The sequence below is a fragment of the Bacillus cereus group sp. MYBK5-2 genome (assembly GCF_051915685.1).
GTDB classification, from domain to species: domain Bacteria; phylum Bacillota; class Bacilli; order Bacillales; family Bacillaceae_G; genus Bacillus_A; species Bacillus_A cereus.
On record NZ_JBQAFE010000005.1, the window covers coordinates 1 to 57,671 of the forward strand.

The following is a 57,671-nucleotide window of genomic DNA, read 5'->3' on the forward strand; positions in this document are numbered from 1 at the left end:
GGTCGGCTACGCATCGTTGCCTTGGTGAGCCGTTACCTCACCAACTAGCTAATGCGACGCGGGTCCATCCATAAGTGACAGCCGAAGCCGCCTTTCAATTTCGAACCATGCGGTTCAAAATGTTATCCGGTATTAGCCCCGGTTTCCCGGAGTTATCCCAGTCTTATGGGCAGGTTACCCACGTGTTACTCACCCGTCCGCCGCTAACTTCATAAGAGCAAGCTCTTAATCCATTCGCTCGACTTGCATGTATTAGGCACGCCGCCAGCGTTCATCCTGAGCCAGGATCAAACTCTCCAATAAAGTTAGTTTGTCTAGCATCTAAAATAAAAATTGACGTTTCACGTTGTTTGTTTCGTTTAGTTTTCAAAGTTCAATATCGCGTTTCAGCGACTTTTATAATATATCATACTATATTATTTTCGTCAACAAGTTTTTTCGATAAGTTGTATCTCTCATTTGCTGACTCTGCCTATTATATAGGCTTTCTCTTCCCTATGCAAGTATTATTATAAAAAAATAAAGAGAGGGAAAATCCCCTCTCTTATTCTTCTGAAGAAACCTCTTCACTCGTTTCTTCCTCTTCATCTTTTTGTGCTTTTGCTACCGTCGCTACCTCTTGGTCTTCCTCTAATCGAATTAGACGAACACCTTGTGTATTACGTCCCATTTGAGAGATTTGATCAACTGGCATACGAATAATAACACCTGCCGCTGTAATTAACATAATATCTTCTTCACCTGTAACAGACTTAACAGCTACTAATTTACCGTTCTTATCTGTAATGTTACAAGTTTTCAGACCTTTACCACCGCGACTTTGCAGACGGTATTCATCAATCGGTGTACGCTTTCCGTAACCATTTTTCGTTACAATTAGAACATTTACATCCTCTTCGACAATTTCCATACCTACAACTTGGTCTTCATCGCCCAACGTAATAGCTTTAACACCTGCAGCATTACGTCCCATAGAACGAACATCTTGTTCATTGAAACGAATTAGCATACCGTTACTTGTCCCGACAATAATATCCTTATCACCCGATGTTAAACGTACAGATATTACTTCATCCTCTTCACGAAGAGAAATTGCAATTAAACCATTTGTACGTATATTTGCAAATGATGAAAGTGGCGTTCTCTTAGAAACCCCTTGTTTTGTCGTAAAGAATAAGAACTGATCGTCACCAAATTCACGAATCGGAATAATAGCGTTAATCCACTCACCCTTATCTACCCCTAATAGGTTAATAATTGGTAGTCCTTTTGCAGTACGACTATACTCTGGAATTTCATATCCTTTCGTACGGTATACTTTACCCTTGTTTGTAAAGAATAAAATATGATCATGAGTAGACGTTGTTAATAAATGTTCAACAAAGTCATCATCATTCGTACCCATTCCTTGCACACCACGTCCCCCACGGTTCTGTGTTTTGTACGTAGAAGCTGGTAACCTCTTAATATAACCGTTATGAGTTAACGTAATCGCAATGTTTTGTTCAGGAATTAAATCTTCATCTTCAATAAATTCCATACCGCCAATTGTAATTTCTGTTCGTCTCTTATCATTGAAACGCTCTTTTACTTCTGTTAATTCTTCACGAATAATCTCAAGAACTTTTTCTTCATCTGCTAAAATCGCTTTTAATTCAGCAATTAACTTCATTAAGTCTTGATATTCTTGCTCAATTTTTTCACGTTCTAATCCAGTTAAGCGTTGCAGACGCATATCTAAAATCGCTTGCGCTTGTTTCTCACTTAAACCAAAACGTTCCATTAAGCCTTGCTTTGCAATATCTGCCGTTTTTGAACTACGAATTAACGTAATAACTTCATCAAGATGATCTAAAGCAATTCGTAATCCTTCTAAAATATGAGCACGTGCTTCTGCTTTTTCTAATTCATAAGCAGTACGTCTACGAATTACTACCTTCTGATGCTCTAAATAATGATATAGATTTTGTTTTAAATTTAGTACTTGTGGCTCCCCATTTACAAGAGACAACATATTAATACCGAAACTTGTTTGAAGCGCTGTATGTTTATATAGATTGTTTAATAGTACGTTTGCATTAGCATCACGACGTACTTCCATGACAATACGCATACCATTACGATCTGATTCATCACGTAAATCTGTAATACCTTCAATTTTCTTATCGCGAACTAATTCTGCGATTTTTTCAATTAATCGTGCCTTATTAACTTGATAAGGTAGTTCAGTTACGATAATAGATTGTTTACCGTTTGACTTCTCTTCAATTTCAACCTTAGCACGAAGCATAATGGAACCGCGACCTGTTTCATAAGCTCTTCGAATTCCACTTCTTCCTAAAATTAAACCTGCCGTCGGAAAGTCTGGACCTGGAATGTATTCCATTAATTCCGCGATAGTAATATCAGGATTATGACTTAATGCCAGCACACCATCAATTACTTCGCCAAGCTGATGCGGCGGTATATTTGTTGCCATACCAACAGCAATACCTGTTGTACCGTTTACTAATAAATTAGGGAAACGCGCTGGTAGTACTATCGGTTCTCTTTCGGAACCATCATAGTTATCTTGATAATCAATTGTATTTTTTGAAATATCACGTATTAATTCCATAGAAATCTTAGACATTCTTGCCTCTGTATAACGCATTGCAGCTGCTGAATCTCCATCTACAGAACCGAAGTTACCATGCCCATCTACAAGCATATAACGTTGACTAAAATCTTGCGCCATACGTACCATTGTTTCATAAACGGCTGAATCACCATGAGGGTGATACTTACCGATTACTTCACCGACAATACGTGCTGATTTCTTATACGCTTTATCAGCTGTAATTCCTAAATCATTCATCGCATATAAAACCCTACGATGCACAGGTTTTAATCCATCACGAACATCTGGTAATGCACGAGATACGATAACACTCATTGCGTAATCTAAAAATGAGGTACGCATTTCATGACTAATATTAATTTCTCGAATTCGTGCTTGTTGTTGATTGTCTGACATCAACGAGCACCTCCTCTTACATTTCCGTTACACATACATTGATTTATATGTAGAAGACAGGAATACTTAGATTCCTGTCATTACTCATTTAAATATCAAGGTTCTTCACGTATTTTGCATTCTCTTGGATAAAGTTACGACGTGGCTCTACTTTATCTCCCATTAAAATTTCAAATGTTTCGTCTGCTTCAATTGCATCTTGAAGGGAAACTTGAAGTAATGAACGTACTTCTGGATCCATTGTCGTCTCCCATAGCTGAGTTGGATTCATCTCCCCAAGACCTTTATAACGTTGAATTCCTGGTTTCGGCTGGGCTGGTAGCTCAGCTAAGATTTTTTCAAGTTCCTTATCGTTGTAAGCATATTGAATTTTTTTACCTTGTTGTATTTTAAACAATGGCGGCTGTGCAATATAGATATAACCACACTCAATTATTTGACGCATATAACGATAGAAGAACGTTAATAATAGGGTACGAATATGTGCACCATCAACATCGGCATCGGTCATAATAATAACTTTATGATAGCGTGCTTTTTCAATATCGAAGTCTCCACCAATATTTGTACCGATTGCCGTAATAATTGTACGAACTTCATCATTTGATAAAATCTTATCTAAGCGCGCCTTTTCCACATTAATAATTTTACCCTTCAGCGGTAAAATTGCTTGGAAATGACGATCGCGTCCTTGTTTTGCAGATCCACCCGCAGAGTCACCCTCTACGATGTAAATTTCACTAATTGCTGGATCTTTCGAAGAGCAATCAGCTAATTTACCAGGTAAACTTGAAACTTCTAACGCACTCTTTCGACGTGTCAATTCACGCGCTTTTTTCGCAGCTACACGTGCACGTGCAGCCATCGTACCTTTTTCTACAATTTTTCGCGCTACATTAGGATTTTCTAGTAAGAACTTTTCAAATGCCTCTGAGAATACAGACTCTGTAATTGTTCTCGCTTCACTATTCCCAAGTTTTGTCTTCGTTTGTCCTTCAAATTGTGGATTTGGATGCTTGATTGATACAATTGCTGTTAAACCTTCACGAACATCCTCACCAGTTAAATTACTGTCCGCATCTTTTAAAATGCTATTTTTACGACCATAGTCGTTGATTACACGAGTTAAAGCTGTTTTAAAACCTACCTCATGTGTACCACCTTCATACGTATGGATGTTATTCGTAAATGAGTAAATATTATTTGTGTATCCTTCGTTATATTGAAGAGAAACCTCAACCTGAATACCATCTTTTGAACCTTCTACGTACACAGGCTCTTCATGAATCGGTTGTTTTGAGCGATTTAAATGCTCAACGTATGATTTAATTCCACCTTCGTAATGGAATTCTTTCTTTTGCTTATGTTCACGTTTATCTTCAATTGTTAATTTAATATTACGATTTAAAAACGCTAATTCACGCATACGAGTTGCTAGCGTATCAAAATCGTATACTGTTGTTTCTTGGAAAATTTCCGGATCTGGTTTAAATCGAGTTATTGTTCCTGTTTGATCTGTGTCACCAATGACTTTTAAATCCGCAACCGGAATACCTCTTTCATATTTTTGGTAATGGATTTTACCTTCACGATGTACAAATACTTCTAATTCTGTTGATAGAGCATTTACAACCGATGCCCCAACACCATGTAAACCACCAGAAACTTTATAACCGCCACCGCCAAATTTACCACCGGCGTGGAGAACAGTCATAATAACTTCTACAGCTGGACGTCCCATTTTTTCTTGTATACCAACCGGAATACCACGCCCATTATCCGTTACACGAATACTATTATCTTCTTCGATACTAACATTAATTTCATCACAATAACCTGCAAGTGCTTCATCAATACTATTATCTACGATTTCCCAAACAAGATGGTGAAGCCCTTTTCCACTTGTAGATCCAATATACATACCAGGGCGTTTCCGAACTGCCTCTAGTCCTTCAAGCACCTGTATCTGACTTTCATCATATGCATTTTCTTGCATTTGCTTTTGTTCCATTGACACAAAGATCACCTACTTTTCCATTTAAACAGGGGTTATTCCCTATCTATTTCACAATCTACAGTGCCGTTCGTTACATGAATTGTTTTCGCTTCTTTTAATGTTTCGTGTTCAATTCCGTCGACACTCGTCGTTGTAACAAATGTTTGCACTTTTCCTTGAATTGTATTTAAAAGATGTGATTGACGATAATCATCTAATTCTGATAAAACATCATCCAACAAAAGGATTGGATATTCTTTAACCTCTGAATAAATCAATTCAATTTCAGCTAATTTTAGGGATAGTGCGGTCGTTCGTTGTTGTCCTTGCGAACCAAAGACTTGAACATTTTTACTATTAACGAAGAATTGTAAATCGTCACGATGAGGACCAATCAAAGTCGTACCACGGAAAATTTCACGTTGTTTCACAGATTGAAAACTTTCATAGTATACTTCTTTTATTTTCGACAAATCCATTGATTCTGATACATCTACACTTGGTTTATAGACAATTTCTAACTCTTCTAATCCACGGCTTATACCTCGATGAATTGGAGCTGCCCATTCCTGTAGCAAATGCAAAAATTCAAAACGTTTTTGCAGTATTTTCGCACCATGCTCAATTAGTTGAAGTGTAAATACATCCAACATCGTTTCCTCATTCTTACTATTCCCTTGCATTTTTTTCAACAAGTGATTTCGTTGCGTGAGCACCTTTTGATATTGACTTAATTCATACAAATATACAGGAGCTATTTGTCCTAATTCCATATCTAAAAAGCGTCTTCTTACTTGAGGGCTTCCTTTTACAAGATTTAAATCTTCTGGGGCAAACATGACAACGTTCATCACGCCAATATATTGACTTAACTTTTGTTGTTCAAGTTGATTTAATTTTGCCTTTTTACCTTTTTTCGAAATATTTAATTCCAAAGACAAAGAACTGTTTCTTTTTTGTAATTTCCCTTTTATTTGACCAAAATCTTCATCCCAGCGGATAAGTTCGCGATCATTAGAGGTTCTATGAGATTTCGCCATCGCTAAAACATAAATAGCTTCCATCAAATTTGTTTTCCCTTGCGCATTTTCGCCGATAATTACATTTACCTTATCTTCAAAGGAAAGCTCTAATTTTTCATAATTGCGATAGTTTTTTAATTGTATTTCTGAAATAAACAAAGGGCTCCCCCTTTATGCCTGAACTTGGAAAGTTCCGCTTCCTGGAATTTCAATAACATCATTCGCATATAGTTTGCGACCTCTTCTATTTTCAAGTTCGTTGTTCACGTACACTTCATATTCTTGTAAAAACCATTTTACAGCGCCACCTGTATCAATTACATCAGCTAACTTTAAAAATTGTCCTAGTGTAATATACTCTGTTGAAATTTTAATACGTTTCATAAAATCGCTCACTTTCTGAAAGTGTTCATTCTTTCATTGTACTAAATAAACTAGCATTAGGAAAGTAATACCCAAAAATCAAATAAGGGCCACTAGCATCTTTAAACTAGCAACCCTTATTCCTTACCTAGTAAGTACGAACCGGTAAAATTAATTGAATAATTGAATCATCATTTACTGTACGAATTAAGAACGGTCTCATCGCCCCAGTAAAGCTAACTTTAATCTCTGTACTATCCAAAGCTTTCAATGCATCCATCATATATTTTGCACTAAAAGATATTTTTAACTCTTCTCCATCTACTTTTTCGCATTGTACTTCTTCGACAACTTTTCCGATTTCTGGTGAATTCGAAGAAATCTCTAGCATTTCTTGCTCTAAAGTTGATAATTTAACAACGTTATTGCGGCCATCTCTTGCTAATAGTGAAGCGCGATCAATTGCTTGTAGGAATTCTTTTGTATTCACAAAAATATCCGTTTTACTCTCTGCCGGAATTAAACGTGTCGTATCAGGATAATTCCCTTCTAACAATCTTGAGAAGAATAATAAATGTTTTGTACGGAATAATACTTGATACTCCGTAATAACGATATCTACCATTTCTTCAGACTCATCTAAAATTTTACTTAATTCATTTAAGCTCTTACCTGGAATAACAACATTAGCTTGGAATTCATCTGCAATATTATGTCCTTCAATTTTTGCTTTTCGAAGTGCCAGCCTATGACTATCTGTTGCAATACAAGTTAACTCGCTGTTATATACCTTCCAGTTTACACCTGTCAAGATTGGTCTTGTTTCAGAAGTAGAAACTGCAAATACAGTTTGTCTGATCATATGTTTAAGTAAATCTGTTGGTATCTTAAATACATGATGTTCTTCAATCTGTGGCAATAACGGATATTCTGCAGAATCTAAACCATTTAAGTTAAACTCTGATTTTCCAGATTTTATTTTTGTCATAAAATGATTTTCTACAGAAATTTCGACAGTGTCTTTAGGTAGTTTTTTTACAATCTCACTAAAATATTTTGCCTGTAAAACAATGCTTCCTGATTGAGCTATTTCTACAATTTCTTTTCCATCTTCTTCGACTGGAATAAACGATTCAATAGAAATATCAGCATCGCTTCCTGTTAATGTAACTCCTTCTTCAGTCGCTACAACTTTAATTCCCGTAAGAATTGGGATTGTTGTACGAGAAGAAACTGCCTTCATTACATCTTGTACACCTCTTACAAGATAGTCTTTTTGTATTGTAAAACGCATAAAGAAAAACCTCCGGTAAGTATAAGATTTTATTTAATTAATAAAGATAAAAAGTAGTAGTAATAGTAATAGGTCTTGTGGATATGTGGATAACTCCGCTAAAGGATGTAAAAACAGTCTATCTACATGTGGATAGACTGTGCGTAAAACAAGGTAAGTTATTCACACTATTCAGCTACTACTTTAAAATACCATTAATTTCTTCAACTTGCTTTTGTAATTGCGTATCGGTTTTTAGTAGTTTAGAGATTTTTTCATGGGCATGGATAACTGTTGTATGATCACGTCCACCAAATTCTTCACCTATTTTTGGTAAAGAGGAATCTGTAAGCTCGCGCGATAAATACATTGCAATTTGGCGAGGAAACGCAACTGATTTTGTACGTTTTTTCGCTTTAAAATCTTCTAATTTCACTTGATAAACGTCCCCGACAGCTTTTTGAATATCATAAATAGAGATAATTTTCGGCTTAGAATTTGGAATAATATCTTTAAGTGCTTCAGCTGCTAAATCAGCATTAATATCTTTATTAATTAAAGATGAATAAGCTACAACTCGGATAAGTGCACCTTCTAATTCACGAATATTTGAATCAATTTGATTTGCGATATAAAGCATAACTTCATTTGGTATATCAAGCCCTTCAGCTTTTGCTTTTTTGCGTAAAATCGCAATTCGTGTCTCTAAATCTGGCGGCGTAATGTCTGTAATAAGTCCCCATTCAAAGCGGGAACGAAGACGATCTTCTAAAGTTGGAATTTCTTTTGGTGGTCGGTCACTAGAAATTACAATTTGTTTACTTTCTTCGTGTAATGCATTAAATGTATGGAAAAACTCTTCTTGAGTCTGTTCTTTTCCAGCAAGAAATTGAATATCATCTATCAATAAAACATCTACGTTGCGATATTTATTACGAAAATCAACAGCTTTATTATCACGAATAGAGTTAATAAATTCATTTGTAAATTTTTCTGATGATAAATATACAACTTTTGCATTTGGATTATGTTCAATTACATAATGACCAATTGCGTGCATTAAATGTGTCTTTCCAAGTCCAACTCCTCCGTAAATAAAGAGTGGATTATACGCTTTAGCTGGCGCCTCAGCTACAGCTAATGAAGCTGCATGGGCAAAACGGTTACCAGAGCCAATAACAAATGTATCGAATGTATATTTTGGATTTAACATGCTCTGTGGTAAATGAGCTGAATCATCTTGTGCTGGATTCGGCTTAACTGGAGGCAGATCAATGTCCTCTTCAGCTTGACTTTGGGGAATAATAAAGCGAATTGCTAATTTTGCCCCTGTTAAATCGTATAGTGTTTCTGAAATTAGTTCGGAGTAATGAGATTCTAGCCAGTCACGAGCAAATTCATTCGGAGCTGTAATCGTTAATACGTCTTTCTTCAAGTTATGAGCCGTTGTGGATTTTAACCATGTCTCATAACTAGGCTTGCTTACCTTTTTTTCTAATTCTTTTAAGGCACTATTCCATAAATCAGAGATATTTTCCAAAGGTGTCCCTCCTTTACTAAGTTGGTAAAAGAATAAGGTTGCGCAACAAATGTACAACCTAATAAATATAAAATGTATATTTATACGAAACGTATTTTAAAACCTAAAAACGTCGTTTGTATATGAGATAGGGTTTTCGACAAAAAAAGCAAATGTGGACAACTATTTACCCACATGTGATTAAAACTGTCCACATGTTATACACAAATTGTGGATAAGATAAAGATGTGGAAAACTTATTCAAAGTGAAAACACAACTATAATATCAAAAAAAAGTGGCTATAGCAATGAATTTAAGAAAGTTATCCACAAAATCAATACCTTGTGGAATAAACTTGTCCACAACACGATATACTGTGTAAAAGTGTGAAAAAAGTTTGTGGATATAAAAAACGCGAAAAAATATTTATCCACAAGGAAATATAGGTGCTGTGAAAAAGTATGTGAATAGGTTCAAAATGAATATTTGATGAAAATTTCTAGAACCATTGACATTTTCCTAGTTAATTAACTATAATTTATAGGACTGTCTTTAACAGATATTCCTCAGGGAGGTGTCATATAATGAAAAGAACTTACCAACCAAATAAACGTAAGCGCAGCAAAGTACATGGTTTCCGCAGCCGTATGAGCACAGCGAACGGACGTAAAGTGCTAGCAGCTCGTCGTCGTAAAGGAAGAAAAGTATTATCTGCGTAGACCACTGATCGTTCAGTGGTCTTTTTTTCTAATAATAGTGAATTTCCGCTGATGAAATACAGGAGTGTCAATTGATATGAAGAAAAAACATCGTATAAAGAAGAATGATGAATTCCAGGCGGTTTTTCAAAAAGGAAAATCAAATGCAAATCGTCAGTTTGTTGTATACCAATTAGATAAAGAAGAACAGCCAAACTTTCGCATCGGCCTTTCTGTTAGCAAGAAAATAGGAAATGCAGTAGTTCGTAATCGAATTAAGCGCATGGTCCGTCAGGCTATTACAGAGTTAAAAGATGAGATAGATTCTGGAAAAGATTTTGTTATAATAGCAAGGAAGCCTTGTGCAGAGATGACATATGAAGAAGTAAAGAAAAGCTTAATTCATGTCTTTAAACGCTCTGGTATGAAAAGAATAAAAAAGTAGCGTAAGGAAATGAATTACACTATATACATACCGATACAAGGAGGAGTAGGCTTTGAAAAAGAAATTAGGTTTACTAGCCATGGTCGTTGCATTAATGGCGATTGCCACCGGTTGTAGTGAAACGGGTCAGCCGATTACATCGAAAAGTACTGGGATTTGGAATGAATATTTCGTATATCCGCTTTCTCAGTTAATCACGTATTTTGCCGACTTATTTAACAGTAATTACGGTTTAGCAATTGTTATTACAACTCTTATCATTCGTTTTGCATTATTACCATTAATGATTAAACAAACAAAGAGTACAAAGGCAATGCAAGCGTTACAACCAGAAATGGTGAAGTTAAAAGAGAAATATAGTTCTAAAGATCAAGCAACACAGCAAAAACTACAACAAGAAATGATGCAGTTATATCAAAAGAATGGTGTAAATCCATTGGCAGGATGTTTACCGATATTTGTTCAGATGCCTATTTTATTCGCGTTTTATCATGCGATTATGAGAACAGCTGAAATTAAACAACATAGTTTCTTATGGTTCGATTTAGGACATGCAGACCCGTTCTATATCTTACCAGTCGTTGCAGCAATTACGACATTTATTCAGCAAAAGCTTGCAATGGCAGGAACAGCTGGTCAAAATCCACAAATGGCAATGATGCTTTGGCTTATGCCGATTATGATTTTAATCTTTGCAATTAACTTCCCAGCTGCATTATCACTTTACTGGGTTGTTGGTAATATCTTTGGTATTGCTCAAATGTACTTTATTAAAGGGCCAGAGATTAAGGCTAGTAAGGCTGGTAAAGCTGGAGGCTCAAGCAAGTGAGTGTAATTACTGCTAAAGGACAAACAGTCGAGCTGGCAGTAGAGGATGCTTTAAGGCAATTAAATACATCAAAAGATCGAGTAGATATAAATATTGTCGATGAGGGTAAAAGGGGATTCTTAGGTTTATTTGGGAATCGCCCTGCAGTAGTAGAAGTTGTATTGAAGAAAGATCCAATTCAAGAATGTGAAGAATATTTAAGAAATGTTATTCACGATATGGGTGTGGAAGTCGAGATTAGTAAAATTGTAAAAGGACGCGAAATCGAATTCACAATTTCTGGTGATAATGTAGGTGTTTTAATTGGGAAAAGAGGTAATACATTGAACTCTTTACAGTATTTAACAAAACTTGTTGCGAATCGTAACACGAAGCAGTATATCGGTATTACACTAGATGCTGAAAATTATCGTAGTAAAAGAAAAAGTACGTTAGAATCACTTTCTTATCGATTAGCGAAACAAGTATTTAATACGAAAAAAAGAGTTATTTTAGAACCGATGCCATCTTTTGAACGAAAAATTATTCATCAGGCATTATCAAATCATCAAGGTATCAATACAACTTCTGAAGGAAATGAACCACATCGGCATGTTGTAATATCTCCTAAATGACCGGTTGCTCAAATGAGTGCCGGTTTTTTTGAGCGGAAAATAGATGTGGATAACTAAAAAACACTAAACTTATCCACTGTGAATAAGTTTAGTGTTTTTTACATGGGGATATAATAAAATGAGTTATTCTTCTTTTGTAGATAGGTTCGTTATGGTATCCTAATAATTTAGTGAAAGAAATAATCATGTTGAAATAGAGATAAATAAGCAAGTGAGGTGAAAGGACATGGAATTTGATACAATTGCTGCGATTTCCACAGCGCTTGGAGAGGGTGCAATTGCCATTGTTCGAGTAAGTGGGGATGATGCGGTTGAGAAAGTTGATCGTATTTTTAAGGGGAAGGATTTAACAGAGGTTCCTTCTCACACTATTCATTATGGTCATATTGTTGATTTAGATACAAATCAAGTTATTGAAGAAGTTATGGTGTCTATTATGCGCGCACCAAGGACTTTTACACGTGAAAATATAGTGGAAATTAACTGTCACGGTGGACTTGTTTCAGTAAATAAAGTATTGCAACTTATTCTAGCACAAGGAGTACGATTGGCAGAACCGGGCGAATTTACAAAACGTGCTTTTTTAAATGGACGTATCGACTTATCACAAGCAGAAGCTGTTATGGATTTGATTCGAGCAAAAACAGATCGTGCGATGAATGTAGCAATTAATCAAATGGAAGGGCGATTATCTAAATTAATTGGTCTTTTGCGTCAAGAAATATTAGAAACATTAGCTCATGTTGAGGTAAATATAGATTATCCAGAATACGATGATGTAGAAGAGATGACACATAATATTTTAATTGAGAAAGCGACGCATGTTCGTTCGGAAATCGAAAAAATATTAGAAACATCAAAACAAGGGAAAATTTTACGTGAAGGTATTGCTACAGCAATTATCGGTAGACCTAACGTTGGGAAATCATCGTTATTAAATAGTCTTGTTCAGGAGAAAAAGGCAATTGTAACTGATATTGCAGGAACAACTCGTGATGTTATTGAAGAGTACGTTAACGTGCGTGGTGTACCTCTTAAACTTATAGATACAGCCGGTATTCGGGAGACAGAAGATGTTGTTGAACGAATTGGTGTGGAACGTTCAAAAGAAATGATGAGCCAAGCGGATTTAGTATTAGTTGTTGTCAACTATAGCGAGGCTTTAACAAATGAGGATGAAGATCTATTCCGTGCGGTACAAGGAAAAGACTTTATTGTTATTGTGAATAAGACTGATTTACCGCAAGCGATTGATATGGAACGTGTTACAGAGTTAGCCGCGGGAAATCGTGTTATTACAACATCCTTAATTGAGGAACAAGGAATAGATGAACTCGAAAAGGCAATAGCTGATTTATTCTTTGAAGGAACAATCGATTCTGCAGATATGACATATGTTTCTAATGCGAGACATATTGGATTATTAACACAAGCAGGAAAAACAATCGGTGATGCAGTTGAGGCGATTGAAAATGGTGTACCAATTGATATGGTACAAATTGATTTAACAAGAACGTGGGAAATACTTGGTGAAATTACTGGGGACACAGTGCATGAAAGCTTAATTGACCAGTTGTTCTCTCAATTTTGTTTAGGAAAATAATATAGTGAAGTTGTAGAAAGATAGAGATTATTAGGAGGAATAAACAATGGGATACAATGCCGGTTCATACGATGTCATAGTAATCGGTGCAGGTCATGCAGGATGTGAAGCTGGTCTTGCGGCAGCACGAATGGGCTCAAAAACATTAATGTTAACAATTAATTTGGATATGGTAGCATTCATGCCATGTAACCCTTCTGTTGGTGGACCAGCAAAAGGGATTGTTGTTCGTGAAATTGATGCATTAGGCGGAGAAATGGGACGTAATATTGATAAAACTCATATTCAAATGCGTATGCTAAATACAGGTAAGGGACCAGCCGTACGTGCACTTCGAGCACAAGCTGATAAATTCGCTTACCAACATGAATTAAAGAAAACAATTGAAGAAACACCAAACTTAACGTTGTTCCAAGGAATGGTAGAGCGTTTAATCGTTGAAGAAGGTGTATGTAAAGGGGTAGTTACACAAGCTGGTGCAGAATATACAGCAAAAACCGTTGTAATTACAACTGGAACATTTTTACGCGGCGAGATTATCATGGGCGACTTAAAATATTCAAGCGGTCCAAATAATCAGCAACCGTCTATTACATTATCTGAGCATTTAGAAGAACTTGGATTTGATCTTGTTAGATTTAAAACAGGGACACCTCCGCGTGTAAACAGTAATACAATTGACTACAGTAAAACAGAAATTCAACCAGGTGATGATAAGCCACGTGCGTTCTCTTTTGAAACAACGAAATTTATTATGGATCAAATTCCATGTTGGTTGACATATACAAGTACAGAAACACACCGTTTAATAGATGAAAATTTACATCGTTCAGCTATGTATTCTGGTATGATTAAAGGAACAGGCCCTAGATACTGTCCTTCTATTGAAGACAAAGTAGTAAGATTTAATGATAAACCACGTCATCAAATTTTCTTAGAGCCAGAAGGGCGTAATACACAAGAAGTATATGTACAAGGTTTATCCACAAGCTTACCAGAAGATGTACAACGTGACATGCTTAGAACAATTCCAGGCCTAGAAAATGTTGAAATGATGCGTACAGGTTATGCAATTGAATATGATGCAATTGTGCCAACACAACTATGGCCAACACTTGAAACGAAAAAGATTAAAAATTTATATACAGCAGGACAAATTAATGGAACTTCTGGTTACGAAGAGGCGGCCGGACAAGGGCTTATGGCTGGAATTAATGCAGCATGCCGTTCTTTAGGTAAAAAAGAAGTTGTTTTAGGTCGCGAGGATGCTTATATTGGCGTCTTAATTGATGATCTTGTAACGAAAGGTACAAATGAACCATATCGTTTATTAACGTCTCGTGCAGAATACCGTCTATTATTACGCCACGATAATGCTGATCTTCGTTTAACTGAAGTTGGTCGTGAAATTGGACTAATTAAAGAAGAACGCTATGAGCGATTTACAAATAAAAAATTACAAATTGAACAGGAAAAGGAACGTTTAAGCAGCATTATTATTAAACCACGTCCTGAAGTTCAAGAATTAATTCGCAATATTGGCGGAAGTGAATTGAAAGATGGAATACGTGCAAGTGACTTATTACGTCGTCCAGAGATGACATATGAGCATATTCATCTTTTAGTACCAAGTGAAGTAGAATTAAGTGATGAAGTTAAAGAACAAGTTGAAATTCAGATTAAGTATGAAGGGTATATTGAAAAATCTTTACAGCAAGTAGAGCGTATGAAGAAAATGGAGAGTAAAAAAATCCCTGTAGATATTGATTATGATGCGATTTCTAGCCTTGCTTCAGAAGCTAGACAGAAATTGAAAGATGTTCGTCCACTTTCAATGGGGCAGGCTTCACGTATTTCTGGCGTAAATCCAGCGGATATTTCCATTTTACTTGTGTATATAGAACAAGGAAAAATTGCACGCGTATCGAACCAATAAATAGTAAGGAGATATTGCTAGATGAACATAGAACAATTTCAATCTATGCTAGAAGAGAAGGGAATCACCCTCTCTTCTAGACAGTTAGAGCAGTTCAAAATCTACTTTGAAACATTAGTAGAGTGGAATGAAAAAATGAACTTAACGGCTATTACAGAAAAAGAAGAAGTATATTTAAAACACTTTTTTGATTCCATTACAGCTGCTTTTTATTATGATTTTTCAAAACCATTCTCAATTTGTGATGTTGGTGCAGGGGCTGGATTCCCAAGTATTCCTTTAAAAATTTGTTTCCCGCACTTAAAAGTAACAATTGTAGATTCATTGCAAAAACGTATTAATTTCTTAAATCACTTAGCCCAAAAGTTAGAATTAAGTGATGTTGCATTTTGTCACGATCGTGCTGAAACATTTGGGAAAAAAGAAGGTGTACGTGAATCATACGATATTGTAATGGCACGTGCAGTTGCGCGTCTTTCTGTATTAAGTGAGCTATGTTTACCACTTGTAAAAGTTGGAGGAACATTCATTGCAATGAAAGGTGCAGCAGCAAACGAAGAAATTGAAAATGGCAAGTATGCTTTAGAGGTGCTAGGCGGAGAGTTGAAAGAGATGTCTACTTTCCAATTACCATTTGAAGAGAGTGAACGTAATATTTTATTAATCGAGAAAAAGCGCAAGACACCAAAGAAATATCCACGCAAACCGGGAACACCCAATAAATTACCTATTGAAAAATAAATCTTATTAGACGTAAGATTAAATTATATAAATGAAAACGTAAATGTTTCATAGGAAACATTTTATGGAGAATAGTCAATAGGCCTAAAAGGTGGTGGAATATGTATGAAAAATACGTTTTCTCGTTTATTTGGCTTTGGAGATAAAGAGAGCGAATTCGAATTACAAGACGAAAGCCATGAAGAGATAGATAAAAAGGTATATGAAGAAATACAAGAAATTCCGATAGTAAATATTACCCCTAACCGTTATCAACCAAGAACAGTTTTTGATGATGCGCGTATTGATGAGTTAGCATTAACAATTCGTACACATGGACTTATTCAACCGATTGTTGTAAGGCAATATGAGGATGATAAGTACGAGATTATTGCTGGAGAAAGACGTTTTCGCGCGGCAACAAAGTTAGGTTGGGAAAAGGTTCCTGCAATTATAAAGAATTTAAATGATACAGAGACAGCTTCTGTAGCTTTAATTGAAAACTTGCAACGTGAGGAACTAACGGCAATCGAGGAAGCTGTGGCATATCAAAAGCTGATTGAGTTACATAATTTAACACAAGAAGCATTGGCACAACGACTTGGAAAAGGACAATCTACAATCGCGAATAAGTTGCGCTTGTTAAAGTTGCCTGAAGAAATAAAAAGTGCATTATTAGAAAAAAGCATTACAGAACGGCATGCCCGCGCTCTCATTCCTTTAAAAAATGAGGAATTACAACTGAAGGTTTTACAGGAAATTGTGGAGAAACAACTAAATGTAAAGCAAACAGAAGAACGAATTGCGAAGTTACTAGAGGAAGCGAAACCGAAGCGTAAGGCAAAGCAAAAAGCAGTAAGTCGAGATACAAGGATTGCTATGAATACAATTAGACAATCTTTACAAATGGTTACTGAAAGTGGTTTGAATGTTAATTCTGAGGAAGAAGAATTTGATGAGTACTATCAAATTACAATTAAAATTCCAAAGAAAAAATAATAATGACGTGCTAGAGACCTTATCCTATTGGAGAGGTCTCTTTTACTATATTTTCTTGTTAAATGAAGAAGGAGTTTAGAAATAAATTTTGAAGTTTAATAAAGGACGTAAAAGAAAAAGTTTTATTTCATGTTACAATAAACGTAATTGTTACTAGAATAAGATAGAAAGGTTGAAAGTAGGTGACATCATGGGAAAAATCATTGCTATTGCTAATCAAAAAGGCGGTGTTGGAAAAACAACAACATCTGTTAATTTAGGGGCTGGATTGGCGCAAGTAGGTAAAAAAGTCCTTCTTGTAGATATTGATGCTCAAGGAAATGCAACGACTGGTGTGGGAATTGAAAAATCTGAATTAGATCAATGTATTTACAACGTTCTTGTGGAAGATGCAGATGTTCAAGGGGTTATACAGAAAACCGCAACTGAAAACTTAGATGTTCTACCCGCTACAATTCAATTGGCTGGTGCTGAAATTGAATTGGTACCGACTATTTCCCGGGAAGTACGTTTGCAAAGAGCATTACAGCCAGTTCGTGATGAATATGACTATATTATTATCGACTGTCCCCCATCTTTAGGGTTATTAACGATTAATGCATTAACAGCAGCAGATTCTGTTATTATTCCTGTACAGTGTGAATATTACGCACTAGAAGGGTTAAGTCAGCTATTAAATACAGTTCGACTTGTACAAAAACATTTAAATAAAAATTTAGCAATTCAAGGTGTATTGTTAACAATGTTGGATGCCCGTACAAATTTAGGGATTCAAGTTATAGATGAAGTGAAAAAGTATTTTAGGGATAAAGTATATCGCTCGATTATTCCGCGTAATGTACGCTTGAGCGAGGCTCCAAGTCATGGGAAACCTATTATGCAGTATGACGCTAAATCAAGAGGAGCAGAAGTGTATATAGATTTAGCAGAGGAAGTGATTGCAGGTGGCTAAAGGATTAGGAAGAGGAATTAATGTGTTTTTTCCTGATTTAGATGTGAAAGAAGAGGAAACAATTCAGGAGATTCTTGTAACTGAATTAAGGCCGAATCCATATCAACCGCGTAAACACTTTAATAAAGAGGCGATTCAGGAATTAGCAATTTCGATTAAGGAACACGGTATTCTACAACCATTAATTGCTAGGAAGAGTATTAAAGGATATGAAATTGTTGCAGGTGAAAGACGATTTCGTGCTGCAAAAGAGGCTGGTTTAGAAAAAGTACCTGCGGTTGTAAGACAATTAACTGAACAGCAAATGATGGAATTTGCTTTGTTAGAAAACTTACAACGAGAAGATTTAAATCCTATGGAAGAGGCAATGGCATACCAGATGTTAATGAATGAGCTAAATGTAACGCAAGAACAATTAGCGAAACGTCTTGGTAAAAGCAGACCTTACATTGCAAATTATACTCGGTTATTAAGCCTACCTTCTTTCGTACAAGATATGATTGCAAATGGTCAACTTTCAATGGCTCATGGGAGAACTTTACTTACGATAAAAGATGAAGAACAATTGAAGTCCTTATTGAAACGCATTGAAAAAGAAGGATTAAATGTTCGTCAATTAGAGAAAATCGTCCAAGAGATTAATCAACACGTTTCACGTGAAACAAAAAAAGTGAAAAAAGAGCGAAATATATTTTTCGTAGAACGTGAAACGTTCTTAAGAGAAAAGTTTGGCACAGATGTGAAAATTAAAGAGACGAAAAAAGAAAAAGGTAAAATCGAAATTGAATTTTTTAATAAAGAAGATTTAAATCGTATTTTAGAACTATTAGCACAGAAAAATTAAAAAGCAAACCATCTTATTATTTATAGATGGTTTGCTTTTTTTAATGCGGATAATTTTTGATCCGTCTCTTTTATACTTTTTGCGATTACATCAGCCATTTTCATGACTAAACTTAATCTTGTATTTTGAAGAACGAAAAACTCCATAAACCCATTTAGATTGACGATACCGTGTATGTGCAAATCACCAACTGCAGGTAATTTCTTATTCATAGCAGCTCCAGGTTTACTAGGTCCCTTTCCAGTAGTGATTGATCCGATATTTTGGGACTTTCCTAAACATGCATCAACAGCAATTATAAATGCAGCAGGATATTCTTTCTGTATATTCTGAATTTTCTCTTCTAAATTTAGCGCATGTACTGGCTCATCTAGTGTACCGAATACTTGGAGGTTTTGGATGTCTATTTGTTCAAGTTTTGTACCAACTAATGGGCCGAGTGCGTCACCTGTAGAGCGATCTGTGCCGATACAAACGAGAATGAGTGGTATATTAGTTTTAATAGGAATATGGGTAAGTAAGAAATTACTGATTATCTCAGAGGCTTCTAGATCTTGGTGCATAACGTTTTGAGTTTCTTTCTCAAAAAATGGTAAGCGAAAACTTCCAATATTCATGAAGCACCCATCCTTTTAATAAATTTTCAATATATGTTATATGGTGAGGAAAATGGAAAGTTATAAGTGCGTAATTTTTGCAAAATGTGAATGAAAACGGAAATAATAGTACTAGTATATATATATTCGTTCCATTTTATACCTGGATGTCGGGGATAAAATAGGATTAAAATCATAAAATTTTTTCAGCAATTAGGGGACTTCTGATACAATAATAAGGGTAACTAAAAAGAAATTTTAGCTAGAGAGGTAGAGGTACATGGATTTATTAGCGAAGTGGTTTAATTCTATGAAACAGTATTTATTAGATGCTGATCGTTGGGCTCATATTGGAGTTGCGACATTAAAAATATGTATTATTTTAACAATTGGTGCAGTTGTTGTGCGAATTGCAAGGGCGGTTGTACGAAATGCGTTCCGTATGGGGAGTCGTTCTCCAATTCAAATTTCAGAACGTCGTACAGTTACAGTAGCGAAATTACTTGAAAATATTGTAGCGTACGTTGTTATGTTCATTATGCTAATTGCGATTTTAGGTGTGTTTGATATTAATGCATCAGGTTTATTAGCGGGTGCTGGGGTAATTGGTTTAGCAGTCGGATTTGGTGCTCAAAGTTTAGTGAAAGACGTTATTACAGGTTTATTTATTTTGTTAGAAGATCAGTTTTCAGTTGGCGATTATGTTAAAATCGGTCAATTTGAAGGAGTCGTTTTAGAAATTGGACTTCGTACAACGAAAGTAAAGAGTTGGACAGGTGAAATTCATACTTTACCAAATGGAAGTATTATTCAAGTTACTAACTACTCAGTTAGTAATAGTGTAGCGTTTGTTGATGTATCTATTTCATATGAGGCTGATATTGCGAAAGCAGAGCAAGTTATTGAAGATTTATTAGTAGAATTACCTTCAAAGTACGAAAAAATGGTAACAACGCCTCAATTATTAGGTGTGCAAACATTAGCAGCATCAGAAGTTATATTACGTGTTATTGCTGAAGTAGAACCGATGCAACATGCAGTTATTGCAAGGGCACTTCGTAAAGAGATTAAAAATCGTCTTGATTTACATGGAATTGAAATTCCATATCCACGTATGGTTTTATATAATCGTGAAGAATTAGTTAGTGGAAAAGCAATTTAGTATGGAGAGGAGTTTGGAGAATGGAGCAAAAGGAATATAACTTGTATGATGTTGTGGAAATGAAGAAAGCCCATCCATGTGGCGAGAATCGTTGGAAAATTATTCGTATGGGAATGGATATCCGCATTAAGTGCGAGGGGTGTGACCATTCAGTAATGATTCCTCGAAGAGAGTTTGATCGTAAGGTGAAAAAAATACTTGTGAAGCACGAAGAATAGAGGGAGAGTAACAGTTACAGTAGGTAACTGTTACTTTTTTTCGTTTGGCGGAAACTTGTCATTTTTTTCGTTACTATCTATAATGATGAAAGATTGAGACATAGGAGTGAAAAATATGGGATTAACGGCTGGGATTGTTGGATTACCTAACGTAGGGAAGTCCACTTTATTTAATGCAATTACACAAGCAGGAGCAGAATCTGCGAACTATCCATTCTGTACAATTGATCCAAACGTAGGGATTGTAGAAGTACCAGATGAGCGTTTAAATAAATTAACGGAATTAGTAGAACCGAAAAAGACTGTTCCGACTGTATTCGAGTTTACTGATATTGCAGGTATCGTAAAAGGTGCTAGTAAAGGTGAAGGTTTAGGAAATAAATTCTTATCTCACATTCGTCAAGTAGATGCAATTTGCCAAGTTGTTCGTTGTTTTGAAGACGAAAATATTACGCACGTTTCAGGGAAAGTAGATCCAATTGATGATATTGAAACAATCAATTTAGAGCTAATTTTAGCGGACTTAGAGTCTGTTGATAAGCGTATCGAGCGTGTTGCGAAATTAGCAAGACAAAAAGATAAAGAAGCGGTATATGAGCATGAAATTTTAGTTCGTTTAAAAGAAGCTTTTGAAGAGGGAAAACCAGCTCGTACTGTTGAATTTACAGAAGAGCAGATGAAGATTGTTAAAGGCCTTCATTTACTTACAACAAAAGAAATGTTATACGTAGCGAATGTAAGTGAAGACGATATTATCGATCCTTCGGAAAATAAATACGTACAAATGGTAAAAGAATTTGCAGCAAATGAAAATTCTCAAGTAATCGTTGTATGTGCAAAAATCGAATCAGAAATCGCTGAATTAGACGAAGAAGAGAAAAAAGTATTCCTTGAAGAATTAGGAATTGAAGAGTCTGGTTTAGATCAATTAATTCGTGCAGCATATGACCTATTAGGACTTGCTACTTACTTTACAGCTGGCGTTCAAGAAGTACGTGCTTGGACATTTAAACAAGGAATGAAGGCACCACAATGTGCTGGTGTTATTCATACAGACTTTGAGCGTGGATTTATTCGTGCAGAAACAGTTTCTTACGATGACTTAATGACAAACGGTTCTATGACAGCTGCAAAAGAAGCTGGAAAAGTACGTTTAGAAGGAAAAGAATATATCGTAAAAGACGGAGATGTTATGCACTTCCGTTTTAACGTTTAATTTAATATTTCCTAGGAAAAATAAAGATATGAGCTTGGCAAATATATTATATGTTTGCCAAGTTTTTTATGTATTGGTGAGTTGATTCATATAACTTACTATGATATAATCTAAACTCGTGAGTAATTACTATAAATTAATTGCTCCTTGCCCATTACGGGCCGTTTAGACCAAAAGGAGGTGAAAGTGTAATGAGAAAGTACGAAATTATGTACATCATTCGTCCTGGCGTTGAAGAAGAAGCTCAAAAAGCTTTAGTTGAACGTTTTGCAGGTGTTTTAACAAACAATGGTGCAGAAATCATTAACACGAAAGAGTGGGGTAAGCGTCGTTTAGCTTACGAAATCAACGACTTACGTGAAGGTTTCTACATGATCTTAAACGTGAAATCTAACGCAGAAGCGATTAACGAATTCGACCGTTTAGCTAAGATCAACGAAGACATCCTTCGTCATATCGTTGTTAAAGAAGAAGAAAAATAATTGATATATAAGGGAGAGTGGTTCGATTGATGAATCGTGTTATCCTCGTTGGTCGTTTAACTAAGGACCCTGACTTACGTTACACGCCCAATGGTGTTGCAGTAGCTACTTTTACGTTAGCTGTGAATCGCGCATTTGCCAATCAACAAGGTGAGCGTGAAGCTGACTTTATTAATTGTGTAATATGGCGTAAACAAGCAGAAAACGTAGCAAATTATTTGAAAAAAGGTAGCTTAGCAGGCGTAGATGGACGTCTTCAAACTCGTAATTACGAGGGACAAGATGGTAAACGTGTATACGTAACAGAAGTTCTTGCGGAAAGCGTGCAATTTTTAGAGCCGCGTAATGGCGGTGGGGAGCAACGTGGTTCATTTAATCAGCAACCATCAGGAGCTGGTTTCGGTAACCAAGGCTCTAACCCATTTGGTCAATCTAGTAATTCAGGTAACCAAGGTAACTCTGGATTTACGAAGAATGACGATCCATTTTCAAATGTAGGTCAACCGATCGACATTTCCGACGACGATTTACCGTTCTAATACAGTAAATTTGTTAGTTTTAACAAAGAATGGAGGGAAATAGACATGGCAGGACGCAAAGGTGGACGTGCGAAACGTCGTAAGGTGTGTTTCTTCACAGCTAACGGCATCACTCGCATTGACTATAAAGATGTTGATTTATTAAAACGTTTCGTTTCTGAGCGTGGTAAAATTTTACCTCGTCGTGTAACAGGAACAAGCGCAAAATACCAACGCAAACTTACAGTTGCAATTAAACGTGCTCGTCAAATGGCACTTTTACCATATGTTGGTGAATAATAGCGTATGAAATGCACAGTAGAGTGGGACTCTACTGTGCATTTTGCTATGCTTTTCTTTTTGAAAGAGAGGTTAAAATGTGAAACAAACAAAGTTTATTACAGAAGGTGCAGCATTATTAGCTATATATGCAATTTTATTGCTTATATCTATGTATGTTCCGATTTTGGGTACAGTTGTAACTTTTGCGTTGCCGTTACCATTTATACTATTAATGATAAGACATAAACTATCTAATGTGCTCGTGGTTTTTGTAGCAGCACTTTTTGTTACTATTATTGTGAGTCAACCGCTGAATTTAGTGAAGACAATTATGTTTGGATTGATAGGGATTGTTTTAGGATATATGTATAAAACAAGAAAAAAGCCAGTGGAAATCTTAATAGCGGGGACGCTTGCATACTTAATTGGTTTTGTAATTATTTATGTTGCGAGTATAAAGTTTTTCAACATAGATATAATGAAGCAAATGCAAAGTATGTTTAGTGAAAGTATGGCGAAAAGCGAAAAGATAGTAAGTGCTACTGGCATGCCGATTAGTAAGGAACAAAAAGAGTTACTTGCACAAATGAATGATATATTACAATCGTTACTTCCAAGTATACTTGTGCTAGTTTCAGTATGTTTTTCTTGGATTACAGTGATAATATCAGGTAGTGTTTTGAAAAAGTTAAAACATGAAGTTATATCTTGGCCTAAATTTAAAGATATACAATTACCAAAGAGTATCATTTGGTATTACGTTATATTTATTTTGTTAGCAACTTTTATAAAAGTAGAACCAACATCATATTTACATATGGTATTTTCTAACCTAAATGTCATATTTGCACTATTGCTTGTACTGCAAGGTCTGACATTTATCGCCTTTTTAGCGTATAGAAAAGGTTTTACTAAAGGGGTTCCTATTATTAGTTTTATTGCATGCATGTTTATTCCGATGCTGTTTCCTCTTGTGACAATCTTAGGTATAATTGACTTAGGGATTTCATTGCGTTCTAAAATAGGGGGATAAAATAATATTCCTTATACTATTTTAATCTGTTTAACTAACTGGAAGGTAAGTTAGTTTTACTTTATAGGAGTTGTATACATGCCTGAATTTGATAAGAAACAGTGGTTTTTATATCCTGTTTATGTATTGGCATTTTTTGTGTTTGTGCTCATTTCAATTCTCTGTTATTTTCATTTAATTATGGGGATAGCTGCTTTTGTCATTTTTTGTATCGTATTCTTTATCGTTATACGATTTGAACTTAATTTTCAAAGGAATTTCGAAAAGCATACGACAGATATGATTACAAGAGTAAAGAAAGTAAGTAATGAAGCATTTAACCAAATGCCGATTGGTATTTTGTTATACAATAAGGATTATGGGATTGATTGGGCAAATCCTTATTTATCTTCATGTCTGGGACAGCATGCATTAGCTGGATGGCACCTTTACGATGTATCAGAAACATTACTTCTTTTCATTAAAGGAGAAACTTCTGATGATATAGTCTCTTTAAATAATCGAAAGTTTCGCGTTTTTGTAAGGAAAGAAGAAAAGTTAATTTATTTCTTTGATGTAACGGAACAAACAGAAATCGAAAAGATGTACGAGGATCAAAGGACTGTTTTAGCTGTCATCTATTTGGATAATTATGATGAAGTTACACAAGGATTAGATGATCAATTACGTACGAATATAACAAGTCTTGTGACATCGCGACTAAATGAATGGGCACTTAAGTATGGTGCGTATTTAAAACGTGCATCTTCAGAAAGATTCTTCGTTGTGCTAAATGAAAGTATTTTGACGCAGATGGAGAAAGGGAAATTTAGCATTTTAGATCAGGTGCGTGAAGAAACATCTAAAAGGAATATACCACTTACATTAAGTGTGGGTGTCGGATCAGGTGATTTACCTTTATCAGAGCTTGGAGCAATGGCTCAATCTGGTTTAGATCTTGCGCTTGGGCGCGGGGGAGACCAAGTAGCTATTAAACAAGCGACAGGTAAAGTTAAGTTCTATGGAGGTAAGACAAATCCGGTTGAAAAACGTACCCGTGTACGTGCCAGGGTCATTTCGCATGCGTTAAAGGATTTAGTATTAGAAAGTAGTAATGTCATTATTATGGGGCATAGGGCTCCCGATATGGACGCAATTGGTGCTGCGATTGGTATTTTAAAAGTGGCTCAATTAAATGAGCGTAAAGGATATATTGTGTTAGATGAAAATGATTCCGATAAAGGAATTAAGCGTTTGATGGACAAAGTGAAACAAAATGAGGAGTTATGGTCTCATTTTATTACTCCAGAGCAAGCGATGGAATTTGCAAATGATGAGTCGTTACTTGTTGTTGTCGATACGCATAAACCTTCTATGGTGATGGAGCAAAAACTGTTACATAAAATTGAAAATGTGGTAGTTATTGATCATCATCGCCGTGGAGAAGATTTTATTGAAGACCCATTGCTAGTTTATATGGAACCATATGCTTCTTCAACGGCAGAATTGGTTACAGAATTACTTGAGTATCAACCTAAAAATTTAAAGATGACAATGTTAGAAGCGACGGCATTGTTAGCGGGTATTATTGTCGACACGAAAAGTTTCACATTCCGGACAGGGGCTCGTACATTTGATGCTGCTTCTTATTTACGCTCACATGGTGCAGATACTGTACTTGTACAAGAACTTTTAAAGGAAGATATGGATCAGTATTTACGGGTTGCAAAAGCTATAAAAAATGCGTACATTTATAAAAATGGAATTGCGATTGCTAAAGTTGATAGTGATGATTACTACGATCAAGTGCTTATTGCGCAATCGGCAGACACGTTATTAACGATGACAGGGATTATTGCATCATTTGTTGTTGCGAAACGTGGCGAGAATCTCATTGGAATTAGCAGCAGGTCTTTAGGTGAAGTGAATGTGCAGCTAATTATGGAAAACTTAGGCGGTGGCGGGCATTTGACGAATGCAGCCACACAGATGAAAAATGTTACAGTAGATGAAGCTGAGGAGAAGCTTCGATTTGTTATTGATGACTATTTACAGGGAGGCACACAATCATGAAAGTAATTTTTCTAAAAGACGTAAAAGGTAAAGGTAAAAAAGGAGAAGTAAAAAACGTACCAGATGGCTATGCAAATAACTTCTTACTAAAACAAGGATTAGCTGCTGAAGCAACAAATAGCAGTATGAAAACTTTAGAAGCTCAAAAGCGTAAAGAAGAAAAAGATGCAGCAGCAGAGCTTGAAAATGCAAAAGAGTTAAAAGAGACTTTAGAGAAATTAACTGTAGAATTAAAGGCGAAATCTGGAGAAGGTGGCCGTTTATTTGGTTCTATTACAAGCAAACAAATCGTAGATGCAATGCAAAAATCACACAAGATTAAACTTGATAAACGTAAATTTGAAATGGACGATGCAATCCGCGCGTTAGGTTATACAAACGTTACTGTGAAATTGCATCCACAAGTAACAGCTACAGTAAAAGTTCATGTTAGTGAACAATAAAAATAAATTAAGCAAGGAGGATTGCGTATGAGTGATGTACTTGCTGATCGTACCCCTCCGCATAATATAGAGGCTGAGCAGGCGGTTTTAGGGGCCATATTGATTGATCAAGATGCGTTAACTTCAGCATCAGAGTTATTGGTACCTGATTCGTTCTATCGAACGAAACATCAAAAGATTTTTGAAGTCATGCTTGGGCTATCTGATAAGGGAGAGCCGATTGACTTAGTAATGATGACATCAGCAATGGCTGATCAAGGATTACTAGAAGAGGTTGGTGGGGTTTCTTACTTAGCAGAGTTAGCAGAAGTTGTGCCAACTGCAGCTAACGTAGAATATTACGCACGCATCATCGCTGAAAAGGCGCTTTTACGTCGTTTAATTCGCACGGCGACTCATATTGTATCGGATGGATACGAGAGAGAAGATGATGTGGATGGTCTTTTAAACGAGGCTGAGAAAAAAATATTAGAAGTATCCCATCAAACGAATGCAAAAGCATTCCAAAACATTAAAGATGTTCTTGTAGATGCTTATGACAAAATTGAACTTTTGCATAATCAAAAGGGTGAAGTTACTGGGATACCAACTGGGTTTACTGAATTAGATAAGATGACAGCAGGTTTCCAACGAAATGATTTAATTATCGTGGCAGCACGTCCATCAGTAGGGAAAACGGCATTTTCATTAAATATTGCACAAAACGTAGCGACGAAAACGGATGAAAATGTAGCGATTTTTAGTTTGGAGATGGGTGCTGATCAGCTTGTTATGCGTATGCTTTGTGCAGAAGGGAATATTGATGCACAAAGACTTCGTACTGGTTCATTAACTTCCGATGATTGGGCAAAATTAACAATGGCAATGGGGAGTCTCTCAAATGCTGGTATATATATTGATGATACGCCAGGTATTAAAGTAAATGAGATTCGAGCAAAATGTCGTAGATTAAAGCAAGAACAAGGTCTTGGTATGATTTTGATTGACTATTTGCAGCTTATTCAAGGAAGTGGGAAATCAGGAGAAAACCGTCAGCAGGAAGTATCTGAGATTTCTCGTACCTTAAAAGGGATTGCGCGTGAATTGCAAGTGCCTGTTATTGCTTTATCACAGTTATCTCGTGGTGTAGAATCTCGTCAAGATAAACGCCCGATGATGTCTGATATTCGTGAATCTGGAAGTATTGAGCAGGATGCTGATATTGTAGCTTTCCTATATCGTGAAGACTACTATGATCGAGAAACGGAAAACAAAAATACAATTGAAATTATTATTGCAAAACAACGTAACGGTCCAGTAGGTTCAGTGGAACTTGCATTCGTCAAAGAGTTCAATAAGTTCGTTAACTTAGAACGTCGTTTTGAGGATGGACATGCTCCACCGGCATAAAGGCAGTATAAAAAAGAAACACATTTCTTATAATAAGATGTGTTTCTTTTTTTTTATAAGAAAGATAAGGCTTTCATAAGTTAAATATATAATTCTTACGAACGAAAATGTTTTTTTGTGAAAAAATGTTCGCTTTTCGGTTGACTTCTCTTTCGGTTTTGGTACAATTATATTGTTTGAATAGATCGTTTGAAAATTGCGGAGGTGCTTTAATAATGTCTTCAGTAGTAGTTGTAGGAACACAATGGGGCGACGAAGGAAAAGGTAAAATTACTGATTTTCTTTCTGAGCATGCGGAAGTAGTTGCAAGATATCAAGGTGGAAATAACGCGGGACATACAATTGTTTTCGGCGGAGTTAAATATAAATTACACTTAATTCCATCTGGTATTTTCTATAAAGAGAAAATTTGTGTAATCGGAAACGGATTAGTAGTAGATCCAAAAGCATTACTTGAAGAGTTAAAATACTTACACGATCGTGGTGTAAGTACTGATAATTTACGTGTAAGTAACCGTGCACATGTTATTTTACCTTACCACTTAAAACAAGATGAGTTAGAAGAAGCAAGTAAAGGTGATAACAAAATCGGTACAACGAAAAAAGGTATCGGTCCTGCATATATGGATAAAGCTGCTCGTATTGGTATTCGTATGGCTGATCTTTTAGACCGTGAAGCATTTAAAGAGAAGCTTGAGCGCAATTTAGTAGAAAAAAATCGTTTATTTGAAAAAATGTACGATACAGAAGGTTTCACTGTAGAAGAAATTTTCGAAGAGTACTTCGAGTACGGGCAACAAATCGCGCAATATGTATGTGATACGTCTGTTGTATTAAATGATGCATTAGATAATAATCACCGTGTATTATTTGAAGGTGCGCAAGGTGTTATGCTTGATATTGACCACGGTACGTACCCGTTCGTTACATCTTCTAACCCAATTGCTGGTGGTGTAACAGTTGGAACTGGAGTTGGTCCTGCGAAAGTTACTCGCGTTGTAGGTGTATGTAAAGCATATACAAGCCGCGTTGGTGATGGTCCATTCCCTACTGAGCTTCATGATGAAATTGGTCATCAAATTCGTGAAGTTGGTCGCGAGTATGGAACGACAACTGGTCGTCCACGCCGCGTAGGTTGGTTCGATAGCGTTGTTGTAAGACATGCACGTCGTGTTAGTGGTTTAACGGATCTATCATTAAATTCTATCGACGTTTTAACAGGTATTCCAACTCTTAAAATTTGTGTAGCTTACAAATACAATGGCGAAGTTATTGATGAAGTTCCAGCTAACTTAAACATTTTAGCGAAATGTGAGCCTGTATATGAAGAGCTTCCAGGTTGGGAAGAAGATATTACTGGTGTAAAATCATTAGATGAACTTCCTGAAAATGCACGAAAATACGTAGAACGTGTTTCTGAGTTAACAGGAATTCAAATATCTATGTTCTCAGTTGGACCAGATCGTAACCAAACAAATATTGTTCGTAACGTATACGAAGCTTAATTAACATTTTTTAGAAAAAACTCATGTCTGCATGAGTTTTTTCTTATTCTTTTATAAAAAAACAAAAAAAGTATTGCAATAAATACAGAATACATGTTATGATACATCTTGTCGTCACGAAAATATGACGTTGGTGAGTATGAGCCATTAGCTCAGTTGGTAGAGCATCTGACTTTTAATCAGAGGGTCGAAGGTTCGAGTCCTTCATGGCTCACCATTTTATTTTTCGTGGCCCGTTGGTCAAGTGGTTAAGACACCGCCCTTTCACGGCGGTAACACGGGTTCGAATCCCGTACGGGTCATGTTTTTTTTTGCTTATTTTTGGTCCCGTGGTGTAGTGGTTAACATGCCTGCCTGTCACGCAGGAGATCGCCGGTTCGACCCCGGTCGGGACCGCCACTTTTGTTTATACCACCATTAGTGGTTTTATATATAGTTTTGGCTCGGTAGCTCAGTCGGTAGAGCAGAGGACTGAAAATCCTCGTGTCGGCGGTTCGATTCCGTCCCGAGCCACTCTCAGGATATTAGGTGGGCCCACTTAATATCCTTTTTATTTATGTAATTTTACAAAACTGAGTAGTTATTTTAAAATAGAACGAGGAGCCTCTAGCAGTTGAAGCTAGAGGTTTTTCTATAGATCGTATAGGATGCCGTGTAAAAGTGGATCATACATGAGTCTATGAGAATAGAGGAGAAAATACTTAAACAAAGGATGCGGTCATATAGGACATACTATGTAAACATCAATATGTTTAGGGATTATTGACCATATTTTTATAAGGAGGAAATAGACGATGATGGGAAAGAAAATTTTAGTAGTTGATGATGAAAAGCCGATTGCAGATATTTTGAAGTTTAACCTAGAAAAAGAAGGTTTTGAAATAGTAATGGCGCATGATGGTGATGAAGCAATTGAAAAGGCTAATGAAGAGCAACCAGATATGGTTTTATTAGATATTATGCTACCAGGTAAAGATGGCTTAGAGGTTTGCCGTGAAATACGTAAAAGCTCAGAAATGCCGATTATTATGCTTACAGCAAAGGACTCTGAGATTGATAAAGTATTAGGGCTTGAGCTTGGGGCAGATGATTATGTAACGAAGCCATTTAGTACGAGGGAATTACTTGCTCGTGTGAAGGCGAATTTACGCCGCCATCAACAAGGTGGTGCTGCGGAAAAAGAAGAAAATACAGAAATGGTTATTGGACCAATTGTGATTAATCCAAATGCATATAGTGTAACGAAGCGTGAGGAAAATATCGAGCTTACACATCGTGAATTTGAGTTGCTACATTATTTAGCGAAACATTTAGGACAAGTTATGACACGCGAACATTTATTACAAACAGTTTGGGGTTATGACTATTTTGGAGATGTGCGCACAGTAGACGTTACAGTACGTCGTTTGCGTGAAAAAATTGAAGATAATCCAAGCCATCCTACTTTAATTGTAACTAGACGTGGAGTAGGGTATTACTTGCGTGACCCAGAGCAGGAATAGTATATGAAGAAAGTTGGTTTTTTTCAATCTATTCATTTAAAATTTGTGCTTATATATATGCTATTAATATTAATAGCGATGCAAGTTATTGGAGTATATTTCGTAAGGGAATTAGAGAAGAGCTTAGTACAAGGTTTTAGGGATTCTTTAACGCAGCAAACAAACTTATTATCATATAATTTGAAGCAAGAGTTTAAAAAAAGTTATACAAAAGCAGAAACAGAGTCAACAGATGAAACGATTAAAACTTCAATTCGAAAATTTGCCTCTGATCAGAAGAAAGTTATACAAGAGGTAAGTGTATTTGATTCGCACAGAAAGTTACTGGCTATTTCAGATGAATCAAAGCAGAATAAGGTGAATCGAACATCAACTGATATAGCTGTTCAGCGAGTGTTAGTACAAAAAAAGCCGGAAGTGAAAATTGAGAAGGATGGTAGTACAGGTCATCGTGTTCAAGTTATGCTTACTCCGATTCTAGATGATAACGGTAAGGATGCGCTTGGTGTTATTTACATTGTGGCATCTATGGAAGATGTATATAAACAAATGAAGGATATAAATCAAATTTTTGCTACGGGAACAGTAATTGCTTTATTAGTAACAGCCGTACTTGGAATTTTATTGGCTCAAACAATTACAAGACCAATTTCAGATATGCGGAGACAAGCAATCGAAATGGCAAAAGGAAATTATTCGAGAAAAGTAAAAGTGCATAGCCATGATGAAATTGGACAACTGGCATTATCCTTCAATAATTTATCAAAAAAATTACAACAAGCTCGTTCTTCTACAGAAAGTGAAAGGCGTAAATTATCATCTGTTTTATCACATATGACAGATGGAGTAATTGCTACTGACCGAAAAGGGGATATTATTTTACTAAATGATCCTGCGGAAAAGATGTTAAATGTTTCTCGTGAAACAGCGCTCGATCAATCTGTTTTAGAGGTATTAGGAATACAGGAAGAATTTACGCTCGATCATTTATATGAAGAGCCAGATTCTGTTTTATTAGATTTTAGTACGAGAAACGAACCATATATTTTACGTGCTAGTTTCTCTGTTATTCAAAAAGAAACAGGGAAGGCAAATGGCTTAATTGCTGTACTATATGATGTAACAGAGCAGGAGCGTATAGAAAGGGAACGCCGTGAGTTTGTGGCGAATGTCTCTCATGAATTAAGGACGCCATTAACGACGATGCGCAGTTATTTAGAGGCACTTACAGATGGAGCATGGCAGGATCCAAATATTGCACCACAATTTTTAACGGTTACACAAGAAGAAACAGAAAGAATGATTAGACTTGTAAATGCGTTGTTACAGCTATCTAAACTTGATAGTACAGAGCATCGTTTAATGAAAGAATGGGTCGACTTTACTGATTTCTTTAATAATATTATTGATCGCTTTGAAATGTCTAAAGAGCAAAATGTAAGTTTCAAACGATCTTTCTCTAAGAAATCTAGATTTATTGATATGGATACTGACAAAATTACTCAAGTGCTGTATAACATTATTTCTAACGCATTAAAGTATTCACCAGAAGGTGGAACAGTAACATATCGTTTACGTGATCGCGGTGATTTATTAGAAATTAGTGTAAGTGACCAAGGAATGGGGATTCCAAAAGAAAACGTTGATAAAATCTTTGAACGTTTTTATCGCGTAGATAAAGCTCGTTCAAGACAAATGGGTGGTACTGGGCTTGGATTAGCAATTGCAAAAGAAATGATTGAGGCACATGGTGGCTCTATTTGGGCGAAGAGTGAAGAAGGAAAAGGGACAACTATTTATTTCACGTTACCAATGGCAGCAGATGAAGAGGACGATTGGGAATGAGTATGGAAAACTTTAAAACAATAGTTTTAATTAACCTAGTTGTAATTAGCCTATTTCTTACTTTTAACCTATGGACGTATGTGCCAGATTCTACATCCATGCAAAACGCGAAATTTGTGCAGGGAAATGAAGGAATGAACCAAACTAAAATTTCCGATGTTGTCCGTCCTACTTCTATCATCGTGCATAAAGATAAAAATCATTATGGGAGCAGAAGAGAGGCAGATATAGAATCAATCTATAAGCCTCTGGAAGTAGGGGAACTACATGATTTTAAAGAGATATCAATCACTAAGGGTGATTTCCTTTCATATGTGCATGGTGAAGGGAAAGTTGAACTTGTTTTCCCTACCGATATCCCATTTGATGCAGTAAAATCCATGTTTAACATGAAAGAGAAGAGTACAGATAAGCCTAAACATTTTAATCGTATTCTCCTCGATCCTTCTCGAAGTAAGGATCAAGAAATTAAAATTAACTTTGTTTCTGATGGTGATAACTTTAAAATATACGAGGCAAAATTAAGTGGCGTGTATTTAAAAGATATTGTAAATGCCCAAAATCAATTTATAGTATCAGCAAAGCCTTATTTTGATTATCAACTTAATGATATGAAAAAGTTATTTTTACCAGATGGAACGACAGAGTTAAACAATATAACATATATTTCATCTAATTTAGCAGTTGATACGTTTAAGAATGCTCTGTTTAGTGATCCTCGTTATTTAAGTCCGATTACCGAGATGTCGAAAGAAACATTTACAGATGGTATTAGATCCATGGAAATTGAAAACGATCGTCACATGCTAAAGTATAAAAACTCTTCTGTCTTAACTGAGAAAACGATAGATAATTTAATGCTTTTACAAAAAAGCTTTGAATTCGTAAGTGGTCACAGTGGAAGTTTGGATTCATATCGTTTGGACTATATGAATAAAGGAGAGACAGTATTTCGTTTAAATGAAGATGGATATTCAGTATTCAATGAAGATGGATTAGCTGAATTGAGACAAATATGGGGATCAGAAGAAGTAATGGAATATGAAAGACCGTTGCTGTCTTTAAATACTAAAGGTATAGAACAGAAGGTTACTCTTCCGTCAGGGCATGTTGTAATAGCATCTCTAGAAAATAATCCAGAGATAAAGAAACAAGTAATTAAGGATATTGGTATTGGATACAAGTTATCACTAGATGGACAAGTAGTTCGATTACAACCAATTTGGTATGTAAAGCTTGTTGAAGATGAAACAGGTAAACAGAAAATCTATGAGTGGAGTGAGGGAGGACTAAATGGATTGGGATCGGATTAAAACCATATTTATTGTGACCTTTTTTGTTTTGGACCTCTTTCTCATTTTCCAATTCATTCAAAAGCAAGATAGTAATCAATTGGAGCTTATTGCAGAAACAAAGATAGATCAAGAATTAAAAGCAAACAAAATTACGATGGGAAATATCCCTAAAGAACCGAAAAAAGAGTCATTTATTAGAGCGGAAAATAAAGCTTTTAAAGAAGAAGATATACAGTCTTTGAAAAATCAAACAGTGCATATACAAAATATGTACAAGATAGAAAGTAAGCTAAAAGAGCCTTTTTTAAATACGAAATCATTATCAAAAGATAAGTATAATGAATTTTTGAAGAACTATGTATTGGATGGACAAAAGTATGAATTTGGAGCGGTGAAAGACTCTAAAATTTATTTCTTCCAAAAATATAAAGATAAGCCTATTTTCTATAATAATCAGGCGATGATTGTTGTGGAATTAAATGAAAAAAATGAACTTGTTTCATATACGCAGACAATGCTAACTGATTTAAAAGAAATGGGCGAAGGTGAAAAAACGAAAGAGCAAGAAATTATTACGGCTCAAACAGCCTTAGAAAATTTGTATTTAAAAAATAAAATTCATGGAAATACGCATGTTAAAGAAGCGCAAATTGGTTATGCCACTCTTACCGCATCTACTTCTAATAACCAAGTACTGGCTCCAACGTGGAATTTGAAAACGGAGCAGAAGCAGGACTTCTTTGTGAATGCAATTGAAGGACAAGTTATGGAATTAGGAGAAAAGGAAAATCAAGTGGTTGATGAACATACTGGAGTGAGAAAGAATGGGGTTGCATTTTAGCGTACTTGCAAGTGGAAGTACAGGAAATATGCTATACGTAGGAACCGATGAAAAAAAATTACTAGTCGACGCAGGTTTAAGTGGTAAAGCAACAGAGGCTTTATTTAAACAAGCAGAACTGAATATAAATGATGTATCAGGTATTCTTGTAACGCATGAGCATAGTGATCATATTAAAGGTTTAGGTGTACTGGCACGTAAATATGATTTACCTGTTTATGCGAATGAGAAAACATGGAATGCAATGGAACATTTAATAGGAAATATCCCAACTGAACAAAAGTTTATTTTCTCAGTTGGTGATGTGAAAACCTTTGGTGATATTGAAGTCGAGTCATTTGGAGTTTCTCATGATGCGGCAGAACCGATGTTTTATGCTTTCCATAACAATAATAGGAAGTTAGCGCTTATTACAGATACGGGATACGTAAGTGACCGTATGAAAGGCGTTATTAAGGGAGCTAATGCTTTCGTATTTGAAAGTAATCATGATGTAGAAATGCTTCGTATGGGACGTTATCCATGGAGCATTAAACGACGTATTTTAAGTGACGTTGGGCATGTTTGTAATGAGGATGCTGCATTAGCGATGGCAGATGTAATTACAGATGAGACAAAGCATATTTATTTAGCCCATTTAAGCTTAGATAATAACATGAAAGAACTAGCGCGTATGTCAGTATCACAAGTACTAGAGGAAAAAGGATTTGGAGTGGGTGAATCCTTTGAAATTCACGATACAGATCCAAAAATGCCTACAAAAATTCAATACGTATAATTCTTCATTTTAGTAAACAATAAAGGTGAATATAGTTGTTTTCAGGAAGATAGGTGAACAAATATGTCCTTTATTGATGAAGAAAATTATCGTATGAAACGTGCAGGAAAAAAGAAGCACAAAGGTATAGTTCTTTCTAGTATAGCGGGAACAATTGTAGGAGCTTCTTTATTCGCGTTTGGAGCGCCTTTATTTTCAAATTCTGCTGATACGCTTCCGCAAGCTGAAGCAAGCGGAAGTAATATGGCCGAAGCTCAAGGGATTAAACAGATTAGCTTTGTAGATGCTGTTGATCGTGCATCTGAAGCTGTTGTGGGTGTTATTAACATTCAACGAGATAACTTTTCAGAGGCAGATTCAGAGGCCGGTACAGGATCAGGAGTAATTTATAAAAAGACAGATGGTCAAGCTTATATTGTAACGAATAATCATGTTGTAGCTGGAGCGAATCGTATTGAAGTAAGTCTAAGTGACGGTAAGAAGGTTCCTGGAAAAGTATTAGGAACCGATGTAGTCACAGACTTAGCTGTATTAGAAATAGATGCAAAGCATGTGAAAAAAATAATTGAAATTGGCGATTCTAATACTGTTCGCAGAGGAGAGCCAGTTATTGCGATTGGAAACCCACTTGGACTGCAATTTTCTGGAACAGTTACACAAGGTATTATTTCAGCTAATGAACGTATTGTCCCTGTAGATTTAGATCAAGATGGACATTATGATTGGCAAGTAGAAGTGTTACAAACAGATGCAGCGATTAATCCGGGGAATAGTGGCGGTGCGCTTGTAAATGCAGTAGGACAATTAATTGGTATTAATTCAATGAAAATTGCTGCAAAAGAAGTAGAAGGAATCGGCCTTGCTATTCCGGTGACTAGAGCTGTTCCGATTATGAATGAACTTGAGAAGTATGGAAAAGTAAGAAGACCATATGTTGGGATTGAACTTAGGTCATTAAATGAAATTCCAAACTATTATTGGTCAAAAACATTACATTTACCAGGTACTGTAACAGAGGGAGTTTGTATTTTGGATGTGAAAAGTCCTTCGCCAGGTGCGGATGCTGGTTTAAGAGAACATGATGTTATTGTGGCGATAGATGGAAAACCGATTCGCGATATTATTGGATTCCGTACGGCCTTATATGATAAGGAAATTAATGATAAAATGACTCTTACGTTTTATCGTGGCACAAAAAGAGTAACAACAACGGTGAAATTAGGCATTCAAAAGTATTAAAAACAGGAGGGCCTACCTCCTGTTTTCTATTGTAGAAAAGTGAGGTGAAGAAAATGAATTTACCTTGTTGTTTAGAGCATGTTGAATTAGCGTTAGATATTATTGTGGATGAGTGTGAAGTTGCGCCAGTTATCAACAATGTGGATAACTTGGAAAAAGAGAAAAAAACATGTGAATTTTGTCAAAATGAGGCGACATATGTTGTATCGAACACAGATTCTCACACAACATGTGGGTAGTATTTGTGGATATGTGGATAAGTTTTGTGGATAACATGTTTGTAAGGTGGAGGATACGTGTGAATATCTCGATTATTTCAATTGGGAAATTAAAAGAAAAATATTTGAAACAAGGTATAGCAGAATACTTAAAACGATTATCTGCATACGCAAAAGTAGAAGTAATTGAATTGCCTGATGAAAAGGCGCCAGAAAATTTAAGTGAAGCAGAAATGTTAATTGTAAAGGAAAAAGAAGGTATACGTATACTGGATAAAATTTCCGATGACACGCATGTGATTGCATTAGCTATAGAAGGAAAGCAAAAGTCATCAGAAGAATTTGCGGTAAGCCTAGATCGCCTTGCTACATACGGAAAGAGTAAAGTCGCATTTGTAATTGGTGGATCACTCGGACTAAGTTCAGAAGTGATGAAGCGTTCAAACGAATCACTTTCTTTTTCAAAGATGACGTTACCACACCAATTAATGCGATTAGTGTTGCTTGAGCAAGTGTATAGAGCGTTTCGGATTAATCGTGGGGAACCGTATCATAAGTAATGTATTCTATATAAAACACTGATATTATCATATTTATTTTATTATGCCTATAACTGGAGGCTATGTGAATGGTAAGTGATCAGACGAGATATTCTAGGCTCGCGAATATAACAAAAATAATAAATACGAAATTAGAACTACGTGACGTATTGCAGCGTGTGACAATGGCGATATCAGAGGAGATTGTTAGGTGCGACGCTGTTGGAATTTATTTACCCCAGGAAGATGGAACATTTAGAGGGTTTGCAGGAAAACCAGAGACTATAAATGGTGTAACACTCGATACTCAAGTAATTGATCCTGAAATAGACTTACTGGCAAAAGAAGTTATTGAAACGAAAAGAACCATCTATATTCCTGATACCTCAAAGGATCATCGACCAGATCCGAGACCGGTTAATGCATTCAAAATTAAGTCCTTATTAGCTCTGCCTATCTCATTTGGGCAAGAGTTATTTGGTCTGGTTTTTTTATTTGATTATGGAATTCCGATGAACTTAACAGATTCAGAAATTCAAAGTGTTGAAGCTTATGTAAATATGGCTGCGGTTGCAATTCAAAACGCAAATAATTTAAAACAAAAGGAAAACCTTATTGCTGAGAAACAACTGTTACTAAATGTTACACGTGATTTATCGATGTGTTCCTCGATACAGGAGAGTTTTGATAAATGTTTTTTTTACCTAGAACAGATTTTAGAGAGTAAAAATATGACTGCTCATCTTCTAGATCCGCTAGACAAAACAACAATTAAAACAACGAAATTAAGTAAGGACTGTCATTGGACAGAAGCGGATTGGACAGAGAAAAGCTATGAAGCCAAGATCCAAGAGGTTATTCAAACAAAAAATATAGATAGTAAGGGTCTATTGATGATTCCATTGGTTTCAATGGGAGAAGTATTAGGGGTAATCGTCGTTGGCAAAGAAGGAAAAGCTCACAATTATGATGATTCACAACTTCAACTAGCAAAATCTATCGTTGATGCCACAGCCCCTACGTTTTCGAATTTGTTGTATATGGATCAACTAGAGAGCATAGTGGAAGAGCGAACGAGAGAGCTAGCTGCTGCTAATGAAAAAGTTACAAGTGTGATTGAATGTATTACGGATGGATTTTTTATTTTAAATAATAAATGGGAATTTACGTACGTAAATAAGCACCAATATTTTCCGCAAAGAAAAACAGCAAAAGATGTATTAGGAAAGAATATATGGAATGTTTTCCCGAGTGAAATTGACACAGTTATGTATAAGGAATTTCATCGTGCGATGTCAGAGCGAACTACAGTTCATTTCGAATTTCTTTCTACTGCAGATGAATATTGGCACGAAGTTATTGCATACCCATATGATGATGGTATTTGTTGTATTTTTAAAAACATAACGGAAAAAAAGAAATATGAACAGGAATTGAAAAGATTATCCAATATAGATTTAATAGGGCAAATGGCAGCAGGTATCAGCCATGAAATTAGAAATCCAATGACAACAGTACTGGGATTTTTACAGTTATTAAAAGAAGAGAATACCTATGAGAAACATAATAAGTACTTTCATTTAATGATTGAAGAACTTAACCGTGCCAATTCTATTATTACTGAATTTCTCTCAATGGGTAATACAAGGAAATTGGATTTGCAGATGTTAGATTTAAATTCAATTATCCGCGATATTATTCCTTTAATAAAGATTGATACGTACAATCAAAATAAATATATTCAAGTCGATACAAATGACATTCCAGAATTACTTTTAAATCGTAATGAGATACGGCAATTATTAATGAATCTATATCGTAATGGCTTAGAAGCGATGAATACAGGGAAAGTTCTAACCATTAGCACTTACAAGGAAGGTCAAAATTGTGTGGTGCTTGCAGTGCGGGATCAAGGAAAAGGTATCAGGCCTGAAGTATTAGAGAAACTGGGTACGCCGTTTTACACGACCAAAGATAATGGAACTGGATTGGGGTTAGGTGTATGTTATGCCATTGCTGCCCGCCATAATGCAAAAATAGAAATTCAAACAGGATCGGAAGGCACTACCTTTTTTGTTAAATTTAATTATGAAAATAATAAAAAATAACCTTATTTAGAATAGTTACGATGAACCGTATCATAAATAAATTTATTCTTTGTATATAAAAGGATAAAAAGACCATTGGACAAAAATTACCGATGGTCTTTTAAATATTATTAGATGGTATGTAGATTTCCTAAAATAAGTATGTTTCTATTTCCATAAAAATATGCTGTAATATGAAGAGGAAAAAGTATAAGTAGTTAGAGAAGTGAGGAATTAAAGGTGAAGAAGTTTAAGAAGTTTTACTTGGAGATTACGAGTGTATGTAATCTTGCGTGTAGCTTTTGTCCGCCGACGGAAAGGCAGAAGCAATTCATTTCTGTGGAGGATTTTGCTAAAAGATTAGACCAAATTAAACCTCACACAGACTACATTTATTTGCACGTGAAGGGTGAGCCGTTGCTCCACCCGAAAATAGATCAACTATTAGACTTAAGTCATGAAAAAGGGTTTAAAGTTAATATTACAACGAACGGAACGTTAATTAATAAGAGAAGACATAGGCTGTTAAATAAGCCTGCGTTAAGACAAATGAATTTTTCACTGCATAGTTTTGATGGACATCCAGGTTCGCAAGATAAAGAGGGCTATGTAAGGAGTATACTTTCCTTCATTAGGGAAGCGACAAGTCAATCAGATTTAATTGTATCGTTAAGGTTATGGAATTTAACTCAGGATAATAAAACGAATGCTGAAATCCAGAAAAATAGAGAGTTATTATCTATAATTGAAAATGAATTTGATCTATCTTATCAAATTGAAGAGAAGCTTACACCAGGAAAAGGTATAAAAATTGCAGAACGTGTCTTTATTAATCAAGACTATGAATTCCAGTGGCCAGCATTACATGAAGAAGAGGATGATGGGAAAGGATTCTGTCATGGACTTCGTAATCAAGCGGGTATTTTAGCGAATGGAACAGTTATTCCTTGTTGTTTAGACGGTGAAGGGATTATTAACCTTGGGAATATTAATAATGATTCATTTTCTAACATTATCGAAGGTGAAAGAGCAACAAACATTGTCGATGGATTTTCGAAAAGAGTTGCGGTTGAAGAACTTTGCAGGAAATGTGGATATCGCAAACGGTTTGGGAAGTAAATATGAAATAAGCCCTCATAAAGCGAGGGCTTATTTTTTATACTTGATAAGAATGCTCTAATTTATCAATTAATGAACCAACGTAAGAAACAGCTTTACGGATTGCATCTGGTTTTGACATATCTACTCCGGCATGTTTCATTGTACCACCAGCGATCAATAGCAGGTTGTACTTCCTCTTTAATCATTTGAGCTACTGCAGTGGATGCAGTGTGTGCTGCCTTTTTTGTAGTATTTCTAGTAACGATTTACGGAAAGGTTCAAGTTTTGTTTCTTCAGTTAAATATTTTTCAATTGTTCCTTCGCCGAATATGAGGATTTCATTATGAATAAAGGATAGTGCATTATGTACTTTCGTCCATAAAGCAGAAATTTTGGAAGAGTTCGCTTGAATACTTGGATTTGTACGATCAGTAGATTCTTTTAAACTTGCATATGAGTACAGTTTTGTTAACGTCATTAAAAGTTCTTCTTCTAAAAGTAGGCAATTTAATAAAGTGTGGGAGCTAGTATGTAAATGTCCTTTAAATGAATCAAGTTTCTTTATATCATTTTCCAATGCATTTAATGCAGTATGCTATTCGGCATCAGAATTATACAAATCGGATAAATCCCATGTTAGTTCAGCAGGTACCTCTGCGCAATTAAGACGATTTTCTATTACATTTTTCAAGTCGTATATCCTCCTTCTTAAGACTATCTAAAAATATAACGATAGAAAATTCTGTTAAATTAAAATGTTTTTCATTTTTATATACAAAAAAGAAGGACAAGCATGAAAATGCTTGTCCTTCAAGTTAATTTAAGAATTAATATACTTTGTCACCATTGAAAATCGAGTTTTTCACGACAACATAATCTACAGTACGAATAGCATCTAATTTTGTTCCACCAGCGTAAGAGATAGAAGATTGAAGATCTTGTTCCATTTCGATTAACGTATCTTCTAAAGAACCTTTATGCTCAACGAACATTTTCTTACCTTCAACGTTTTTCTTCTCACCCTTTTGGAATTCAGAAGCAGAACCGAAGTATTCTTTATAAAGTTTGCCATCTCTTTCAATTGTTTCCCCTGGAGACTCTTCGTGACCAGCGAATAGAGAACCGATCATGACCATAGTTGCCCCAAATCGAATAGATTTAGCTACGTCGCCGTGTGTACGAATACCACCATCAGCGATAATTGGCTTGCTTGCAGCTTTTGCACACCAGCGAAGTGCAGCTAGCTGCCAACCACCAGTTCCGAAGCCTGTTTTAATTTTAGTAATACAAACTTTACCAGGTCCAATACCAACTTTTGTTGCATCGGCACCAGCATTTTCTAATTCTCTTACCGCTTCTGGAGTTCCAACGTTTCCAGCGATAACGAAGCTCTCTGGTAAATGTTTTTTAATATGTTGAATCATGTTGATCACAGCATTAGAATGACCGTGTGCGATATCAATCGTGATATATTCAGGTGTCAGTTGCTCAGCAGCTAATTGTTGTACGAATTCATATTCGTCCTCTTTTACACCAACGCTGATAGAAGCGATTAATCCACGTGATTGCATATCTCTAATGAATGAGATTCGTTTCTCTGGTTGGAAACGATGCATGATATAAAAGTAGTTGTTCTCAGCTAAATAAGTTGCAATTCTTTCATCAATAATCGTTTGCATATTTGCAGGTACGACAGGTAATTTAAATTTATGTTTTCCTAAAGTGACAGTTGTATCACATTCAGAGCGGCTATTTACAATACATTTTGCAGGAATTAATTGAATATCTTCATAGTCGAATACGTTTTCCATCATTTACACCCCTAAAATACGAATATTTTATTTTTATTAATTAAAAATGTTCGTCCATAGGATAATTTACATTATTTTTATTAAGAAGTCAAAGGTTTAATTATTAATTTGGAATTTAAATTTTATTTAATGTTTTTTGTATTTAAATGTCTATAATGTATTTTAATGTTTATTGGTTTACTGTAGAATTATATTTGGAAAATAGTAGATAGATATATTAATTATGGGAGAGGTTTTATGGGACGTTTAGTTTATATGGATTGGCTACGCGTATTAGCAACAATTGCGGTCGTTACAATTCACGTTTCTGCTGGTTATGTTTCTATGTTAGATGCAAGTAACGTATCGCGTTGGATGGCTGGTAATTTTTATGATTCATTTTCACGTGCTAGTGTTCCGATATTTGTAATGATTAGCGGAGCTTTATTGTTAAGGGGAGCAAAAGATAGTTCTATTGGGGAATTTTTAAAGAAACGTGCAAGTAAAGTAATCATACCTTTTATAGGTTGGAGTGCTATATTTTACATCTATGGAGCTTGCGTAGGATATTTTCCGGCTTCTTTAAAACAGGGGGTAAAGTATTTTTTAACAAATAGTATTGGTTTACATCTATGGTTCTTATACATGATTGTAGGAATATACCTAATCGCCCCTTTACTGAAAGTATTCGTGAAAAATGCTAAAAAGAGAGAGATAGAATATTTTTTAATTTTATGGTTATATGCATCTGTTATAGTCAAACTAGTAAATTATTATTATCCTATCAACTTTAATATCGAACTATTTTATGTGACAAACTATGTAGGATATTTTCTACTAGGTTATTACTTATCTAATTATGATATTGCAAAAAAATGGAGAAACCTATCTTATATTGGGGGAATTTTAGGGTTTATTGGTACGTTCTTTATTACATACTATTATACAGTCAAAGCTAATGGGCAATTGGACCAATATTGGTATGAATATTTTGCGCCAGGTGTTGTACTTATGGCAATTGGATTATTTGTCTTTTTTAAATACACTTTCCAAAATTCGGAAAGACAATTACCATTTTTATTACGTGGTATAAACCAAGCAAGTCTTGGAATTTATATTCTTCACTTTTTCTTATTAAATAACTATCTATACATAGTTATTCCAAAGGTAGATGCCCATGTACATGCAATACTGGCAATACCTATAAATGTAATGATTACACTTTTTCTGAGTATGATAATAACTTTAGTATTGCAACGAATACCATTTGTAAAAAGGTTAGTTCCGTAAATATATTTTATCTAAAAAAATATATTTTTCATTATGTAGGTAGGCAGGCTTATTATTAAGACTGCCCTTTTCTATGTTGTTTTAAAAAATAATATAAAAAGAGTTATACTTAGGTTAAGATGATATTTCAACGAATTGCAAATATTAGTTTGATATATCATCTTAGTATAATTAAGTGTAGGAGAATAAAAAATATAATTATTAAATAAAGAATAAAATGAGGTTAGTACATGAGTAAAAGAAGCTTTGCTGAGTATACATTAAGTAAAGAAATTATAAGAGCACTTAATGGTTTAGGTTATAATCATCCAACAGAAGTACAAGGTGAGGTTATTCCAGTCGCATTACAAAAGAAGGATCTTGTTGTGAAGTCCCAGACTGGAAGTGGAAAAACAGCTTCATTTGGTATTCCACTTTGTGAAATGGTGGAGTGGGAAGAGAATAAACCACAAGCATTAGTTTTAACACCAACGAGAGAGCTTGCGGTACAGGTAAAAGAAGATATTACAAATATAGGTCGATTCAAAAGGATTAAGGCTGCGGCAGTTTATGGGAAATCTCCATTTGCACGTCAAAAATTAGAATTAAAGCAAAAGACACATATTGTAGTTGGGACTCCTGGTCGTGTGTTGGATCATATTGAGAAGGGTACCCTTTCTTTAGAGTGTTTGAAGTATTTAGTTATTGATGAAGCAGATGAGATGCTAAATATGGGCTTTATCGATCAAGTAGAGGCAATTATTGATGAATTACCTACAAAAAGAATGACGATGTTATTTTCAGCAACACTTCCAGAAGATGTTGAGAAATTGTCTCGTACATATATGAATTCACCAATTCATATTGAAATTAAAGCAGCTGGGATTACGACGGATAAAATTGAACATACTCTTTTTGAGGTGATAGAAGACGAGAAGCTTTCACTACTTAAAGATGTAACAACGATTGAGAATCCTGATAGCTGTATTATTTTCTGCCGTACACAAGAAAATGTAGATCATGTATATAGACAATTAAAACGAGCTAACTATCCTTGTGACAAAATACATGGTGGTATGGTACAAGAAGATCGTTTTGAAGTCATGGATGATTTTAGAAAAGGAAAATTCCGTTATTTAGTAGCAACAGATGTAGCTGCGAGAGGAATTGATATTGATAATATTACACATGTTATTAATTATGATATTCCACTTGAAAAAGAAAGCTACGTACATCGTACTGGAAGAACGGGACGAGCTGGAAATAGTGGAAAAGCTATTACATTTATAACACCATATGAAAATAGATTTTTAGAAGAGATTGAGGAGTATATTGGATTTGAAATTCCAAAGGCAATTGGACCTTCAAAAGAAGAAGTTATGAAAGAGAAAGCTGCATTTGAAGAAAAGATACATGCTAAACCAATTATAAAGAAAGATAAAAATGCAGATATCAACAAAGGCATTATGAAGCTGTACTTTAATGGCGGGAAGAAGAAGAAAATTAGGGCGGTAGATTTCGTCGGTACAATTGCTAAAATTAAAGGTGTTACAGCAGAAGATATAGGTATTATTACGATACAAGATAATGTTTCTTACGTTGAAATATTAAATGGAAAAGGACCACTTGTCTTGAAAGTCATGAAGACTACAACGATTAAAGGGAAACAACTAAAAGTTCATGAAGCAATTAAGTAAATAAAAAACTATCCACTTTAATAGGTGGATAGTTTTTTATTTATGATTCTTTTAAATCATCCACTAGTTGCTCCGCTAAACGTCTATACATATTACTCATAGTCACGAAGGATGTTAGTAGTAGAAATTTTTCTAGCTTTGTATCTTCTAAGGAAGAAATCTCATTTACTTCTGTAACACGGTTATTTACGTCTTGTTTAAAGCTTTCGACATTGCTTTCAGTAAGAGCAAGATAATTTTTGTATAACGTATTTAATTCGAATGAATCATCATTTAATAAGGAGTCATTTATAGTTTCTAATGAACTTTTTATGTCGTTAATGGAGAGAGCTCCCTTTAATTGATAAATTAGGCTAATTAAAATCATATGCTCTTTTGAATACTTTTTATTTTTGATAGGGATGAATAGTTTCCCTTTTGCGTAATTATTAATCATCGTTTTTGTTAATACTTTTTCATCATCAGTTCTCGTTGTATCTGCATAAGTATTCTCAAATAGTTGGACAACTTGGTCTACATATAAGTCAACATTTGGAATATCCTCAAGTTTAATGTTTTTTTCTAAATGTAATGTCTTAAGTAATTCATTTATATTTTCCACGTAGAATCCCTCACTTTTATAACTTAGTGGAACTTAATGTTTAATATATCTTTAAATATGGTATTACGAAACAAATGAATTGTAAATGTTGACCTTAAAAAGAAATGTGTATATAATTACATGTAGTTATTAAAACTACATGTAATTATATGAGGGGTGTTATTATGAATGCTTATGTAAGGGAACCAGTTAATGCATTTACTCACTTAGGTGGAGCGATATTATCATTTATTGCGTTATTAGCTATGCTTGTGAAAGTTTCTATCAAGATGCCATCATTTGCTGCAATTACAGCTGTTATTTTGTTTGGTATTGGAATGATGGTCCTTTATACGGCGTCAGCTGTATATCATAGTGTTGTGGCCAATGAACGTGTTATATACTTCTTTAGGAAGCTAGATCATTCTATGATTTTTATATTAATTGCAGGTACATATGCACCCTTTTGCTTAATTACATTAAATTCAGCAAGTGGTTTGCTATTATTTTGTTTAGTCTATGCAACTGCGATTTGTGGCATTGTATTTAAAATGTTTTGGTTTAATTGTCCAAGGTGGTTATCGACAGCAATTTATATTACGATGGGTTGGTTAATTGTTTTATTCTTTGCGCCGTTAGCTGAGAATTTAAGTACAGGAGGCATTATTTTCTTAGTACTTGGTGGCATTTTTTATACAATTGGTGGATTTATTTATGGAACAAAGCCAAAATGGTTAGAGTTTAAATATATGGGGCATCATGAAATTTTTCATGTTTTTGTATTATTAGGTAGTCTTGCGCATTTTCTAAGTGTATATTGTTACGTAATTTAATAAAAAAATGCCACATAATAAAAATTATGTGGCATTTTTTTATTACCTGATTAGAATCGTATATGTTATAAAATTATTATGGGATAAAATGTAAGTTTCTGTGTTCGCATGTTAAACATAGGATAAGAAATATGTGATATACTTTGAGAAGTTTATAATGAATGAAATATGGAGGACTATAATTATGGCAATACTTGTAACAGGTGGAGCAGGATATATTGGTAGTCATACATGTGTAGAATTACTAAATAGCGGTTACGAAGTTATAGTAGTGGATAATCTTTCGAATAGCTCGGTAGAATCTATAAATCGAGTAAAAGAAATAACAGGAAAACAATTTAAGTTTTATAAAGAAGATGTTTTAAATCGCGAAGCGCTTGACGCAATTTTTGAAGAAAATTCAATTGAAGCAGTTATTCACTTTGCAGGATTTAAAGCTGTAGGGGAGTCAGTAGCGATTCCATTAACATATTATCATAACAACATTACAAGCACGTTAGTGCTATGTGAAGTAATGCAGAAACATAATGTAAAGAAGATAATCTTTAGTTCATCTGCAACTGTATATGGTATCCCGGAAACGTCACCGATTACCGAGGAGTTTCCATTAAGTGCAACAAATCCATATGGTCAAACGAAATTAATGATTGAGCAAATTATGCGTGATGTAGCATTTGCAGATGCAGAATGGAGTATCGCATTACTTCGCTATTTCAATCCATTTGGTGCACACGAAAGTGGGCGTATCGGAGAAGATCCAAATGGAATCCCAAATAACTTAATGCCATATGTAACGCAAGTAGCGGTAGGTAAGTTAAAAGAATTAAGCGTATTCGGAAATGACTATCCAACGAAAGATGGAACAGGAGTCCGTGATTACATCCATGTTGTGGACTTAGCAAATGGTCACGTAAAGGCGCTTGAGAAAGTACTGAGTACAACAGGAGTAGATGCTTATAACCTGGGCACAGGCATGGGCTATAGTGTACTAGAGATGGTTGAAGCATTTGAAAAAGTTTCGGGCAAGAAAGTTCCTTATAAAATTACAGAGCGTCGCCCAGGTGATGTGGCAGTATGTTTTGCTGATGCATCGAAAGCAAAGCGTGAATTAGGCTGGGAGGCAACACGCGGATTAGAAGAAATGTGTGCTGACTCTTGGAAATGGCAATCAAATAATAAAAATGGCTATTTAGAAGTTTAATGATGAATATAAAAAATGACCTTTGCATAAAAGCAAGAGGTCATTTTTTATATTCATTTTCTACTAAGTTTATTAGCGAACCTAGAAAAGAACGTTCGCTGTTTTAAATGATATGATTTTACAATATCTTATGCTAGAAGGTAGTAGAATGAGATAGAGTAATGTATTATTTTATTAATTTTTTATGGGAATTGAAAGCGTATTATTGAAATGTATTCCAACACTTGTATCATTGCTAGAGTCCGTTTATAATCAAGGAATCCTAGTTCATGTTTTGATAGGATTATTTATTATTGAAAGCGTTTTAAGTTCACTCCTTTTTTGAGGTAGGAGGTCTGACTTATTTGGATGAAAAATTATGTATGTAGTTTTAAATGGGAAGAAAAATAATATAAGTATCACTTTATAGTGTGGGGAGGTTAAAAGTGTGAAAGGTAAAGATTTTCACACGAATATATATGGGTTATGTAGGATTATTACTTTCAGGGGCAGCTTTATTTTTAAATAGTCTTGTTATATTAGGGAAAGCAGAGATGAAAAGTGCGGGTGTTTTTAATTTGTTTGTGGGTGCACTACAAATTATTATTCCGTTTTATTTGATCATGATTTCTGACCAAAGCAATTGGACAGTGTATTCATATGCGGCTACTTTCTTATTTGGATTAACTTATTTATATGTAGGTGTTACTTTTATAAAAGGAATGGATAGTAGTGGTCTAGGATGGTTTTGTATTTGGGTAGCAATTATAGCCTTATTCTATATGGTTGTTTCATTTGTTCAATTCCATGATGTTGTTAATGCGTTAACGTGGTTTATGTGGGCATTACTTTGGTATTTATTCTTTGTATTAAATACACAAAAGAAGAACATTAATCAATATCTTGGAAGGATTGCCTTCGTACAATCATGGGTAACATTGACTTTACCTTCACTCTTTTATTTTATGGGAGTGTGGGGAGAGGGATTTGTATATGAACTATGGGTTTATGTATCAGTAATTTCTATTTTGTACTTCTGTTATTGTATTTATAAATATCGAGTACGTTAATATATTTTCTGTAGAAAAGCATGGAATCGTTAAACGAATTCCATGCTTTTTATATGTTGGCACTTATAATAGAGAGGTAGTATTTTACAATTTGCTAAAATGGGGATGATGAAGTTGAAAAAAGTATTGGTGCTAGGGGGAACAAGATTTTTTGGTAAACATTTAGTAGAAGCACTTTTGCAAGAGGGGCACGATGTAACGATTGCGACGAGGGGAGTTACTGAAGATTCTTTTGGTAGCGCAGTAAAAAGAATAATTATTGATAGAGAAGATGGAAAGCTACTAGAAAAGCGTCTAGAAGGAAAAAGTTATGATATTGTATACGATAATTTATGCTATAGCTCGAATGCAGCGAAGATAATATGTGAAGTGTTACGAGGGAAAACGAAGAAATATGTTATGACATCTTCAATGGCCGTCTATGAACCTGCCCTAAGCTTATCAGAAGAAGACTTTAATCCGCACGATTATGCAATCGCGTATGGAGATAGGAATGACTTCAATTATGGTGAAGGAAAGAGATTAGCTGAAGCCGTTGTATTTCAACAAGCAACATTCCCAGTTGTTGCAGTTCGTTTTCCAGTTGTTATTGGAGAAAACGATTATACGAAAAGGTTACAATTTTACGTTGAATGTATTGTGAACCAAAAACCTATCGTTGTGGATCATGTAGATGGAACTTTGTCATTTATACATGAAAAAGAGGCAGGAGAGTTTCTAGCTTGGTGCGGAATGGAAAATGTGAAAGGGCCAATTAACGCCTGTAGTAACGGGGTAGTTTCTACGGAAGAAATTATTCATTTCATAGAAGAGAAGACAGGAATAAAAGCACTCATTCAGAAAGCTGGGGAAAATATAGCTCCTTATAATGAGGTAACTAACTGTACATTACATAATGGAAAGGCTCGTGAATTCGGATTTTTGTTCCGAGAGCTGAAACTAGAAATGAAAAATGTTTTAAAACATTATATAAATACAATGAAGTAATCATAAATCCCCCGGTGGCAATCCGGGGGATTCTGGAGGATTTCGACAATACTGATTTTACATTACCAAATTTACCTTATACGTACGACTAATGTTTTTGTGATTGAATTGCTTGTAAATACTTCTCGTTTACTTGGTCCCAGTTTACTGTATGCCACCAGTTGGTAACAAACTCTGGGCGCCTATTTTGATACTTTAAATAATAAGCATGTTCCCATACATCAATTACGAGTAAGGGGATTTTCCCTTCTTGCAAAGGCGTATCTTGATTTGGTGTACTCATAACAGAGAGTTCCTCACCGTCAAGAACAAGCCATCCATAGCCACTTCCAAAACGACTAATAGCTGCTTTGGAAAGTTGATCTTTTAAGTTGTCAAAGGTATTGAAATAATAATCAATTACTTTTGCAACGTCTCCATTAGGCTCACCGCCACCTCGTGGGCTCATCACTTCCCAAAAAAGACTATGACAATAGTGACCACCACCGTTATTTCGTACAGCTGTAACAATTTCCTTCGGTAAAGCATCTAAATTACATAGCAATTCTTCTAAAGATTTATTATGTAATTCAGTATAATTTTCTAAAGTAGCATTTAAATTGTTTACGTATGTCGCATGGTGCTTTCCATGATGAATGGAAAGTGTATTGCTATCAATATGTGGCTCTAGTTCATCATAGTCATATGAAAGCTTTGGCAATTGAAATGAAGACATAACATTACCTCCTTTCTATCTAAAAAGTTGGTCTAGGTAAAAACACTTTACCTGAGTCAAAAATACACCCATTTTCCATATAAGTCAATAGTAAGTCCATTAATTTTCTGAAAAATATTACAATAAAAGTAACACTCTCACTTTCATTTGTGACTCCTATCCTTTTTGCTTATACTGTAAAGTAGCAGGGTTTTGTTGAAATAGAAGGAGATTGTTTATGAGTAAAACGAAACAATTAATAGAGGAAGCAAGTAATTTTATTACGATTTGTTATAAGGAGCTTCATAAAGAACAATTGATAGAAGAACGTATAAAAGAAATTCAAATTGAGATAGAAAAGACAGGGACATATGAGCATACATTTGAAGAACTTGTTCATGGTTCACGAATGGCATGGCGTAACAGTAATAGATGTATTGGAAGACTATTTTGGAGTAAGATGCACATATTAGATGCGCGCGAAGTAAATGATGAAGAGGGTGTATATAATGCATTAATTCATCATATTAAATATGCAACGAACGACGGGAAAGTTAAACCAACCATTACGATTTTTAAGCAATATCAAGGTGAAGAAAATAATATAAGAATTTATAATCACCAATTGATTCGATATGCAGGATATAAAACAGAAACGGGAGTGATTGGTGATTCTCATTCCGCTACATTTACGGACTTTTGTCAGGGGCTTGGTTGGCAAGGAGAAGGTACGAATTTCGATGTATTGCCACTTGTGTTCTCTATAAACGGGAAGGCGCCTACATATAAAGAAATTCCGAGAGAAGAAGTAAAAGAAGTGCCAATTGAACACCCAGAATACCCTATTTCATCACTTGGAGTAAAATGGTATGGTGTTCCAATGATTTCAGATATGCGTTTAGAAATTGGCGGTATTTCTTATACAGCCGCTCCGTTCAATGGATGGTATATGGGAACAGAAATTGGGGCGCGCAACTTAGCAGATCATGATCGTTATAATTTACTTCCGGCTGTTGCGGAGATGATGGATTTAGATACATCGAGAAACGGTACCTTATGGAAAGATAAGGCGCTAATTGAGTTGAATATTGCCGTACTACACTCCTTTAAAAAACAAGGAGTTAGTATTGTTGATCACCATACTGCTGCACAACAATTTCAGCAATTTGAGAAGCAAGAAGCTGCTTGTGGTCGTGTTGTAACAGGTAATTGGGTATGGCTTATTCCGCCATTATCTCCAGCTACCACTCACATTTATCATAAACCGTATCCGAATGAAATTTTGAAGCCAAATTTCTTTCATAAATAATATTTAGTGTAGGTTTTTTCTGTGAAATATAATTTTTTTTAATTACTGTTATGTAGCAAATGGAAGCCTTTACTCTCGGTTATTTTTGGAAGAGGCTTTTTGAACCAAGGAGTACCTTATGTTATAATCAAATTTCTGTTTCGAAGACCTTATAGAAATATAAGGTCTTTTGTTTTGCTTTTTTATGTAAGAGGAAGAGGATTTTTCTTTTTAATAAGGGATTTGGCATATTTTTAGGGACAACATAAGTATGTGGGAAGTCGATAAAATGTTATGCATATATAATTATTATGTTTTTAGGTTTAAACAATAAAACATAATAAAGTTGTTTTTTTAGATTGCTGAGGAAGGAGGAAGTATAAATGAGGATGAAGAGTCGAAAAATTGATTGGCCTGTATTTATTATTAGTGGTGGTTCACTTTTATTATTTGTAATTGCAGTTTTTTTGAACAAGGATTATGTAGAGAGTGCGATTAATAAAAGTTTCGCTTTTTCAATTAAATATTTCGGTGCCTTCTGGCAAGTTTTATTATTAGGTACATTTATTGTTGCGATGTGTATGGCTTTCTCCAAATATGGGAGAGTTAAGCTTGGGGGATTAGAAAAACCTGAGATTAGTACGGCAAAATGGCTTGCTATTATTATGTCTACATTACTTGCTGGAGGTGGCGTTTTTTGGGCAGCAGCAGAGCCAATGTATCATTTGATGACGGTGCCACCAATACATGATGGTATATCTGCTGGAACGAAAGAAGCAGTCATGCCTGCTTTAGCACAAAGTTATATGCATTGGGGATTTTTAGCATGGACGATTTTAGGTACAATTAGTGCGGTAGTTATGATGTATGGACATTATCATAAAGATATGCCGCTAAAACCTCGAACACTTTTATATCCTATTTTTGGGGAAAAATTAAGAAAGAGCCTGCTTGGAACGATAATTGATGCAGCTGCAATTATTGCAGTAGCTGCAGGTACAATTGGCCCAATTGGATTTTTAGGTTTACAAGCAAGTTATGGATTACAAGAATTATTTGGAATTTCTGATGTGTTTACTACTCAATTAGCAATTATTGTTTGTGTGGTGGCCGTGTCTACCATATCGGCAGTAACAGGTATTGATAAAGGGATTCAAATTATAAGTAATTTAAATGTTAGATTAGCAATTGTATTAATGGCATTCATATTACTATTTGGGCCAGGTGGATTTATTATTGATTCGTTTGTTTCTTCGTTTGGATTTTATGTAAATGAGTTTATACCGATGAGCACATACCGTGGTGATACAAGTTGGTTAGGATCTTGGACAATCTTTTTCTGGGGATGGTTTATTGGATACGGACCAATGATGGCAATTTTAGTGAGTCGAATTTCAAGAGGGAGAACGATTCGAGAAATCATCGTTGCAATTGGAATTATCGCACCTATTATTACAACGTTTTGGTTTACTATATTAGGTGGATCAGGCGTGTTTTATGAGTTGATGAATCCTGGGTCTATCTCGGACGCATTAAGTGAATCTGGTATGCCGGCAGCTATGATTGCAATTACAGAGCAATTGCCACTTTCTAATATTATTGGACCAGCATTTCTTTTATTAACAATTTTATTTGTAGTGACAACAGGAGATTCAATGGCGTATTCCATTTCCATGGCAGTGACTGGAGACGGAGATCCTAGAATTAGTTTGCGAATTTTTTGGTCGCTTATTATGGGCGCAGTTGCAGCAATTCTTTTATATATGGGTGAAGGAAGTATTAATGCGCTACAATCGTTTATCGTGGTGACGGCAGTTCCGGTATCAATTTTGTTATTCCCAATGCTATGGTTAGCACCTAAAGTTGCGGGAGAATTAGCATTAAAACAAGGTATTGTAAAAGAAGAAGATAAAACTGCATTCTTATTTCAGAAGGCTAGTAAATCAAAATAAATAAAAACGTAAAAGAGGAAGCATCTTAAATGAGATGCCTCCTCTTTTACGTTTAATCTAATACTTTTCCCTTTGTTTCTGGTACACATAGTAGCATTGTAATTAACCCGATTGGGTAGATGATAAAAATCAAGGACAATGCTCCAAGTAGGTTGCCACCTGTAGCGAGTAAGCCAATAATAACAGGCCCAAATCCAGCTAACCCACGTCCTGTACCGAAAATAAAGTTTTCAGCGGTAGAGCGAGCTTCAGCAGGATAGTTTTCAGCTAAAATTGCTCCAAATCCTCCCATCATTCCATTTGCAAAGAATCCAAGCAATGCACTTCCCCATAATAATAATGTTGAATCTGTGAATAAGAAGAAGTAAATGAGACAGTATACTGTACCGCCAATATAATAGATTGCAAAGGTTTTACGTCGACCAATTTTATCAGCCAGAATACCAAAGATTGCAATTCCAATTAGCATACCGATGGTAGAAATGAACATCCAGCCACTTGCTTTCGCTAATGTATAGTTATATTTATTTGCTAAAATAGTGGGCATCCATGTGAAGATTCCGTAATATCCGAAGTTTTGGATGAACGACATAATAATAAGACCAATTGTTGTAATTGTTACTTTTTTATTGGCAAATAACTTTCGAAGTGGAAATTTTTTTATATGTTTTAGTTGTTCTGCTTCAGTAGTTGTTAATTTACCTGCAGCTTCTTTTTGCAATAGTTCCTTTTTGTAGCGTTGTTTTTGCTCCCATATTTTCGGTTCACTTAAACTTTTACGGACATAGACAGCTAGTAAAGCTGGAATTAATCCAAATAAGAAAACGGCTCTCCATCCAAAGTGTGGGACAATAAATGCTGGAAGGAGTGAAGCAATCAGTACACCAAATTGCCATCCAAGTGCAACAACAGATGTCGCTTTAGCGCGCATTTCTTTAGACCATGTTTCTGTTACGATGGCCATTCCGATTCCGAATTCACCACCAACTCCCATTCCAACTAAAAAGCGCAGAATTAATAATTGCCAGTAGTCTGTTGCGAAATAAATGAGTGCGGTTGCTAGTGAAAACAGTAAGATTGTGAAGGCCATTGTACGAATACGGCCAAATAAATCAGCAATAAATCCAAATAAATAAGAACCAATTAACATCCCTATTGTGGTAGCTAATGTTAAGTTTCCACCTTCAACAGGACTTAAGTGAAACTCTTTTAAAATATAGACAAGTACGAAAGATAATAGCAACATATCTAAACCTTCTGCTGCATATCCTAGCGCAGAACCAAATAATGTTTTATATCTTTTCGCTTTCGTCTCCTCTGTTATTTGTTGTACATCAGTAGTGACGTTCATTATTACTCCTCCTTATTTTCTACAGTCGCTATGGAAGAATAACAAAAGGCCTTCTCACCTGATATGATGAGAAGGTCAAAAAAGCATACGTATCCCCCAAAAAGAACATACGTATATTATATTCCGACTTCCTTCTCAACCTCACGGGGTTGGGTTAAAGGACTGTATTATATTACTTTATTTTTAGCACTCTTCTATTGTATTGTCAAATAAAGAGGAAGTTATTATGTGTAAAATATTTCAAAAAATATTTCGTTCTTCTTGACGCCGACTTCATTATTTTCCCATAATAAAACTAACTAAATAAAAAGGAATGAATCAAAGATGCTAAATTTAGTACTCATGATGATTGAACGAGTCGGACTTATAGTTATTTTAGGATTTTTACTCTCTCATATTAAAACTTTCAGACGCCTCCTTCATAAACAGGATGGCTATGTAGATAAGCTGAAGCTTATTTGTATTTTTTCGGTATTTACAATTGTAAGCAATTACACTGGGATTGAAATAGCAGGAAATACGATTATGAATGAAAACTGGTTACAAGGTGTTTCTTCGTCAAGTACAATTGCGAATACGCGTATTATGGGTGTCGGTATTAGCGGCTTACTTGGTGGCCCTATCGTAGGGGTTGGAGTAGGATTTATTGCTGGTATTCATCGTTATATGCTTGGTGGTACGACAGCGCTAAGCTGCGCAATCTCTTCTATTTTAGCTGGGATTATAACTGGTTATATCGGATATATTTTCAAAAAATATAATCGTACAATTACTCCTAAATTTTCAGCAGTTTTAAGTGTTTTTATCGTATCTTTAGAAATGCTTATGATTTTATTAATTATAGAGGATGGAATTAGCGTTGTGAAAACAATAGCGATACCAATGATTCTTGTAAATAGTTTTGGAAGTTTTATTTTACTTTCTATGATACAAGCTATTTTGCGTCAGGAGGAGAATGCAAAGGCACTGCAGACTCATAAAGTATTACGTATTGCAGATAAAACGTTACCGTATTTCCGCCAAGGCTTAACAGAAGAATCATGTAAGCATGTGGCACAAATTATTCACCGTTTTACAGGAACAGATGCGGTATCCTTAACAGATACAGAGAAAATATTAGCTCATGTTGGATTAGCATCAGATCACCATATTCCTTCACATAGTTTAATAACCGGTTTGTCGAAAGAAGTGTTAAACACAGGGAAAATAATGAAAGCGAAATCACGTGAGGTTATTAATTGTCAACATGAAGGCTGCCCTTTGCAAGCGGCGATTGTAATTCCACTAACTTCGCATGGAAATACGATAGGGACATTAAAACTCTATTTCAAAAATCCTAACCAGTTAAGTCGTGTGGAAGAGGAATTAGCAGAAGGGTTAGCAAAAATATTCTCCACGCAGTTAGAGTTAGGAGAAGCTGAGTTGCAAAGTAAATTACTTCAAGATGCGGAGATAAAAGCATTACAAGCGCAAATTAACCCGCACTTTTTATTTAATGCGATTAATACAGTATCAGCTTTATGCCGAACAGATGTAGAAAAAGCAAGGAAGTTATTATTACAGCTTAGCGTATATTTCCGTTGTAATTTGCAAGGGGCACGTCAGTTATTGATTCCACTAGAACAAGAATTAAACCATGTACAGGCATACTTATCCCTAGAACAAGCAAGGTTCCCAAATAAGTATGAGGTAAAGATGTATATTGAAGATGAGCTAAAGACAACTTTAGTACCACCATTTGTTCTTCAACTATTGGTTGAAAATGCATTGCGACATGCTTTTCCGAAGAAGCAACCAGTATGCGAAGTG

52 protein-coding genes, 4 tRNA genes, 1 rRNA gene and 1 pseudogene (1 of these 58 running past the window's edge) are annotated in these 57,671 nt (G+C 35.3%); 44 read left to right on the forward strand and 14 right to left on the reverse strand.

Annotated features, from left to right (window positions below; all coding sequences use genetic code 11):
* The 7 genes from ACTFP3_RS17880 to dnaA form a co-directional block, all read right to left on the reverse strand.
* A 16S ribosomal RNA gene (locus tag ACTFP3_RS17880) occupies positions 1–303 on the reverse strand; the annotation flags it as partial.
* Between the two features lie 241 nt (positions 304–544).
* Positions 545–3,016, reverse strand: a complete 2,472-nt coding sequence (gene gyrA, locus ACTFP3_RS17885) for a DNA gyrase subunit A (protein WP_001282864.1) — start codon at positions 3,014–3,016, stop codon at positions 545–547.
* A gap of 88 nt (positions 3,017–3,104) precedes the next feature.
* Positions 3,105–5,027, reverse strand: a complete 1,923-nt coding sequence (gene gyrB / locus ACTFP3_RS17890) for a DNA topoisomerase (ATP-hydrolyzing) subunit B (RefSeq protein ID WP_000435982.1) — start codon at positions 5,025–5,027, stop codon at positions 3,105–3,107.
* Positions 5,028–5,065: 38 nt separating this feature from the next.
* Positions 5,066–6,193: a DNA replication/repair protein RecF gene (gene recF, locus ACTFP3_RS17895; RefSeq protein ID WP_000470745.1), complete on the reverse strand. Its 1,128-nt coding sequence runs from the start codon at positions 6,191–6,193 to the stop codon at positions 5,066–5,068.
* Between the two features lie 12 nt (positions 6,194–6,205).
* Entirely contained in the window at positions 6,206–6,418 is a 213-nt protein-coding gene (yaaA, locus tag ACTFP3_RS17900; protein ID WP_000821364.1) for a S4 domain-containing protein YaaA, read from the reverse strand.
* Positions 6,419–6,545: 127 nt separating this feature from the next.
* Positions 6,546–7,691 (reverse strand): DNA polymerase III subunit beta, encoded by a 1,146-nt coding sequence (gene dnaN, locus ACTFP3_RS17905; RefSeq protein ID WP_001212884.1) that lies wholly within the window; start codon positions 7,689–7,691, stop codon positions 6,546–6,548.
* A gap of 178 nt (positions 7,692–7,869) precedes the next feature.
* Positions 7,870–9,210 carry a chromosomal replication initiator protein DnaA gene (gene dnaA / locus ACTFP3_RS17910; protein WP_000428017.1) on the reverse strand — a complete coding sequence of 447 codons (1,341 nt, stop codon included), beginning with the start codon at positions 9,208–9,210 and terminating at the stop codon, positions 7,870–7,872.
* A 564-nt stretch (positions 9,211–9,774) separates the two neighbouring features.
* Between dnaA and rpmH the strand changes: the two genes are divergently transcribed.
* From rpmH to spo0J, 10 genes are all read left to right on the forward strand, one after another.
* Positions 9,775–9,909, forward strand: a complete 135-nt coding sequence (gene rpmH / locus ACTFP3_RS17915; protein WP_000831901.1) for a 50S ribosomal protein L34 — start codon at positions 9,775–9,777, stop codon at positions 9,907–9,909.
* Between the two features lie 76 nt (positions 9,910–9,985).
* Entirely contained in the window at positions 9,986–10,333 is a 348-nt protein-coding gene (gene rnpA, locus ACTFP3_RS17920; protein ID WP_000726621.1) for a ribonuclease P protein component, read from the forward strand.
* A gap of 52 nt (positions 10,334–10,385) precedes the next feature.
* Positions 10,386–11,162: a YidC family membrane integrase SpoIIIJ gene (spoIIIJ, locus tag ACTFP3_RS17925; RefSeq protein ID WP_000727738.1), complete on the forward strand. Its 777-nt coding sequence runs from the start codon at positions 10,386–10,388 to the stop codon at positions 11,160–11,162.
* Positions 11,159–11,776, forward strand: coding sequence for an RNA-binding cell elongation regulator Jag/EloR (jag, locus tag ACTFP3_RS17930; protein ID WP_000111516.1), 618 nt, complete (start codon positions 11,159–11,161; stop codon positions 11,774–11,776). The genes spoIIIJ and jag overlap by 4 nt, the downstream gene beginning before the upstream one ends.
* Before the next feature lie 226 nt (positions 11,777–12,002).
* Complete coding sequence (mnmE, locus tag ACTFP3_RS17935) at positions 12,003–13,379, forward strand: tRNA uridine-5-carboxymethylaminomethyl(34) synthesis GTPase MnmE (protein WP_000393757.1); 1,377 nt, start codon at positions 12,003–12,005, stop codon at positions 13,377–13,379.
* 46 nt (positions 13,380–13,425) lie between these two features.
* Positions 13,426–15,315, forward strand: coding sequence for a tRNA uridine-5-carboxymethylaminomethyl(34) synthesis enzyme MnmG (gene mnmG / locus ACTFP3_RS17940; RefSeq protein ID WP_000541031.1), 1,890 nt, complete (start codon positions 13,426–13,428; stop codon positions 15,313–15,315).
* A gap of 21 nt (positions 15,316–15,336) precedes the next feature.
* The gene (rsmG, locus tag ACTFP3_RS17945) at positions 15,337–16,056 is read left to right on the forward strand and encodes a 16S rRNA (guanine(527)-N(7))-methyltransferase RsmG (protein WP_001019628.1); all 720 of its coding nucleotides are present in this window, start codon (positions 15,337–15,339) and stop codon (positions 16,054–16,056) included.
* 105 nt (positions 16,057–16,161) lie between these two features.
* Entirely contained in the window at positions 16,162–17,034 is an 873-nt protein-coding gene (gene noc / locus ACTFP3_RS17950) for a nucleoid occlusion protein (RefSeq protein ID WP_000799016.1), read from the forward strand.
* Between the two features lie 190 nt (positions 17,035–17,224).
* Positions 17,225–17,986: a sporulation initiation inhibitor protein Soj gene (gene soj, locus ACTFP3_RS17955; RefSeq protein WP_000516114.1), complete on the forward strand. Its 762-nt coding sequence runs from the start codon at positions 17,225–17,227 to the stop codon at positions 17,984–17,986.
* Complete coding sequence (spo0J, locus tag ACTFP3_RS17960) at positions 17,979–18,830, forward strand: stage 0 sporulation protein Spo0J (RefSeq protein ID WP_001051832.1); 852 nt, start codon at positions 17,979–17,981, stop codon at positions 18,828–18,830. The genes soj and spo0J overlap by 8 nt, the downstream gene beginning before the upstream one ends.
* Before the next feature lie 20 nt (positions 18,831–18,850).
* Here spo0J and yyaC read toward each other — a convergent pair whose 3' ends face one another.
* Complete coding sequence (gene yyaC / locus ACTFP3_RS17965) at positions 18,851–19,447, reverse strand: spore protease YyaC (protein ID WP_048656326.1); 597 nt, start codon at positions 19,445–19,447, stop codon at positions 18,851–18,853.
* A 259-nt stretch (positions 19,448–19,706) separates the two neighbouring features.
* Here yyaC and ACTFP3_RS17970 point away from each other — a divergent pair, with 259 nt between their 5' ends.
* The 25 genes from ACTFP3_RS17970 to ACTFP3_RS18090 all read left to right on the forward strand — a co-directional run bounded on the left by ACTFP3_RS17970 (position 19,707) and on the right by ACTFP3_RS18090 (position 41,189).
* Entirely contained in the window at positions 19,707–20,588 is an 882-nt protein-coding gene (locus ACTFP3_RS17970) for a mechanosensitive ion channel family protein (RefSeq protein ID WP_000364814.1), read from the forward strand.
* Positions 20,589–20,608: 20 nt separating this feature from the next.
* Complete coding sequence (locus tag ACTFP3_RS17975; protein WP_000435485.1) at positions 20,609–20,806, forward strand: DUF951 domain-containing protein; 198 nt, start codon at positions 20,609–20,611, stop codon at positions 20,804–20,806.
* Between the two features lie 115 nt (positions 20,807–20,921).
* Positions 20,922–22,022 carry a redox-regulated ATPase YchF gene (gene ychF, locus ACTFP3_RS17980; protein ID WP_000524657.1) on the forward strand — a complete coding sequence of 367 codons (1,101 nt, stop codon included), beginning with the start codon at positions 20,922–20,924 and terminating at the stop codon, positions 22,020–22,022.
* Between the two features lie 191 nt (positions 22,023–22,213).
* Positions 22,214–22,504, forward strand: coding sequence for a 30S ribosomal protein S6 (gene rpsF, locus ACTFP3_RS17985; RefSeq protein WP_001233778.1), 291 nt, complete (start codon positions 22,214–22,216; stop codon positions 22,502–22,504).
* 26 nt (positions 22,505–22,530) lie between these two features.
* Complete coding sequence (gene ssb, locus ACTFP3_RS17990) at positions 22,531–23,043, forward strand: single-stranded DNA-binding protein (RefSeq protein WP_000981966.1); 513 nt, start codon at positions 22,531–22,533, stop codon at positions 23,041–23,043.
* Between the two features lie 45 nt (positions 23,044–23,088).
* Entirely contained in the window at positions 23,089–23,322 is a 234-nt protein-coding gene (gene rpsR, locus ACTFP3_RS17995) for a 30S ribosomal protein S18 (protein WP_000918873.1), read from the forward strand.
* 79 nt (positions 23,323–23,401) lie between these two features.
* Positions 23,402–24,337: a YybS family protein gene (locus tag ACTFP3_RS18000; RefSeq protein WP_074555684.1), complete on the forward strand. Its 936-nt coding sequence runs from the start codon at positions 23,402–23,404 to the stop codon at positions 24,335–24,337.
* A 78-nt stretch (positions 24,338–24,415) separates the two neighbouring features.
* A complete protein-coding gene (locus ACTFP3_RS18005) occupies positions 24,416–26,389 on the forward strand; it encodes a DHH family phosphoesterase (protein WP_001113785.1) in 1,974 nt (657 codons plus the stop codon).
* Complete coding sequence (gene rplI, locus ACTFP3_RS18010) at positions 26,386–26,832, forward strand: 50S ribosomal protein L9 (protein ID WP_000864228.1); 447 nt, start codon at positions 26,386–26,388, stop codon at positions 26,830–26,832. Before ACTFP3_RS18005 ends, rplI begins: the two co-directional genes overlap by 4 nt.
* Positions 26,833–26,859: 27 nt before the next feature.
* Positions 26,860–28,221 (forward strand): replicative DNA helicase, encoded by a 1,362-nt coding sequence (dnaB, locus tag ACTFP3_RS18015; protein WP_001286148.1) that lies wholly within the window; start codon positions 26,860–26,862, stop codon positions 28,219–28,221.
* Between the two features lie 215 nt (positions 28,222–28,436).
* Positions 28,437–29,726 carry an adenylosuccinate synthase gene (locus tag ACTFP3_RS18020; RefSeq protein WP_000100238.1) on the forward strand — a complete coding sequence of 430 codons (1,290 nt, stop codon included), beginning with the start codon at positions 28,437–28,439 and terminating at the stop codon, positions 29,724–29,726.
* A 141-nt stretch (positions 29,727–29,867) separates the two neighbouring features.
* Positions 29,868–29,943: transfer RNA gene (locus tag ACTFP3_RS18025), tRNA-Lys, on the forward strand.
* Between the two features lie 13 nt (positions 29,944–29,956).
* Positions 29,957–30,028, forward strand: a tRNA-Glu gene (locus ACTFP3_RS18030).
* A gap of 21 nt (positions 30,029–30,049) precedes the next feature.
* Positions 30,050–30,125, forward strand: a tRNA-Asp gene (locus ACTFP3_RS18035).
* A 41-nt stretch (positions 30,126–30,166) separates the two neighbouring features.
* Positions 30,167–30,239: transfer RNA gene (locus ACTFP3_RS18040), tRNA-Phe, on the forward strand.
* 281 nt (positions 30,240–30,520) lie between these two features.
* Positions 30,521–31,228 carry a cell wall metabolism DNA-binding response regulator WalR gene (gene walR, locus ACTFP3_RS18045; RefSeq protein WP_000971865.1) on the forward strand — a complete coding sequence of 236 codons (708 nt, stop codon included), beginning with the start codon at positions 30,521–30,523 and terminating at the stop codon, positions 31,226–31,228.
* Between the two features lie 3 nt (positions 31,229–31,231).
* Complete coding sequence (walK, locus tag ACTFP3_RS18050) at positions 31,232–33,073, forward strand: cell wall metabolism sensor histidine kinase WalK (RefSeq protein ID WP_000755367.1); 1,842 nt, start codon at positions 31,232–31,234, stop codon at positions 33,071–33,073.
* Positions 33,070–34,386, forward strand: a complete 1,317-nt coding sequence (locus tag ACTFP3_RS18055; RefSeq protein WP_000061560.1) for a YycH family regulatory protein — start codon at positions 33,070–33,072, stop codon at positions 34,384–34,386. Before walK ends, ACTFP3_RS18055 begins: the two co-directional genes overlap by 4 nt.
* The gene (locus tag ACTFP3_RS18060) at positions 34,367–35,209 is read left to right on the forward strand and encodes a two-component system regulatory protein YycI (protein WP_000383740.1); all 843 of its coding nucleotides are present in this window, start codon (positions 34,367–34,369) and stop codon (positions 35,207–35,209) included. Before ACTFP3_RS18055 ends, ACTFP3_RS18060 begins: the two co-directional genes overlap by 20 nt.
* On the forward strand, positions 35,193–35,987 hold the full coding sequence (locus ACTFP3_RS18065; RefSeq protein WP_000522837.1) for an MBL fold metallo-hydrolase: 795 nt from the start codon (positions 35,193–35,195) through the stop codon (positions 35,985–35,987). The genes ACTFP3_RS18060 and ACTFP3_RS18065 overlap by 17 nt, the downstream gene beginning before the upstream one ends.
* 63 nt (positions 35,988–36,050) lie before the next feature.
* Positions 36,051–37,226, forward strand: coding sequence for a S1C family serine protease (locus ACTFP3_RS18070; RefSeq protein WP_440010936.1), 1,176 nt, complete (start codon positions 36,051–36,053; stop codon positions 37,224–37,226).
* A 53-nt stretch (positions 37,227–37,279) separates the two neighbouring features.
* Entirely contained in the window at positions 37,280–37,465 is a 186-nt protein-coding gene (locus ACTFP3_RS18075; protein ID WP_012593384.1) for a CxxH/CxxC protein, read from the forward strand.
* A 59-nt stretch (positions 37,466–37,524) separates the two neighbouring features.
* Positions 37,525–38,004 carry a 23S rRNA (pseudouridine(1915)-N(3))-methyltransferase RlmH gene (gene rlmH / locus ACTFP3_RS18080; RefSeq protein WP_001027003.1) on the forward strand — a complete coding sequence of 160 codons (480 nt, stop codon included), beginning with the start codon at positions 37,525–37,527 and terminating at the stop codon, positions 38,002–38,004.
* Between the two features lie 68 nt (positions 38,005–38,072).
* Positions 38,073–40,091 (forward strand): GAF domain-containing sensor histidine kinase, encoded by a 2,019-nt coding sequence (locus ACTFP3_RS18085; protein ID WP_000253113.1) that lies wholly within the window; start codon positions 38,073–38,075, stop codon positions 40,089–40,091.
* Between the two features lie 219 nt (positions 40,092–40,310).
* Positions 40,311–41,189 carry a radical SAM/SPASM domain-containing protein gene (locus ACTFP3_RS18090; RefSeq protein WP_000713633.1) on the forward strand — a complete coding sequence of 293 codons (879 nt, stop codon included), beginning with the start codon at positions 40,311–40,313 and terminating at the stop codon, positions 41,187–41,189.
* A gap of 37 nt (positions 41,190–41,226) precedes the next feature.
* On the opposite strand, the gene ACTFP3_RS18095 is transcribed toward ACTFP3_RS18090, so the two are convergent.
* The 3 genes and pseudogenes from ACTFP3_RS18095 to guaC all read right to left on the reverse strand — a co-directional run bounded on the left by ACTFP3_RS18095 (position 41,227) and on the right by guaC (position 42,982).
* Positions 41,227–41,331, reverse strand: a complete 105-nt coding sequence (locus tag ACTFP3_RS18095) for an oligoendopeptidase F (RefSeq protein ID WP_009327392.1) — start codon at positions 41,329–41,331, stop codon at positions 41,227–41,229.
* Between the two features lie 60 nt (positions 41,332–41,391).
* A pseudogene (locus ACTFP3_RS18100) lies at positions 41,392–41,862 on the reverse strand (oligoendopeptidase F); the annotation flags it as partial.
* 136 nt (positions 41,863–41,998) lie between these two features.
* Positions 41,999–42,982: a GMP reductase gene (gene guaC, locus ACTFP3_RS18105; protein WP_000432447.1), complete on the reverse strand. Its 984-nt coding sequence runs from the start codon at positions 42,980–42,982 to the stop codon at positions 41,999–42,001.
* A gap of 237 nt (positions 42,983–43,219) precedes the next feature.
* Here guaC and ACTFP3_RS18110 point away from each other — a divergent pair, with 237 nt between their 5' ends.
* Both ACTFP3_RS18110 and ACTFP3_RS18115 read left to right on the forward strand, forming a co-directional pair.
* Complete coding sequence (locus ACTFP3_RS18110) at positions 43,220–44,251, forward strand: acyltransferase (RefSeq protein WP_000533187.1); 1,032 nt, start codon at positions 43,220–43,222, stop codon at positions 44,249–44,251.
* 230 nt (positions 44,252–44,481) lie between these two features.
* Positions 44,482–45,927 (forward strand): DEAD/DEAH box helicase, encoded by a 1,446-nt coding sequence (locus ACTFP3_RS18115; protein WP_000044733.1) that lies wholly within the window; start codon positions 44,482–44,484, stop codon positions 45,925–45,927.
* A gap of 40 nt (positions 45,928–45,967) precedes the next feature.
* On the opposite strand, the gene ACTFP3_RS18120 is transcribed toward ACTFP3_RS18115, so the two are convergent.
* The gene (locus ACTFP3_RS18120) at positions 45,968–46,528 is read right to left on the reverse strand and encodes a DUF1836 domain-containing protein (RefSeq protein ID WP_000427884.1); all 561 of its coding nucleotides are present in this window, start codon (positions 46,526–46,528) and stop codon (positions 45,968–45,970) included.
* A 164-nt stretch (positions 46,529–46,692) separates the two neighbouring features.
* Between ACTFP3_RS18120 and trhA the strand changes: the two genes are divergently transcribed.
* The 4 genes from trhA (at position 46,693) to ACTFP3_RS18140 (ending at position 50,577) form a co-directional block, all read left to right on the forward strand.
* Entirely contained in the window at positions 46,693–47,340 is a 648-nt protein-coding gene (gene trhA / locus ACTFP3_RS18125; protein WP_000995363.1) for a PAQR family membrane homeostasis protein TrhA, read from the forward strand.
* Positions 47,341–47,524: 184 nt separating this feature from the next.
* Positions 47,525–48,541, forward strand: coding sequence for a UDP-glucose 4-epimerase GalE (gene galE, locus ACTFP3_RS18130; RefSeq protein WP_000996548.1), 1,017 nt, complete (start codon positions 47,525–47,527; stop codon positions 48,539–48,541).
* Between the two features lie 458 nt (positions 48,542–48,999).
* Complete coding sequence (locus ACTFP3_RS18135; protein ID WP_000542569.1) at positions 49,000–49,590, forward strand: AmiS/UreI family transporter; 591 nt, start codon at positions 49,000–49,002, stop codon at positions 49,588–49,590.
* Positions 49,591–49,689: 99 nt separating this feature from the next.
* Positions 49,690–50,577, forward strand: a complete 888-nt coding sequence (locus ACTFP3_RS18140; protein WP_103597579.1) for an NAD-dependent epimerase/dehydratase family protein — start codon at positions 49,690–49,692, stop codon at positions 50,575–50,577.
* A gap of 88 nt (positions 50,578–50,665) precedes the next feature.
* Here ACTFP3_RS18140 and sodA read toward each other — a convergent pair whose 3' ends face one another.
* Entirely contained in the window at positions 50,666–51,292 is a 627-nt protein-coding gene (gene sodA, locus ACTFP3_RS18145) for a superoxide dismutase [Mn] (RefSeq protein ID WP_000094037.1), read from the reverse strand.
* 217 nt (positions 51,293–51,509) lie between these two features.
* On the opposite strand from sodA, the gene ACTFP3_RS18150 reads away from it, so the two are divergent.
* Both ACTFP3_RS18150 and ACTFP3_RS18155 read left to right on the forward strand, forming a co-directional pair.
* Positions 51,510–52,580 (forward strand): nitric oxide synthase oxygenase, encoded by a 1,071-nt coding sequence (locus ACTFP3_RS18150; RefSeq protein WP_000047627.1) that lies wholly within the window; start codon positions 51,510–51,512, stop codon positions 52,578–52,580.
* 362 nt (positions 52,581–52,942) lie between these two features.
* Positions 52,943–54,511, forward strand: a complete 1,569-nt coding sequence (locus ACTFP3_RS18155; protein ID WP_440010941.1) for a BCCT family transporter — start codon at positions 52,943–52,945, stop codon at positions 54,509–54,511.
* Positions 54,512–54,563: 52 nt separating this feature from the next.
* Here ACTFP3_RS18155 and ACTFP3_RS18160 read toward each other — a convergent pair whose 3' ends face one another.
* Positions 54,564–55,862 (reverse strand): MFS transporter, encoded by a 1,299-nt coding sequence (locus tag ACTFP3_RS18160; protein WP_440010942.1) that lies wholly within the window; start codon positions 55,860–55,862, stop codon positions 54,564–54,566.
* A gap of 324 nt (positions 55,863–56,186) precedes the next feature.
* Here ACTFP3_RS18160 and lytS point away from each other — a divergent pair, with 324 nt between their 5' ends.
* Positions 56,187–57,671, forward strand: the 5' portion of a protein-coding gene (gene lytS, locus ACTFP3_RS18165) for a two-component system sensor histidine kinase LytS (protein ID WP_000933589.1). It continues 285 nt past the right edge of the window; the window shows 1,485 of its 1,770 coding nt (coding positions 1–1,485); its start codon is at positions 56,187–56,189; its stop codon lies beyond the right edge, outside the window.

Coding starts and splice junctions, on each gene's coding strand:
- gyrA (WP_001282864.1), bottom strand. CDS start 3,016: ATGTCAGACAATCAACAACAAGCACGAATTCGAGAAATTAATATTAGT.
- gyrB (WP_000435982.1), bottom strand. CDS start 5,027: ATGGAACAAAAGCAAATGCAAGAAAATGCATATGATGAAAGTCAGATA.
- yaaA (WP_000821364.1), bottom strand. CDS start 6,418: ATGAAACGTATTAAAATTTCAACAGAGTATATTACACTAGGACAATTT.
- dnaN (WP_001212884.1), bottom strand. CDS start 7,691: ATGCGTTTTACAATACAAAAAGACTATCTTGTAAGAGGTGTACAAGAT.
- rpmH (WP_000831901.1), top strand. CDS start 9,775: ATGAAAAGAACTTACCAACCAAATAAACGTAAGCGCAGCAAAGTACAT.
- rnpA (WP_000726621.1), top strand. CDS start 9,986: ATGAAGAAAAAACATCGTATAAAGAAGAATGATGAATTCCAGGCGGTT.
- mnmE (WP_000393757.1), top strand. CDS start 12,003: ATGGAATTTGATACAATTGCTGCGATTTCCACAGCGCTTGGAGAGGGT.
- mnmG (WP_000541031.1), top strand. CDS start 13,426: ATGGGATACAATGCCGGTTCATACGATGTCATAGTAATCGGTGCAGGT.
- rsmG (WP_001019628.1), top strand. CDS start 15,337: ATGAACATAGAACAATTTCAATCTATGCTAGAAGAGAAGGGAATCACC.
- noc (WP_000799016.1), top strand. CDS start 16,162: ATGAAAAATACGTTTTCTCGTTTATTTGGCTTTGGAGATAAAGAGAGC.
- soj (WP_000516114.1), top strand. CDS start 17,225: ATGGGAAAAATCATTGCTATTGCTAATCAAAAAGGCGGTGTTGGAAAA.
- yyaC (WP_048656326.1), bottom strand. CDS start 19,447: ATGAATATTGGAAGTTTTCGCTTACCATTTTTTGAGAAAGAAACTCAA.
- ACTFP3_RS17970 (WP_000364814.1), top strand. CDS start 19,707: ATGGATTTATTAGCGAAGTGGTTTAATTCTATGAAACAGTATTTATTA.
- ACTFP3_RS17975 (WP_000435485.1), top strand. CDS start 20,609: ATGGAGCAAAAGGAATATAACTTGTATGATGTTGTGGAAATGAAGAAA.
- ychF (WP_000524657.1), top strand. CDS start 20,922: ATGGGATTAACGGCTGGGATTGTTGGATTACCTAACGTAGGGAAGTCC.
- rpsF (WP_001233778.1), top strand. CDS start 22,214: ATGAGAAAGTACGAAATTATGTACATCATTCGTCCTGGCGTTGAAGAA.
- rpsR (WP_000918873.1), top strand. CDS start 23,089: ATGGCAGGACGCAAAGGTGGACGTGCGAAACGTCGTAAGGTGTGTTTC.
- ACTFP3_RS18005 (WP_001113785.1), top strand. CDS start 24,416: ATGCCTGAATTTGATAAGAAACAGTGGTTTTTATATCCTGTTTATGTA.
- rplI (WP_000864228.1), top strand. CDS start 26,386: ATGAAAGTAATTTTTCTAAAAGACGTAAAAGGTAAAGGTAAAAAAGGA.
- dnaB (WP_001286148.1), top strand. CDS start 26,860: ATGAGTGATGTACTTGCTGATCGTACCCCTCCGCATAATATAGAGGCT.
- ACTFP3_RS18020 (WP_000100238.1), top strand. CDS start 28,437: ATGTCTTCAGTAGTAGTTGTAGGAACACAATGGGGCGACGAAGGAAAA.
- walR (WP_000971865.1), top strand. CDS start 30,521: ATGATGGGAAAGAAAATTTTAGTAGTTGATGATGAAAAGCCGATTGCA.
- walK (WP_000755367.1), top strand. CDS start 31,232: ATGAAGAAAGTTGGTTTTTTTCAATCTATTCATTTAAAATTTGTGCTT.
- ACTFP3_RS18055 (WP_000061560.1), top strand. CDS start 33,070: ATGAGTATGGAAAACTTTAAAACAATAGTTTTAATTAACCTAGTTGTA.
- ACTFP3_RS18060 (WP_000383740.1), top strand. CDS start 34,367: ATGGATTGGGATCGGATTAAAACCATATTTATTGTGACCTTTTTTGTT.
- ACTFP3_RS18065 (WP_000522837.1), top strand. CDS start 35,193: ATGGGGTTGCATTTTAGCGTACTTGCAAGTGGAAGTACAGGAAATATG.
- ACTFP3_RS18070 (WP_440010936.1), top strand. CDS start 36,051: ATGTCCTTTATTGATGAAGAAAATTATCGTATGAAACGTGCAGGAAAA.
- ACTFP3_RS18075 (WP_012593384.1), top strand. CDS start 37,280: ATGAATTTACCTTGTTGTTTAGAGCATGTTGAATTAGCGTTAGATATT.
- ACTFP3_RS18085 (WP_000253113.1), top strand. CDS start 38,073: ATGGTAAGTGATCAGACGAGATATTCTAGGCTCGCGAATATAACAAAA.
- ACTFP3_RS18095 (WP_009327392.1), bottom strand. CDS start 41,331: ATGAAACATGCCGGAGTAGATATGTCAAAACCAGATGCAATCCGTAAA.
- guaC (WP_000432447.1), bottom strand. CDS start 42,982: ATGGAAAACGTATTCGACTATGAAGATATTCAATTAATTCCTGCAAAA.
- ACTFP3_RS18110 (WP_000533187.1), top strand. CDS start 43,220: ATGGGACGTTTAGTTTATATGGATTGGCTACGCGTATTAGCAACAATT.
- ACTFP3_RS18115 (WP_000044733.1), top strand. CDS start 44,482: ATGAGTAAAAGAAGCTTTGCTGAGTATACATTAAGTAAAGAAATTATA.
- trhA (WP_000995363.1), top strand. CDS start 46,693: ATGAATGCTTATGTAAGGGAACCAGTTAATGCATTTACTCACTTAGGT.
- galE (WP_000996548.1), top strand. CDS start 47,525: ATGGCAATACTTGTAACAGGTGGAGCAGGATATATTGGTAGTCATACA.
- ACTFP3_RS18135 (WP_000542569.1), top strand. CDS start 49,000: ATGGGTTATGTAGGATTATTACTTTCAGGGGCAGCTTTATTTTTAAAT.
- ACTFP3_RS18140 (WP_103597579.1), top strand. CDS start 49,690: ATGGGGATGATGAAGTTGAAAAAAGTATTGGTGCTAGGGGGAACAAGA.
- sodA (WP_000094037.1), bottom strand. CDS start 51,292: ATGTCTTCATTTCAATTGCCAAAGCTTTCATATGACTATGATGAACTA.
- ACTFP3_RS18150 (WP_000047627.1), top strand. CDS start 51,510: ATGAGTAAAACGAAACAATTAATAGAGGAAGCAAGTAATTTTATTACG.
- ACTFP3_RS18155 (WP_440010941.1), top strand. CDS start 52,943: ATGAGGATGAAGAGTCGAAAAATTGATTGGCCTGTATTTATTATTAGT.
- ACTFP3_RS18160 (WP_440010942.1), bottom strand. CDS start 55,862: ATGAACGTCACTACTGATGTACAACAAATAACAGAGGAGACGAAAGCG.